General features: G+C 69.0%; 47 protein-coding genes (1 of these 47 only partly in view). 36 read left to right on the plus strand and 11 right to left on the minus strand.

The window, feature by feature from the left end; all coding sequences use genetic code 11:
• Together VFE83_RS02530 and VFE83_RS02535 are read right to left on the minus strand one after the other, a co-directional pair.
• A protein-coding gene (locus tag VFE83_RS02530; RefSeq protein WP_324903300.1) for an SIS domain-containing protein crosses the window boundary here: on the minus strand, positions 1–325 show its beginning. The gene continues 713 nt to the left of window position 1, outside the view; only the first 325 of its 1038 coding nucleotides appear in the window; its start codon is at positions 323–325; its stop codon lies off the left edge, out of view.
• A 57-nt stretch (positions 326–382) separates the two neighbouring features.
• On the minus strand, positions 383–1126 hold the full coding sequence (locus VFE83_RS02535; RefSeq protein ID WP_324903301.1) for a GntR family transcriptional regulator: 744 nt from the start codon (positions 1124–1126) through the stop codon (positions 383–385).
• A gap of 319 nt (positions 1127–1445) precedes the next feature.
• Here VFE83_RS02535 and zwf point away from each other — a divergent pair, with 319 nt between their 5' ends.
• From zwf to eda, 4 genes are all read left to right on the plus strand, one after another.
• Entirely contained in the window at positions 1446–2894 is a 1449-nt protein-coding gene (gene zwf, locus VFE83_RS02540) for a glucose-6-phosphate dehydrogenase (RefSeq protein WP_324903359.1), read from the plus strand.
• Positions 2878–3633: a 6-phosphogluconolactonase gene (gene pgl / locus VFE83_RS02545; protein ID WP_324903302.1), complete on the plus strand. Its 756-nt coding sequence runs from the start codon at positions 2878–2880 to the stop codon at positions 3631–3633. The genes zwf and pgl overlap by 17 nt, the downstream gene beginning before the upstream one ends.
• Positions 3634–3784: 151 nt before the next feature.
• On the plus strand, positions 3785–5614 hold the full coding sequence (gene edd / locus VFE83_RS02550) for a phosphogluconate dehydratase (RefSeq protein WP_324903303.1): 1830 nt from the start codon (positions 3785–3787) through the stop codon (positions 5612–5614).
• A gap of 184 nt (positions 5615–5798) precedes the next feature.
• On the plus strand, positions 5799–6425 hold the full coding sequence (eda, locus tag VFE83_RS02555; protein ID WP_324903304.1) for a bifunctional 4-hydroxy-2-oxoglutarate aldolase/2-dehydro-3-deoxy-phosphogluconate aldolase: 627 nt from the start codon (positions 5799–5801) through the stop codon (positions 6423–6425).
• Between the two features lie 332 nt (positions 6426–6757).
• On the opposite strand, the gene VFE83_RS02560 is transcribed toward eda, so the two are convergent.
• The 3 genes from VFE83_RS02560 to VFE83_RS02570 form a co-directional block, all read right to left on the minus strand.
• A complete protein-coding gene (locus VFE83_RS02560) occupies positions 6758–8077 on the minus strand; it encodes a flavohemoglobin expression-modulating QEGLA motif protein (RefSeq protein ID WP_324903305.1) in 1320 nt (439 codons plus the stop codon).
• A 73-nt stretch (positions 8078–8150) separates the two neighbouring features.
• Positions 8151–9185, minus strand: coding sequence for a LacI family DNA-binding transcriptional regulator (locus VFE83_RS02565; RefSeq protein ID WP_324903360.1), 1035 nt, complete (start codon positions 9183–9185; stop codon positions 8151–8153).
• A gap of 143 nt (positions 9186–9328) precedes the next feature.
• Positions 9329–10630: a sugar MFS transporter gene (locus tag VFE83_RS02570; protein WP_324903306.1), complete on the minus strand. Its 1302-nt coding sequence runs from the start codon at positions 10628–10630 to the stop codon at positions 9329–9331.
• Positions 10631–10994: 364 nt separating this feature from the next.
• Here VFE83_RS02570 and VFE83_RS02575 point away from each other — a divergent pair, with 364 nt between their 5' ends.
• From VFE83_RS02575 to VFE83_RS02600, 6 genes are all read left to right on the plus strand, one after another.
• Positions 10995–12014, plus strand: coding sequence for a glucokinase (locus VFE83_RS02575; protein WP_414674674.1), 1020 nt, complete (start codon positions 10995–10997; stop codon positions 12012–12014).
• A 127-nt stretch (positions 12015–12141) separates the two neighbouring features.
• Entirely contained in the window at positions 12142–14847 is a 2706-nt protein-coding gene (locus VFE83_RS02580; RefSeq protein WP_324903307.1) for a TonB-dependent receptor, read from the plus strand.
• 101 nt (positions 14848–14948) lie between these two features.
• On the plus strand, positions 14949–17330 hold the full coding sequence (locus VFE83_RS02585) for a family 20 glycosylhydrolase (protein ID WP_324903308.1): 2382 nt from the start codon (positions 14949–14951) through the stop codon (positions 17328–17330).
• Between the two features lie 174 nt (positions 17331–17504).
• On the plus strand, positions 17505–18134 hold the full coding sequence (locus VFE83_RS02590; RefSeq protein ID WP_324903309.1) for a tetratricopeptide repeat protein: 630 nt from the start codon (positions 17505–17507) through the stop codon (positions 18132–18134).
• 251 nt (positions 18135–18385) lie between these two features.
• The gene (gene ggt, locus VFE83_RS02595) at positions 18386–20098 is read left to right on the plus strand and encodes a gamma-glutamyltransferase (RefSeq protein ID WP_324903310.1); all 1713 of its coding nucleotides are present in this window, start codon (positions 18386–18388) and stop codon (positions 20096–20098) included.
• 33 nt (positions 20099–20131) lie between these two features.
• Complete coding sequence (locus VFE83_RS02600) at positions 20132–20833, plus strand: 2OG-Fe(II) oxygenase family protein (protein WP_324903311.1); 702 nt, start codon at positions 20132–20134, stop codon at positions 20831–20833.
• Between the two features lie 22 nt (positions 20834–20855).
• Here VFE83_RS02600 and VFE83_RS02605 read toward each other — a convergent pair whose 3' ends face one another.
• Together VFE83_RS02605 and VFE83_RS02610 are read right to left on the minus strand one after the other, a co-directional pair.
• Positions 20856–22016: an MBL fold metallo-hydrolase gene (locus tag VFE83_RS02605; RefSeq protein WP_324903312.1), complete on the minus strand. Its 1161-nt coding sequence runs from the start codon at positions 22014–22016 to the stop codon at positions 20856–20858.
• A 77-nt stretch (positions 22017–22093) separates the two neighbouring features.
• Entirely contained in the window at positions 22094–23581 is a 1488-nt protein-coding gene (locus VFE83_RS02610; protein WP_324903313.1) for an AAA family ATPase, read from the minus strand.
• 107 nt (positions 23582–23688) lie between these two features.
• On the opposite strand from VFE83_RS02610, the gene VFE83_RS02615 reads away from it, so the two are divergent.
• The 14 genes from VFE83_RS02615 to VFE83_RS02680 all read left to right on the plus strand — a co-directional run bounded on the left by VFE83_RS02615 (position 23689) and on the right by VFE83_RS02680 (position 39074).
• Complete coding sequence (locus VFE83_RS02615) at positions 23689–24591, plus strand: AEC family transporter (RefSeq protein WP_324903314.1); 903 nt, start codon at positions 23689–23691, stop codon at positions 24589–24591.
• Positions 24592–24714: 123 nt separating this feature from the next.
• The gene (locus VFE83_RS02620; protein ID WP_324903315.1) at positions 24715–25347 is read left to right on the plus strand and encodes a ParA family protein; all 633 of its coding nucleotides are present in this window, start codon (positions 24715–24717) and stop codon (positions 25345–25347) included.
• 161 nt (positions 25348–25508) lie between these two features.
• A complete protein-coding gene (locus tag VFE83_RS02625) occupies positions 25509–25985 on the plus strand; it encodes a histidine phosphatase family protein (RefSeq protein ID WP_324903316.1) in 477 nt (158 codons plus the stop codon).
• Entirely contained in the window at positions 25982–26596 is a 615-nt protein-coding gene (locus VFE83_RS02630; RefSeq protein WP_324903317.1) for a YceI family protein, read from the plus strand. The genes VFE83_RS02625 and VFE83_RS02630 overlap by 4 nt, the downstream gene beginning before the upstream one ends.
• Complete coding sequence (locus tag VFE83_RS02635; protein ID WP_324903318.1) at positions 26593–28680, plus strand: phospholipase D family protein; 2088 nt, start codon at positions 26593–26595, stop codon at positions 28678–28680. Before VFE83_RS02630 ends, VFE83_RS02635 begins: the two co-directional genes overlap by 4 nt.
• A 349-nt stretch (positions 28681–29029) precedes the next feature.
• A complete protein-coding gene (locus VFE83_RS02640; protein ID WP_324903319.1) occupies positions 29030–29215 on the plus strand; it encodes a hypothetical protein in 186 nt (61 codons plus the stop codon).
• Between the two features lie 31 nt (positions 29216–29246).
• Complete coding sequence (locus VFE83_RS02645) at positions 29247–29444, plus strand: hypothetical protein (protein WP_324903320.1); 198 nt, start codon at positions 29247–29249, stop codon at positions 29442–29444.
• A 188-nt stretch (positions 29445–29632) separates the two neighbouring features.
• Positions 29633–30076 carry a hotdog fold thioesterase gene (locus tag VFE83_RS02650; protein WP_414674675.1) on the plus strand — a complete coding sequence of 148 codons (444 nt, stop codon included), beginning with the start codon at positions 29633–29635 and terminating at the stop codon, positions 30074–30076.
• 230 nt (positions 30077–30306) lie between these two features.
• On the plus strand, positions 30307–32814 hold the full coding sequence (locus VFE83_RS02655; RefSeq protein ID WP_414674676.1) for a glycoside hydrolase family 3 protein: 2508 nt from the start codon (positions 30307–30309) through the stop codon (positions 32812–32814).
• Positions 32815–32948: 134 nt separating this feature from the next.
• A complete protein-coding gene (locus VFE83_RS02660) occupies positions 32949–33755 on the plus strand; it encodes a lysophospholipid acyltransferase family protein (RefSeq protein ID WP_324903321.1) in 807 nt (268 codons plus the stop codon).
• Positions 33756–33822: 67 nt separating this feature from the next.
• A complete protein-coding gene (locus tag VFE83_RS02665) occupies positions 33823–34812 on the plus strand; it encodes a YheT family hydrolase (RefSeq protein WP_324903322.1) in 990 nt (329 codons plus the stop codon).
• A gap of 128 nt (positions 34813–34940) precedes the next feature.
• Positions 34941–35396, plus strand: coding sequence for a hypothetical protein (locus tag VFE83_RS02670; RefSeq protein ID WP_324903323.1), 456 nt, complete (start codon positions 34941–34943; stop codon positions 35394–35396).
• Between the two features lie 864 nt (positions 35397–36260).
• The gene (locus VFE83_RS02675; RefSeq protein ID WP_324903324.1) at positions 36261–38333 is read left to right on the plus strand and encodes a tetratricopeptide repeat protein; all 2073 of its coding nucleotides are present in this window, start codon (positions 36261–36263) and stop codon (positions 38331–38333) included.
• Between the two features lie 114 nt (positions 38334–38447).
• Positions 38448–39074 carry a YbhB/YbcL family Raf kinase inhibitor-like protein gene (locus VFE83_RS02680; protein ID WP_324903325.1) on the plus strand — a complete coding sequence of 209 codons (627 nt, stop codon included), beginning with the start codon at positions 38448–38450 and terminating at the stop codon, positions 39072–39074.
• A gap of 129 nt (positions 39075–39203) precedes the next feature.
• Here VFE83_RS02680 and VFE83_RS02685 read toward each other — a convergent pair whose 3' ends face one another.
• Entirely contained in the window at positions 39204–40058 is an 855-nt protein-coding gene (locus tag VFE83_RS02685; protein ID WP_324903326.1) for an META and DUF4377 domain-containing protein, read from the minus strand.
• 71 nt (positions 40059–40129) lie between these two features.
• Positions 40130–40984 carry an undecaprenyl-diphosphate phosphatase gene (locus VFE83_RS02690; protein WP_324903327.1) on the minus strand — a complete coding sequence of 285 codons (855 nt, stop codon included), beginning with the start codon at positions 40982–40984 and terminating at the stop codon, positions 40130–40132.
• 287 nt (positions 40985–41271) lie between these two features.
• Between VFE83_RS02690 and glnA the strand changes: the two genes are divergently transcribed.
• From glnA to VFE83_RS02720, 6 genes are all read left to right on the plus strand, one after another.
• The gene (glnA, locus tag VFE83_RS02695) at positions 41272–42681 is read left to right on the plus strand and encodes a type I glutamate--ammonia ligase (RefSeq protein ID WP_324903328.1); all 1410 of its coding nucleotides are present in this window, start codon (positions 41272–41274) and stop codon (positions 42679–42681) included.
• The gene (locus VFE83_RS02700; protein WP_324903329.1) at positions 42681–42830 is read left to right on the plus strand and encodes a hypothetical protein; all 150 of its coding nucleotides are present in this window, start codon (positions 42681–42683) and stop codon (positions 42828–42830) included. Before glnA ends, VFE83_RS02700 begins: the two co-directional genes overlap by 1 nt.
• 86 nt (positions 42831–42916) lie before the next feature.
• Entirely contained in the window at positions 42917–43384 is a 468-nt protein-coding gene (locus VFE83_RS02705; protein ID WP_324903330.1) for a GNAT family N-acetyltransferase, read from the plus strand.
• Positions 43385–43625: 241 nt separating this feature from the next.
• Positions 43626–44354, plus strand: a complete 729-nt coding sequence (locus tag VFE83_RS02710) for a TorF family putative porin (RefSeq protein ID WP_324903331.1) — start codon at positions 43626–43628, stop codon at positions 44352–44354.
• Between the two features lie 67 nt (positions 44355–44421).
• Positions 44422–44760: a P-II family nitrogen regulator gene (locus VFE83_RS02715; protein WP_324903332.1), complete on the plus strand. Its 339-nt coding sequence runs from the start codon at positions 44422–44424 to the stop codon at positions 44758–44760.
• Positions 44761–45082: 322 nt separating this feature from the next.
• Positions 45083–46465 (plus strand): ammonium transporter, encoded by a 1383-nt coding sequence (locus VFE83_RS02720; protein ID WP_414674677.1) that lies wholly within the window; start codon positions 45083–45085, stop codon positions 46463–46465.
• Positions 46466–46534: 69 nt separating this feature from the next.
• On the opposite strand, the gene VFE83_RS02725 is transcribed toward VFE83_RS02720, so the two are convergent.
• Positions 46535–47917, minus strand: a complete 1383-nt coding sequence (locus VFE83_RS02725) for an amino acid permease (protein ID WP_324903333.1) — start codon at positions 47915–47917, stop codon at positions 46535–46537.
• Between the two features lie 147 nt (positions 47918–48064).
• On the opposite strand from VFE83_RS02725, the gene VFE83_RS02730 reads away from it, so the two are divergent.
• The gene (locus tag VFE83_RS02730; protein WP_324903334.1) at positions 48065–48298 is read left to right on the plus strand and encodes a hypothetical protein; all 234 of its coding nucleotides are present in this window, start codon (positions 48065–48067) and stop codon (positions 48296–48298) included.
• A gap of 92 nt (positions 48299–48390) precedes the next feature.
• On the plus strand, positions 48391–49428 hold the full coding sequence (locus VFE83_RS02735) for a nitronate monooxygenase (RefSeq protein ID WP_324903335.1): 1038 nt from the start codon (positions 48391–48393) through the stop codon (positions 49426–49428).
• A gap of 24 nt (positions 49429–49452) precedes the next feature.
• Here VFE83_RS02735 and VFE83_RS02740 read toward each other — a convergent pair whose 3' ends face one another.
• A complete protein-coding gene (locus VFE83_RS02740; protein ID WP_324903336.1) occupies positions 49453–53211 on the minus strand; it encodes a hypothetical protein in 3759 nt (1252 codons plus the stop codon).
• A gap of 273 nt (positions 53212–53484) precedes the next feature.
• On the opposite strand from VFE83_RS02740, the gene VFE83_RS02745 reads away from it, so the two are divergent.
• From VFE83_RS02745 to VFE83_RS02760, 4 genes are all read left to right on the plus strand, one after another.
• Complete coding sequence (locus VFE83_RS02745) at positions 53485–54459, plus strand: MBL fold metallo-hydrolase (RefSeq protein WP_324903337.1); 975 nt, start codon at positions 53485–53487, stop codon at positions 54457–54459.
• A 228-nt stretch (positions 54460–54687) separates the two neighbouring features.
• Positions 54688–55431 (plus strand): endonuclease/exonuclease/phosphatase family protein, encoded by a 744-nt coding sequence (locus VFE83_RS02750; RefSeq protein ID WP_324903338.1) that lies wholly within the window; start codon positions 54688–54690, stop codon positions 55429–55431.
• A gap of 44 nt (positions 55432–55475) precedes the next feature.
• The gene (gene clsB / locus VFE83_RS02755) at positions 55476–56645 is read left to right on the plus strand and encodes a cardiolipin synthase ClsB (protein WP_324903339.1); all 1170 of its coding nucleotides are present in this window, start codon (positions 55476–55478) and stop codon (positions 56643–56645) included.
• Complete coding sequence (locus VFE83_RS02760; RefSeq protein WP_324903340.1) at positions 56642–57595, plus strand: lysylphosphatidylglycerol synthase domain-containing protein; 954 nt, start codon at positions 56642–56644, stop codon at positions 57593–57595. Before clsB ends, VFE83_RS02760 begins: the two co-directional genes overlap by 4 nt.
• The last annotated feature ends 76 nt before the right edge of the window (positions 57596–57671 follow it).

Below are 57671 nucleotides of genomic sequence, written 5' to 3' on the forward strand. Positions count from 1 at the left end.
GCACCAGGTCCGGGCTCTTGCCCGATTGCGAGATCGCCACGAACAGCGCGCCTTCGAGTTGCGGCTGCACGGCATACACCGAGCCCACCGAGGGCGAGGCCGACGCCGTGACCAGCCCCAGCGTCGTTTCGAACAGGTACTTGCCGTAGGTGGCGGCGTGGTCCGAGCTGCCGCGCGCACAGGTCACGATGAAGCGCGGCGGCGCGGCCTTCAGGCGCGTCACCAGCGCATCGATGATCGGGGCGTTGGCTGCGAACTGGCGCGCGACGGCCTCGGCCGCCTCGTGCGCCTCGGCGTGCATCTTCGTCGCGGTGGAATCGGTCATGGCGGTCTCGGGTAGAAGGTTTTGGTCTCCTCCCCTGCACACAGGGGAGGGGAGAACTCATTCGCTTTGCAGCTCGGCGACGAAGTCGTACGCGTCGCCGCGATAGAACGAGCGGGTGTATTCGACGATGCGGCCGTCGTCGAGGAAGGTGCGGCGCTCGATGAACAGCCCGGGACTGCCCTCGGGCAGGTTCATCAGGCGCGCCTGCTCGGCATCGAAGGCGATCGCGCGCAGCCGTTGCAACGCGCGCGTCGGCCGCAGGCCCAGTTGCTGGAAGGCTTCGTACAGCGAGTTCTCGACCAGTGCCGGATCGGCCAGCACCGACTGCGGCACCACCGTGCGCTCGATCGCCAGCGCGATGTCGTCGGCGATGCGCAGGCGGTAGTAGCGCACCACCTGCGCGCCGGGCGACAGGTTCAGCGCCATCGCCTCGTCGGGCGTGACCTCGCCGATGCCGCGCTCGATGAAGCGCGACTTCGGATCCAGGCCGCGTGCGCGCAGGTCGTCGGTGAAGCTGGTGAGCTTGGAGAACGACTTGACGATGCGCTCGGACACGAACGTGCCCGAGCCCTGCCGCTGCATCAGCAGCCCGTCGGCGACGAGGCCGGAGATGGCCTTGCGCACGGTGACGCGGGACAGGTCGAGCAGCTTGGTCAGTTCGCGCTCGCTGGGCAGCGCCTGGCCCGGCGTCAGTTCGCCGTTCTCGATGGCGTGCTGCAGGGTGCGGCGCAGGTGCTGGTAGGCCGGGGCGCGGCGCGCGTCCGACTGGCGACGAAATTCGTTGACCAGATAGTCCTGCATCGGATGAGAATACCAGTCAGATACCAGTTGCGGCAACGTATTCGACGCCCCAGGCGACCGCCTGGCCTCGCCCGGGATGCGACGAAAGTCTAAAAGCCCCGGTTCCGGCCGGCTCGGGCCTGGGATTTCGCACGACCGTAACCTCAAGTGATTGAAATTGCGGGGAACGCCCGGTTCGCCCGGGCGTCCGAGGCGCCGCCGCGCGCCGCCCTGCGCACCATTTGCACCAGTGGTATCCGACTGGTATCTTCACTGGTATGCCTGTGGTCTTGAAAACCCCTTCCCTCCGGAGCGATCCGTGACCGCCTCCATCGCGCCCATGGCGCCTTTCGACCTGATCATCTTCGGCGGCACGGGGGACCTGGCCCTGCGCAAGCTGCTGCCGGCGCTGTTCCACCGCTATGTCGACGGCCAGATCGTGGCCGGTACCCGCATCTTCGGCCTGGCCCGCGACTCGCAGAGCGACGAGGCCTACCGCGAGCGCGTGCGCGAGGCGCTGCAGAAGCACCTGTCCTTCGACCTGCGTGCGCCGACCGCGCTGGAGCCGTTCCTGCAGTTGCTCTCGTACCGACGCATCGACCTGCAGGCCGAAGGCGGCTGGGCCGAACTGGCGTCCGAACTCAACGACGAATCGCGCGTGCGCGTGTTCTACCTCGCGGTCGGGCCGGACCTGTTCGGCAGCGTGGGCGCACGGCTGCAGGCGCACGGACTCACCGGCGCCAACACCCGCGTGGTGGTGGAAAAGCCCATCGGCCACGACAGCGCCAGCGCCGCGGCGATCAACGATGCGCTGGGCCAGGTGTTCGCCGAATCGCAGATCTACCGCATCGATCATTACCTCGGTAAGGAAACGGTGCAGAACCTCACCGCGCTGCGCTTCGGCAACGCGCTGTTCGAGCCGCTGTGGCGCGCCGAGCACATCGACCACGTGCAGATCACCGTGGCCGAGACCGTCGGCCTGGAGCGCCGCGCCAGCTACTACGACAAGTCCGGCGCGCTGCGCGACATGGTGCAGAACCACATGCTGCAGCTGTTGTGCCTGGTCGCGATGGAACCGCCCAGCTCGCTGTCGGCCGACGCGATCCGCGACGAGAAGCTGAAGGTGCTGCACTCGCTCAAGCCCATCGCCAACGGCGCCACCTCCCACCTCACCGTGCGCGGCCAGTACCGCGCCGGCGCGGTCGAAGGGAGGCCGGTGCCGGGTTATCTCGAAGAACTGGGCAGCAACGATTCGCGCACGGAGACCTTCGTCGCGCTGAAGGCCGAGGTCAGCAACTGGCGCTGGGCCGGCGTGCCGTTCTACCTGCGCACCGGCAAGCGGCTGTCCGAGCGCATGTCGGAGATCGTGCTGACCTTCCGCAAGGTGCCGCATTCGATCTTCGGCGACGAGCCGGTCGCGCAGAACCAGCTGGTGATCCGCCTGCAGCCCGACGAAGGCGTGAAGCTGTGGATCGTCAACAAGATTCCCGGCCCGGGCGGCTTGCGCCTGCGCCGCGTGCCGATGGACCTGAGCTTCGCCGAGACCTTCGGCGGTCGTCAGCCGGAAGCGTACGAGCGCCTGCTGATGGACGTGGTGCGCGGCAACCCGATGCTGTTCATGCGTCGCGACGAAGTCGAAGCGGCGTGGGCGTGGATCGATCCGATCCTGGCCGCATGGCAGGCCAGCGCCGAGGCGCCGAAACCCTACACCGCGGGCAGCTGGGGACCCAGCTCGGCCGTGGCCCTGATCGAACGCGATGGAAGGACGTGGCATGAGGACGCAGGCTAAGAGCGCACTGGCGGAGCGACTGACCGTGCTGACACCGGATCCTCTGCCGATGCGCGAGCAGCTGTTCGACGACAAGTCGCAGTTGGCCGTGGCACTGGCGAAAGCCGTCGCCGCCGATCTGCGCGGTGCGATCGCACGCCGCGGCCGCGCGCGCCTGGCCGTATCGGGCGGCAGCACGCCGCGTGCGTTCCTCATCGAACTGTCGAAGCAGACGCTGGACTGGGTGCACGTGACGGTGGTGCCGGTCGACGATCGCTGGGTTCCGCCGGACCATCCGCGCTCCAACGAACGACTGCTGCGCGAGACGCTGTTCCAGGGCGCGGCCGGGCAGGCGCAACTGCTGCCGCTGCGACGCCCGACGCCCACGCCGGAGTCGGCGCTGCTGCCGGTGCTCACGCAGGTGGCGCACGAAGCCTTGCCGCTGGACGTGGTGGTGCTGGGCATGGGCGAGGACGGACACGTCGCATCGCTGTTCCCGGACCTCGCGCGACGCGATATCGGCCTGCAGCCCAGCGGTCGGGCGCCGGTGCTGGCGATACGAAGCGCGAGCGCGCCGGAGCCGCGCATGACGCTGACACTGAGCGCAATTTTCACCGCGCCCTCGCTGTACCTGCACATCGAAGGTGCGAAGAAGCGCGAGGTGCTCGACAACGCCGCGCGCGATCCGCGTTCGACGTTGCCGATCCGTTCGGTGCTGTCCGGCGCGCCCGTGGTGCCGATGCTGTACTGGAGCCCATAGCGCTTTGCCCCCTTTTAAAAGGGGGCGAGCACTTGCGAAGCAAGTGCGGGGGATTGCTTCACGTTTTGCGCAAGAGCGAATCCCCCCTGACCCCGCTTTTCAAAGGGGGAACATTTGGAAACCGGCCGATGTCGGCCGTTGCGAGTAATCCGTGAACACGTCTGTCCATCCCGTCATCGCCGAAGTCACCGAGCGCATTCGCAAGCGCAGCGCCGACCGCCGCGCCGCCTACCTGGCGCGCATCGAGGCCGCATGCGGCCGCGGCCCGCACCGCGCGACGCTGTCGTGCGGCAATCTCGCCCACGGCTTCGCCGCGTGCGGCACCGACAAGGCCGCGCTGCGTGGCGGCGTGTCGCCCAACCTCGCCATCGTCAACGCTTACAACGACATGCTCTCGGCGCATCAGCCGCTGGAGCGCTTCCCGTTCCTGATCAAGAACGCCGCGCGCAGCGTCGGCGCCACGGCGCAGGTCGCCGGTGGCGTGCCCGCCATGTGCGATGGCGTCACGCAGGGCCGCGCGGGCATGGAGCTGTCGCTGTTCTCGCGCGAGGTCATCGCGCTGTCCACCGCGGTGTCGCTGTCGCACGACATGTTCGACGCCGCGCTGTACCTGGGCGTGTGCGACAAGATCGTCCCGGGGCTGCTGATCGGCGCGCTGAGCTTCGGCCATCTGCCGGCGATCTTCGTACCCGCCGGGCCGATGACCTCGAGCCTGCCGAACGACGAGAAGTCGCGCGTGCGCCAGCGTTACGCCGTCGGCGAAGCCACGCGCGAGGAACTGCTGGAAGCCGAAGCGCAGAGTTATCACGGCCCGGGCACGTGCACGTTCTACGGCACCGCCAATTCCAACCAGATGCTGATGGAACTGATGGGCCTGCACCTGCCGGGCTCCAGCTTCGTCAATCCGGACAACCCGCTGCGTGACGCGCTCACCGCGCAGGCCGCACGCCGCGCCGCGCAGATCACCGCGCTGGGCGACGATTACCGGCCGGTCGGCCGCATCATCGACGAGCGCGCCATCGTCAACGGCGTGGTCGGCCTGCATGCGACCGGCGGTTCCACCAATCACCTGCTGCACCTCATCGCCATCGCCGCGGCCGCGGGCATCGAACTGCGGTTGGAAGACTTCGACGCGCTGTCGTCCGTCGTGCCGCTGCTGGCACGCGTGTATCCCAACGGCAGCCCCGACGTGAACCACTTCCACGCCGCGGGCGGCCTGGGCTTTTTGATCGGCGAACTGCTCGATGCGGGCCTGCTGCACGGCGACGTGGAAACCATCGCCGGCCCGGGCCTGGACCGCTATCGCGTCGAGGCGCGACTGGCGCCGGAGCAACAGGTCGAATACGTGCCGGCGACCGGACGCAGTGGCGATCCCACGGTCTTGCGTCCGGTTGCCGAGCCGTTCCGCGCCGATGGTGGCCTGCGCGTGCTGCACGGTCCGCTGGGCACGGCGGCGATCAAGGTCTCGGCGGTGCCGGAAGACCGCTGGACGGTGGAAGCGCCGGCGCGGATCTTCTCCGACCAGTCGCAGGTCAAGGCCGCGTTCGATCGCGGCGAACTCGACCGCGACGTGATCGTGGTGGTGCGCTTCCAGGGTCCGCATGCCAACGGCATGCCCGAACTCCACCAGCTGACGCCGACATTGAGCGTGCTGCAGAAGCGCGGGCACCGTGTCGCGCTCGTCACCGATGGCCGCATGTCGGGCGCGTCGGGCCAGGTGCCGGCGGCGATCCATGTGAGCCCGGAAGCCGCAGTCGGCGGTCCGCTGGCGAAGCTGCGCGACGGCGACGTGGTGCGCGTGGATGCGCGTGCCGGTCGACTGGAAGTGCACGTGCCGCAGGACGAATGGGAGTCGCGCGGGAACGCGACCGCGGACCTGACGCACAGCCACTTCGGCATGGGACGCGAGCTGTTCGCGGTGTTCCGCAACGCGGCCGCCCCTGCGGACCTGGGAGGCGGGATTTTCAATCCGCCTGGATAACCCCGATACCTGCTTTTGACCCCTCCCCCTGCTCGCAGGGGGAGGTTGGGAGGGGGTGTGAGGCGCGGCAGCGCCGAGCTCGCCACGATGCGGCTTCGTACCCCTCCCCAACCCTCCCCTGCACGCAGGGGAGGGAGAGAAACCAGGCGCGCCACGCGCCATCGACAAGAACTGGAGAACATAGATGGGCCTGCTCGAATCCGTACTGCACGTCGCGCCGGTAATGCCGGTGGTGGTGATCGAAGACGCCAAACACGCCGTGTCGCTGGCGCGCGCGCTGGTGGCCGGCGGCATTCCCGCCATCGAGATCACGCTGCGCACGCGCGCCGCGCTGGATGCGGTGCGCGCCATCGCCAACGAAGTCGACGGCGCGATCGTCGGCGTCGGCACCGTGCGCAAGCCGCAGGATCTGCTTGATGCGCAGCAGGCCGGCGCGCGCTTCGCCGTCTCGCCGGGCTCCACGCCGGACCTGATCGCCGCCGCCAAGGACCAGCCGCTGCCGTGGCTGCCGGGCGCGGGCACCGCCAGCGAGGCGATGACGCTGTCCGAGCACGGCTTCATCTTCCAGAAGTTCTTCCCGGCTGAAGCCGCAGGCGGTGCCCCGGCGCTGCGTTCGCTGCACGGACCGCTGCCGGAGATCCGCTTCTGCGCCACCGGCGGCATCGGCGCGCACAACGCGCGCGACTACCTGGCCACGCCCAACGTCGCCTGCGTCGGCGGCTCGTGGCTGACACCGTCGCGCCTGGTCGCGGCGGAGGAGTGGGGCGCGATCGAGGCACTGGCCCGCGCGGCTACGCTGCTGCGCGCGTAAGTACTTCGTCCGGTCATCGTCTCGGTTGCACGAACTGGTGCATGACCTCAAGCGGGGGGCGGCGCGCTTTTAGCCCTTCTCCCGCCGGCGGAGGGGTTGAGGTGAGGGTGGGGACGCGCGGTGCTGCTCGCACTCGCGATGCTTCCGTCCTGGTTGCCTCGTGCCACGTAACGTCCCTGGATTCCCGCCTTCGCGGGAATGACCAACCGGTACCTGCCAGCCGTAGCCCGGGTAAGCGCAGCGCACCCGGGACATGGGCGATCGCACCCACGTGCGCTGCGCTGACATGGGCTACCGGGATACCCGGGCCGCGTTGATCGTTGGACTTCGCGTCACCCCAGTCCCGATTCCTCGATCAGTTCGTCCTCGAACTCCACGAAGCGCTGCAGGTCCAGGCGGTCCAGGCGCAGGCGTTGCGCGGCGGTGGAGAAGGCCATCGTGGCCAGCACGCGCTGCGGATCGCGTGCCCAGGGCGGTACGTACAGCGGCGGCGCGATGAGCCCACTGTCGCGGAACGGCGCCAGCTCGATCACGTCGGCGGTGGTCAGCCGGCCCGCGAACAGCATCGGCAGCAGGTCGGCGCGGCCTTCCTGCAGCGCCTTGCGCACGAACACGTGCACCAGCATCACGCCTTCCAGGTAGGCGCCATCCTTGGTGAAGCACACGCGTCCGCGCACGTTGCCGCCGCGGAAGATGCGCGACGCGCTGCGGTAGCTTTCGACCTCGCTCTGGCCGGCATCGAGGAAGCCGTTGAAGACCTCGATGAAGTCGGCGCCGTCCAGCGCGTGCTTCACCATCACCACGCGCAGCGCGATGCGGCGCAAGCGGGCGATGTCGAGTGCGCCGGTGACGATTTCCGAGAACGTCGCCAGTCCTTCCTGCACGCGCGTCGTGCGCGGCGCGCCGATTCCCAGCGCATGCAGGTGCGGCTGGTGCATGCCGTTGAGCAGCGTCGCGGTGTGGATGAACGCCTCGTGTTCGACCAGTTGCTCCAGGTCGCGTTCGGAGAACATCGCGGTGGCGCGCAGCGAAATGCGGCGGCTGCCCGCGGTGGCCTTCGACGAGAGTTCCGGGTCCAGCACCACCTGCACGGTGTCGTGGTGGAAGAACACGCCGATGCGCTCGCGCAGGCGCCGGGCGAATTCCTCCGCGGGAATGTCCGACGGAACCTCCGGCAACAGCCGGCTGTCGATCAGCTCGTCGGTGATCGTCAGCACCTCGCGCGCGCTGTCGACGTTGGTGATGTCCTGGCTGCGGTAGCGGTAGTCCGGCCGGCCGTACAGCAGCGCCGAGCAGCGGGTGAACTCCGGCGTGCCGATGGCGCCGAGCATCTGCGCCGCGACGGCGTAGCTCCAGGCGGTCTTGTACAGCCAGCGGCCTATGGGATGCCGGCGGTCGATCTGCGCCATCAGCTCGCGCAGGCCGGCTATGGTGTCGTCCAGGTACACCGGCGGCGTGGCCGGCTGCGGCAGCTCCGGACGGCCGGCGCGCCATTGTGCGAGGAAGTGGTCTTCCAGCGAGGACGGCCAGCCGATGGCCTTGAGCACGCACACCTTGCGGCCCAGTGCGACCAGCCGGCGGTCCTGTTCGATCAGGCGCGCCAGCGCCGGATCGTTCTGCACGGGAGACGCGATCTCCGCGGTGGCGTTCATGGCCGTACCCGGTCCGCTGCGATCAGCGGAGCAAAGCAGGCGATGCGTTTCGCGGCCGTGAGGGTCGCGTGGCTCAGGTTTTGGGACGCGGCGGCGCGGTCGAGCCACGCACCACGAGTTCCGGACTGAAGCCTTCGTTGGCGACGGTCCGCTCCGGCGACTGCTCGCGGATCTCCTGCAGCAGCCGGCGCGCGGCATGGCGCGCGATCTCCTGCGTGGCCTGCTTGGCGGTGGTCAGCGCAGGCCAGCTCTGCTTGGAGAACGGGCTGTCCTCGAAGCCGGCGATGGACAGGTCGTAGGGCACGTTCATGCCGCTGGACTTGGCCGCGGCCAGCACGCCGGCGGCGATCTCGTCGTTGCTGCCGAAGATGGCGGTCGGCCGGTCCGGCAGCGCCAGCAGGCGGCGCGCGCCGCGGAAACCGTCGTCGAAGGAATAGTCGCCTTCGACCACCAGTTCCGGATCCATCGCGATGCCGTATTCGCGCAGCGCGTCCTCGTAGCCCTTGTAGCGCTCCCACGACGAACCGTGCGACTTGCCGCCCCAGAGGAAGCCGATGCGGCTGTGGCCCAGCTGGATCAGGTGCTCGGTGATGTCGTACGCGGCGTCGCGATCGTCCACGTACACGCAGGCGCTGCCGTCCTGCGGATCGGCCGCGGCCGACACGATGCGCACCAGGCGCACGCCGTGCGCGACCAGTTCGTCGACCAGCTCGTTGCGCTCGGACATCGGCGGCGCCAGCACCAGCCCGGCCAGACGCGAGTGCTGCACCAGCTCGATGAGCTCGCTTGCGAGGTTGGGCGAGGACGAATCGCACGGATGGATCTGCAGGCCGTAGCCGGTCTCGCGGCATACCGACAGCACGCCCGCCTGCACCGCGATGACGTAGTACGGATTGGGGTTGTCGTAGACCAGGCCCAGCGCGTACGGCTGCGCGCTGCGCAGGCTGCGCGCCGACGGATCGGGCTGGTAGCCCATCGCGGCGATGGCCTGCTGCACGCGTTCGCGCGTGCGCGCCTGCACGCCGGGCTCGTCGTTGATGACGCGCGAGACGGTCTTGAGCGACACCTGCGCGCGCTCGGCGACGTCCTTGATGGTGGTTCTGCGCACCGATGCCTCGCGTGGTTTCGACATGCTGCGTCGATCAGGCCGCGGCTTGCCGCGGCGAAATGCCGATTAGCCTAACCATCGCGATCATCGATGGGAATGGCGCGTCGATGGGAATGGCATGCGTGCGGCGTGCAGCGGCACGATCAGCCGTGCTGCGACGCAGCGGCGCCGTCGAGCACGTCGTGCCGCTGGCCCGCGCGGTGGCCGCGCAACGCGAAGTACAGGATGTACAGGTAGCAGGGCACCACCAGCACCAGGAACACCAGCTGGAAGTCGTAGGTCTGCTTCAGGTGCACGAACAGCTGCGGGATCACCGCGCCGCCGGCGATGCCCATGATCAGCAGCGCCGAGCCCTTCTCGGTCAGCGCGCCCAGGCCCTGGATCGCCAGCGGGAAGATCGCCGGCCACATCATTGCGTTGGCAAAGCCCAGCGCGGCGATGAAATACACCGAAACATAACCCTTGGTGAGGAACGCGCCCACCGCAAGTGCGATGCCGAGCACCGCCGACAGGCTCAGGTAGCGCTCCTGCGAGATGAAGCGCGGGATCAGCACCAGGCCCATGACGTAGCCCAGCAGCATCGCGAACAGCGTGTAGCCGGTGAACACCTTGGTCTCGTCCAGCGGCAGCCCGAAGCCCTGCCCGTAGGTGCCGATGGCATCGCCCGCCATCACTTCGACGCCCACGTACACGAAGATGCACAGCGCGCCCAGCCAGACGTGCGGGAACTGGAACAGGCTCTTCTTCGCCTGCGAACCGCGCTCGACATTGACCTCCTCGGCGCGGATTTCCGGCAGCGGCGAGAACACGATGCCCACCGCCAGCAGCGCCAGCAGGCCGGCCATGAACATGTACGGGTCGTGGATGCGCGCGGCGAACTCGTTGAGCACCTGCTCCTTCGTCGCCGGGTCCGCGCCGGCCACACGCGTGGCGACGTCGCCCATGCCGTGCATCACCAGCGTGCCGATCACGAACGGCGCCGCCCAGCCGGCCAGCTTGTTGCAGATGCCCATCACGGCGATGCGCTGCGCCGCGCCTTCGATGGGGCCCAGGATGCTGATGTAGGGATTGGACGCCGTCTGCAGGATCGCCAGGCCCGCGCCGATCACGAAGATGCCCGCCACCGCGCCGCCGTACACGCGTGCGGTCGTGTACTGGCCGAACACCACCGCGCCGACCGCCATCAGGAACAGGCCCAGTGCCATGCCCTTCTTCATGCCGGTCTTCTTGAGGATCGCGGAGGAGGGCAGGGCGAGGAAGAAGTACGAGATGTAGAACGCGCTGGGAATCAGGAACGCCAGGCTCTCGCTGACGTTGAAGGCCAGCTGCGCGAACGCGATCAGCGGGCCGTTGAGCCAGGTGACGAAGCCGAAGATGAAGAACAGCGCGCCGATGATGGCGATGGAGCCGTAGTGGCTGCGCGGGCCCGCAGTGGTCGTGGACATGCGTCGATTCCCCTCCCAAGGAATGCATTAGGACGTCGGCCTTGACCTGCACGACATCGGTTGGCGCAACGTTGTCACAAGATCGCGCAAGGCGCCACCAGGCGGCCGGAAAGCCCGCCAGGCCCGCCATGTATGCGTTTTCATGCTGCTGCGCCGCAGCAATTCTTCCCGTTCGTCGGCCGTGACACCGGTGTTTCTGACAATTTTGTAACTTCCGGTTGACAACGTTGTCAGCGGCGCGCCAATCTCGGCCGCGTCGGTGGGGAGCCGGCGGAAGCGGAGGAAACATGCGGTGGGAAACGAAGCTGGCACCAGGTCCGTCATGCCCGTTCGCGAGCGCGCAGCCCATGCGCGGCGACCGCGGGTGAGCGCGGTGCCCCCGCTGCTGCAGCCCGAGCCGTGCTTCATCGCGGCCGACGTCGGCGGCACCCATACGCGGGTTGGCTTGGTGCGTGCCGGCGGTGCCGGCGAATCGGCCGTGGTCGTGCTGGCCCACCGCAAGTACGTCTGCGCCGACTACCCCAGCCTCGCCGCCATCCTGTCGGACTTCATCGCCGGCAATGCCGCCTGCGCCGGCATCGACCGCGTGGCCATCGCCAGCGCGGGCGTCGTGCTGGACGACGTGGTCATCAACGCCAACCTGCCCTGGCGCATCTCGTTGTCGGGACTGCGCAGCGAACTGCGCCTGAGCGAGCTGCACTACATCAACGATTTCCAGGCCGCCGCGCATGCCGCGCAGTGCATGGACCCCGCAGACTCGCTGCTGCTGACGCCGGGCGTCAGCGCGGCCGGCCGCGGACCGGTGCTGGTGGTCGGTCCGGGTACGGGCCTGGGCGCGGCGGTGCGCATTCCGCATCGCGGCGGCACCGTCGTGCTGCCGACCGAAGCCGGGCACACCGCGTTCGCGCCGGGCACCGCGCGCGAGATCGCCATCCTCGAGTGGGTGCGCGAGCGCGGCCTTTCGCACGTGCCGACCGAACGCTTCGTCTCCGGCCCGGGCCTGGTGAACCTGTACGACGCGATCTGCGCACTCGACGGAGTGGAACCGTCGTTGCGGGCGCCGGCCGCGATCACCGAAGCCGCGCGTCACGGCGATGCGTCCGCGCGCGAAGCGGTGCTGACCTTCTGCGCCCTGCTGGGCAGCGTGATCGGCGATCTGGTCATCGTCAGCAGCGCCAAGGCGGTGTTCATCGCCGGCGGCATCCTGCCGCGCCTGAAGGATTTCCTGCCGCACAGCCAGTTCCATGCGCGCCTGCTGGACAAGGGCGTGATGCACGCCGCGCTGGAACGCGTGCCGGTGCGGCTGATCGAGAACGAACGGCTGGGCGTGATCGGCGCCGCCAGCTGGTACCTGGAGCACGCGCTGCAGGAGCAGGGCGCATGAGCGCCACCACGCATTCGAGAACGGAACTGCGCCCGTGCGAGCGGGCATGGCTCAGGAAACTGGCTCCGTAACGCCGACGCAGAAACGGCAGAGCGGAGTCGCACATCAACCCGTGGGAGGGAGAGCAATGAAACTTCGCAAGAGCATGCTATCGGCCAGTATCGTCGCGGCGCTTGGTTTCACCGGCGTGACGATGGCGCAGGAAACCGCACCGGTCGCGCAGTCCGCGGCGGCATCGCAGGACGCCACCGACCTGGACGCCGTCATCGTGACCGGCATCCGCGGTGCGCAGGAAAAGTCGCTGGACACCAAGCGCAATGCGCAGTCACACATCGAAGTGGTGACCGCCGAAGACGTGGGCAAGCTGCCCGCGCACAACGTCGCCGACACCCTGCAGCGCCTGCCCGGCGTGAGCATCAGCTCCTCCAGCGCCAATGAAGGCGGCTTCGACGAGAACGATCGCGTCAGCCTGCGCGGCACCAGCCCCAGCCTCACGCAGACCCTGGTCAACGGCCACACCATCGGCAGCGCCGACTGGTTCATCCTCAGCCAGACCGAAACCGTCGGCCGCAGCGTCAGCTACTCGCTGCTGCCGTCGGAGATCGTCAGCCAGGCGATCGTCAACAAGACCTCGCAGGCGAAGTTCGTCGAGGGCGGTGCCGCCGGCTCGGTGAACGTGATCACCCGCAAGCCGCTGGACTTCGCCAACCAGATCTCGGCCGAAGGCTCTATCGGCGCGGTCTACTCCGATCTGCCCAGCAGCACCAAGCCGCAGGTCAGCGGCCTGTTCAACTACAAGAACGACGCCAATACCTTCGGCTTCATGGCGCAGGCGTTCTACCAGGAGCGCGAGCTGCGTCGTGACGGCCAGGAGATCGTGGGCGGCTTCTCGACGATCTCGGCCACCGACCCGGTCGCCGCGACCAACCCCGACCTGATCGGCGTCATGTACCCCAGCCTGCCGGGCTCTGCGTACTTCACCCAGACCCGCGAGCGCATGGGCGGCCTGATCGAACTGCAGGCCAAGCCCACCGACGATCTGACGCTGGGCCTGAGCGCGTTCTATTCCGACATGGACGCGAAGAACTACAACCGCAACTACATGCTGTGGACCGGCAACTTCGTGCCGCGCGTGGCGCCCAACCCCGGCTACGTGATCGAGAACGGCACGCTGGTGAAGGCGGACTACACCGGTGCGGTCGACGCCACGGGTGCACCGATCGCCAACGGCATCTACGACATGATCTCGCGTCCGGAATCGGCCGCGAAGACCGGCTACGTCACCTTCGATGCGGACTGGAACATCAACGAAAGCTTCGCGCTCAAGACCCAGGTGGGCTACACGCGCGGCCAGGGCGAGACGCCGACGCAGAACATCGCCGAAGTCGTGACCGGCTCCAGCGGTGGCGGCTGGGAAGTGCGCGGAACGGACAACACTGTCAACTGGTACCTCAACAACCCGTCTGGCCCGACCACCAACGGCTTCGGTACCTGGGGCATCCAGTACTACGACGTCATCGACCGCGAGTCGTGGATGACGGCCGACGCGACCTGGTTCGGCAACGGCGGCGCGCTGTCGTCGCTGGACTTCGGCGTGCGTTATGCCGACCACACGCGTGAGGTGAACAGTCCGTTCGGTTCCGACCCGGGCGACATCGCCGGTGCGCTGGCCGGTGCGCCCACGGGCACCTACCCGGGCGATTTCGGCTCCGGCCTCGGCGGCTCGTTCCCGGGTCCGGGCGTGTGGTACTTCACGCAGAGCGCGCTGGAGCAGGCGGTCAAGAACAACTCCACCGTCCGCAAGGACGGCGCGCGCCACAACTACGGCAGCGAGTTCAACATCAACGAGGAGAACGCCGCGGCTTACGTGCAGGCGAACTTCGCGGGCGACAAGTGGAGTGGCAACGCGGGCCTGCGTTACGTCAACATCAGCCAGGACATCCAGTTCTACCGCGGCCTGGGCAACGATGCGACGATCACGCCGGACGTGAGCAGCCTGTTCGGCAACTTCCTGACCGTGCGCCAGAACAACAAGCACGATCGCGTGCTGCCGAGCGTCAACTTCCGCTACGACTTCGCCGACGATCTGATCCTGCGCCTGGCCGCGTCGCAGACGATGACGCTTCCCGACTACTCGGCACTCGCCGGCGCCGTGTCGCTGTCCAACCTGACCCACACCGGCACGTCGGGCAATGCGGACCTCGATCCGATCATCTCGACGAACTTCGACGCCTCGCTGGAGTGGTACTTCACCGAGCGCGGCCTGCTGGCGGCCAGCCTGTTCTCGATGGACCTGGACAACTACGTCCGCTACGGCACGGAAACCCGCGCCCTGGTGAACGACCAGAACGGCCAGGTGGAGAACTACGAGATCACCATGCCGATCAACAGCGACGGCAAGGTGCGCGGCGTAGAGCTGACGTACGAACAGCCGATCGGCGACTACTTCGGCATCTCGGCCAACTACACCTACGCCGACGGCGAAGCGGACGTGGAGCCGGGCAGCGACGCCACCGACGCCCTGGTCGGCACGTCGAAGGACACGTGGAACCTCTCGGCCTTCTTCGAGAACGACCGTTTCAACGCCCGCGTGGCGTACACGTACCGTTCGTCCTTCTACCACGGCATGCTGCGCGCCAACGAGTACTTCCAGGACGACTTCGGCACGCTGTCGGCCTCGTTCGGTTGGAAGGCGACGGACTGGATGTCGATCACCCTGGACGCACTCAACCTCAACGACCCGACGCTCAGCTACTACGTGGCCGACGGTCATCCGCAGGCGTTCTACAACAACGGCCGCCAGTACTATCTGAACTTCCGCTTCAAGTACTGATGCGCCGTGCGGTAAAGGCGTAGTGCGACACAGCGGGCCCGGTCATGCCGGGCCCGCTTGCTTACGGCGCCGCGATGGCGCGGCGAAACGATGAGGGAACGATGGGAACGACGAAACGGCAACTCGTACTGGGCGCCATGGCGTGCGTCCTTGCAGTGACGATGGCCGGCTGCCAGCGGGACTCCGCTCCGGCCGCCGCGGCGAATGCGCCGGACGTGCCGGAGAAGGCGACCGCACCTGCCGCCAGCGAGGCGGCGACCACGCCGGTGATCCCGCGGCCGGCGAAGGTGGAGGCGCGCGAAGGGCGCTTCGTGCTCGGTCCGCAATCGCGCATCGCGGTGCCAGCCGGTCATGCCGAGGCGCTGCGCATCGCCAACGATTTCGCCGCGCGCGTGCAGAAGGCGCGCGGTTTCACGCCGCAGGTCGGCGAGGCCGCCGATGGTGCGGCCGTAGTTTTCGCGATCGATCCGAACATCAAGCCCGCAGGCGACGAGGCCTACGTGCTGGACATCACGCCGCAGGGCGCAAAGATCAGCGCCCGCGCACCGGCCGGCCTGTTCTACGGCGCGATCACGCTGTGGCAGCTGGCCACCGCCGATGTCGCGCAGGGCGAAGCAGGCATCGCCGCGCAACGCATCGAGGACGCGCCGCGCTTCGCCTGGCGTGGCCTGATGCTCGACGTCGCCCGCCACTTCCGCACGCCCGACGAGGTGAAGGAAGTGCTGGATCAGATGGCGCTGCACAAGCTCAACACCTTCCACTGGCATCTCACCGACGATCAGGGCTGGCGCATCCAGATCGACAAATACCCCAGGCTCACGCAGGTTGGCGGTTGCCGCATTCCGGCCGGTGCGGCCGGGCGCGATGCGAAGGGCAAGCCGAAGCCGTACTGCGGCTTCTATACGAAGGACGAAATCCGCGACGTGGTGAAGTACGCCGCGCAGCGCAACATCACCGTGGTGCCGGAGATCGACCTGCCCGGCCACGCGCAGGCCGCGATCGCCGCCTACCCGCAGCTCGGCGTCACCGGCAAGGCGCCGCCGGTTTCGCCCGACTGGGGCATCCACAGCTGGCTGTTCAATGTCGACGACGGCACGTTCAAGTTTCTTGAGGACGTGCTGGATGAAGTGATGCCGCTGTTCCCGGGGCGTTACTTCCACCTCGGCGGCGACGAGGCGGTGAAGGACCAGTGGGGACAGTCGCCGGCCGTGCAGGCGAAGAAGAACGAGCTGGGCCTGAAGGACGAGATGCAGCTGCAGAGCTGGTTCATGGGCCGGCTGGGCGACTACCTCGAGAAGCACGGCAAGCGCCTGCTGGGCTGGGACGAGATCCTGGAAGGCGGCCCGCCGGCCGACGCGACCGTGATGTCCTGGCGCGGCACCGATGGCGCGATCGAAGCCGCGCGCGCCGGGCATGACGTGGTGCTGTCGCCGTCGCCGGCGCTGTACCTCAACCATGTGCAGAGCGATGCGCCCGACGAAACGCCGGGCCGCGCGGACGTGATCTCGCTCAAGAGCGTGTACGAGTTCAAGGTCGTGCCGGTGCAGCTCAATGCGGAGCAGGCGAAGCACGTGCTCGGCGCGCAGGGCAACCTGTGGACCGAACACCACCGCACGCAGCAGCGCGTGGAGCGCGCGCTGTTCCCGCGCGGCGCGGCGCTGGCCGAAGTGACCTGGACGCCGGAAGACCGCCTGGACTGGAACGACTTCCTGCAGCGCCTGGCCTTCCAGATGCCGCGTTACCGGCTGACCGGTTTCGATGCTGCGGACAGCGCTTTCGCGGTGCGCTTCACACCGCAGCCGAAGGCCGACGGCAAGGCCTCGCTGGCGTTGTCGAACCAGACTGGCTTCGGCGCGATCCACTACACCGTCGACGGCAGCGAACCGACGGCGCAATCGCCGGCGTACACGCATCCGCTGGACCTGCCGCTGCCGACGACCGTGAAGGCCACCGCCTTCGCCGACGGCCGCGCGATGGCGGCCACGCGCACCTTCGCGCTCGACACGCACAGCGTGCGTGCGCGCGACAGCAACGCGCTGCGTGCGTGCAAGGGCGACCTGCTGCTGCGGATGGAGGACGACGCACCGGCGCAACCGGGTGGCGAGCGCCAGCTGCTCAAGGCCGACGTGTTCGACCCGTGCTGGATCTACGACGACGCGCAACTGGACGGCATCGCCACGCTGCAGGTCCGGGTGGGCCAGCTGCCGCACAACTTCCAGCTGCACAAGGACGCGAAGCTGGTCGTGACCCGCCCGGCCAAGGTCGAGGGCGGCGCGCTGGAAGTGCGCCTGGGCAGCTGCGAAGGCGAGCCGCTGGTGACCCTGCCGCTGGCCCCGGCCCGCAAGTCCGACGGACTGACCACGCTGAGCGCGCCGCTGCCGACGCAGGCGGGCAACCACGACCTGTGCTTCGTTTTCGCCTCGGGCGGTTACAACCCGATGTGGGTCATCGACGAAGTGGCCCTGCTGCCCAGGGCCCCGTGAGGGGCGCCGCGCCGTTCCGGACCGCGGGGAGGCGGTCCGGAGCGGGGCGGATCTTGCCGGTGCTGCCCTTCGGTTTGGCCCGGGCCTGCCGATAGTCCGGAATGCGACCCCGCCCCGCGACAGCGGGCATTTGCGGGTTAGGATTGGTGCGTTGCACCAGGGGGATCCAGACACATGTTCACGCGCAGCCTTCTTGCGACGGCGTTGCTCGCCGTCACCGGTGTCGTTTCGGCGCAGTCCATGCCGAAGCCGGCCGAGTTCTATTTCGACGAAGACGCCAACACGCAGCGCCCGGTGCAGGCCGTGCGCGAAACCGGCGAAGCGGCCATGGCCAAGCTCGCCAAGGTCGTGGAGCGCAATCCGCGCGCCAAGGGCGAAGCCGCGCAGCTGGCGCACATGGCGATGGAAGCCGGGCGTCCGGAACTGGGCCGCCAACTCTACGGCCGCGCACTGGCCGCCATCGACCGCAGCGATGCGCTGTGGCGTTCGGTGGTGTGGAACTACGGCTGGGACCTGTACCGCGCAGGCGATAGCGAAGGTGCGTACACCCAGTGGCGCACGCTGATGGAATCGCGCGCCGTCACGGCCTCCTGGATGCCGCCGACCATGGCGCTGGCGCTGTGGTCGCTGGACCGCAAGGACGAAGCCGTGCAGTGGTACGCGGCGGCCGTTCGCACCGAACCGCAGCTGTGGAACACCAGCGCCAACTTCGCCCGCCTGCTGCCGGGCTGGACCGACAGCGAGCGCGCCACCCTGGCCGAAGTCCAGGCCGCCTGGGCGCAGAACCCGCCGACCTGGCCGTAATCGGCCGGCGCTAGACCCGATCGCAGGCGGTGGGCGATGCCCGCCGCTCCTGCTTCAATCACATTGATCCGGGCCGCCTGCAGGCGTGACCCCCGGACTGTTCATTTGCGCGCGGCGCCAGCCGTCCGAGCCGTCTGATGCCTTGCCCGCCAGTCGGCAAGCAGGGTCATCCATTCGATGCCCATGTCCGCACGTACCCGCGCCCGGCCGCCGCGCTAGGATGCGGTTCTTTCACGCGCCCGCCATCCACCATGCGTCTGCTGTTCACCGCCGTCCTGCTCAGCCTGCCCCTCACCGCCATGTGCGCCGACCGCATCACCGGCAAGCCGTTCGCCACGCGTAGCGAGGTCTACGCTCCGCACGCCATCGCCGCCACCTCGCATCCGCTGGCGACGCAGATCGCGCTGGACGTGATGAAGTCCGGCGGCAGCGCGGTCGATGCGGCCATCGCCGCCAACGCGGCCCTCGGCCTGATGGAACCCACGGGCAACGGCATCGGCGGCGACCTGTTCGCCATCGTGTGGGATCCGAAGACGAAGAAGCTCTACGGCTACAACGGCTCGGGCCGCTCGCCGAAATCGCTCACGCTGGCCGAGTTCCAGCGCCGCGGCTTGAAGGACGTGCCGGCGCACGGCCCGCTGCCGGTGACAGTGCCGGGCACGGTCGATGCGTGGTTCGCGCTGCACGGCCGTTTCGGCCGCAAGCCCATCGCCGACGACCTGGCGCCGGCCATCCGCTACGCGCGCGAAGGGCATCCGGTGCACGAGGTCATCGCCTATTACTGGGGCCGCAGCGTGCCGACGCTGTCGAAGTGGCCGGGCTTCGCCGAGCAGTTCACCGTAGACGGTGCCGACGGCAAGCGCCGCGCCCCGCGCACCGGCGAGATGTGGAAAAACCCGAACCTCGCCAGCACCCTGCAGAAGATCGCCGACGGGGGCCGCGACGCGTTCTACAAGGGCGACATCGCGCGCACCATCGACGCGTACTTCAAGGCCAACGGCGGCTTCCTCAGCTACGAGGACATGGCCGCGCACACCGGCGAGTGGGTGGAGCCGGTGAGCACCAACTATCGCGGCATCGACGTGTGGGAGTTGCCGCCGAACGGGCAGGGCATCGCCGCGCTGCAGATCCTCAACCTGCTCGAACCCTACGACCTCAAATCCTACGGCTTCGGCAGCCCGGAACACGTGCATCTGTTCACCGAGGCCAAGAAGCTGGCCTTCGCCGATCGCGCGGCTTCGTACGCCGATCCGGATTTCTACAAAACCCCGACTGCCAAACTGATCTCCAAGCCCTATGCGCGCGAACGCGGCAAACTGATCTCGATGGACAAGGCCGCCAATGCGGTCGAGCCCGGCGTCATTCCGCAGCTCAACGAAGGCGACACCATCTACCTGACCGTCGCCGATGCGGACGGAATGATGGTTTCGCTGATCCAGTCCAACTACCGCGGCATGGGCAGCGGCATGGCGCCTCCGGGCCTGGGCTTCATCTTCCAGGATCGCGGCGAGCAGTTCGTGCTGAAGGAAGGTCACCCCAATTCCTTCGCGCCGGGCAAGCGCCCGTTCCACACGATCATTCCCGCCTTCGCCACGAAGGACGGAAAGCCGTGGCTGAGCTTCGGCGTGATGGGCGGCGCGATGCAGCCGCAGGGCCACGCGCAGATCATCCTGAACCTGGTCGATTTCGGCATGAACCTGCAGGAAGCCGGCGACGCGCCGCGCATCCAGCACGACGGCAGCACCGATCCCGCCGGCCAGGCCACTGCGATGGCCGACGGCGGCGAACTCGACCTGGAAAGCGGCTTCCCGTACGAGACCGTGCGCGCGCTGATGCGCAAGGGCCACTCGGTGCGCTTCGCCGATGGTCCCTACGGCGGCTACCAGGCCATCATGGTCAATCCGAACGGCGGCTACATCGGCGCCAGCGAATCGCGCAAGGATGGCCAGGCCGCGGGCTACTGACCGGCGCGTGGCAGGCGATCGGGACAGGCGCACATGATCAACAACGCGCTGGACATCGACACCTGGCGCGCGCACCTGCAGCGCGAAGGCCGGGTGCAGGTCGAGCAGTACCTGCAGCCGCCCGCCGCCGACCGGTTGCATCACTGCCTGCGCAACGAGGTGCCGTGGACGCTCGCCCTGCGCGACGGCGCGGGCGCGCGCACGATCGACCACGCCGAATACGCGGCCATGGACGAGGCGACGTACGCGCGCCTCCTGGCCGAGACCTCGGCCGGCGCCGATGCGCAGTTCCGCTTCGCCTACGACAGCTACATGATGGTCACCGCGTACCAGCAGCAGCGCGATCCGGGCCTGCTGCTGCACAGCGTGCTGGAGTTCCTCAACTCGCCCGAGTACATCGCCTTCGTGCGCGCGTTGACGGGCGATGCGCGCATCCGGCGCGTCAACGCACAGGCGACGCGCTACCGGCCGGGCCAGTTCCTTCGCTACCACACGGACGAGGAAAGCAGCGAAGGCCGGCTGTACGCCTACGTGCTCAACCTCACCCGCGAATGGCACGCCGACTGGGGCGGGCTGCTGCAGTTCATCGCGGCCGACGGCCGCGTCACCGACACCTTCCTGCCGCGCTGGAACACGCTGTCGCTGTTCGCCGTGCCCGCGGGCCACGCGGTGTCGCTGGTCGCGCCGTGGGCGCGCCAGGATCGCCTGTCGATCACCGGCTGGCTGCTCGGCTGAGCCGAAGCAACCGCGTCACGCATCAGCCCTCGCCCTGCTCGATCGGCTGGCCCGTCGCTTCGCGATAGGCCGCATCGGTGAAGGGCTGCGTCCAGTAGCGGTCGAACCAGCGCGTCAGCCAGGCGTCCTCGCCGACGAAGCGTTTGCGGTCGGCGGACAGGTCGATGTCCTTCTTCGCCTGGTCCACGCCCACCTTGCGCGCGGCCAGCGGCGCGACCGCGTCGCGCGTGTGTGAGATCAGCGCGATCACGCGATCGGCGTACCCATCGTCGCGCATCGCCGGACCGTGCCCGGGAATCCAGACCGCGGGCTGCAACGCCTTCACCGACTGCAGCGAGCGCAGCCAGTCCGCGGGATACGCGTTGAAGCCGAACGGAATCGGCGCGACCAGCAGATCGCCCGTCGCGATCACGCGCTGCTTCGGCAGCCACGCGACCAGGTCGCCGTCGGTGTTCGCGCGGCCGGGATGACGCAGTTCGACCGGGCGCCGCGGATCGTCCAGCAGCAGGCGTTCGCCGAACGTGCGCGTCGGCAGCACCAGGTACAGATCACGCGTGTCGAGGCGGTACTGGTTGAGCAGGCGCTGCGAGGCCTCGAACCCGCGACGATCCGCGACGGACAGGTCCGGCCTGGCGAGCGTGTCGCGCAGGAAGGTGTCGAGCCCTTCCAGCCGCTGGTCGAACGCGGCCTGCTGCGTAGCATCCGGCACGCCCTTCGGGTACGCCTTCATCGAGCGTCCGCGCAGATGCGAGGCGGTGGTGTCGGTGGCGATCACCTCCACCTGCGGCCACGCCTGTGCGATGGCCGACAGGCCGAGCGCGTGGTCGCCATGCCAGTGCGTGATCGCCACCGCCTTCACCGGCTTGTCGCTGACTGAGCGCACCAGCTCGACGATGCGCCGACCCGCGCCGGGCGAGCCGCCGGCGTCGACGAGCACCAGGCCGTCCTCCTGTTCGACCACCACCACGTTGCCGATCGGCTGGATGTGGAACGGCTGCGGCTGCGCGATCAGCCACACGCCGTCGGCGACGCGCTCGATGCGCTGGAAGTAGCCGTCCTGCGCGGTGGGAAGTGCCTGCGCGTTCGCAGCGGCAGGAACGCCGGGCCCGGCCGCGAACGACGGCGACGGGCAGGCCAGTGCGGCAGCCAGTGCGATGACCGTCAGGCGATGGAAGCGGTGCATGGCGGCGTGTCCGTGGGCATCGCCGCCATCCTCTCGCCGGCCACGCCCGATCGCGCGGCCCGGAGGTCATGCGGACTTCAGTCGGCCGGCACCGTGCGGCCCCGCGCCCACTCGCGCAGGCCCTGCACCTGCTCGGCCATCAGCACCGACAGCGGACGCGTCTGCTTCAGCTCGGCGCGCAGGGTGAAGTCGCCCAGCGGTGCCTTCGCCGCATGCGCGGCATACAACGCGGCAACGATGGCCTGTTCGATCTCCGCGCCCGAGAATCCCTCGCTCGCCGCGACCAGACCGGCGACGTCGAACGACGCCGGATCCAGCCCGCGCTTGCGCAGATGCAGCGCGAACAGCTGCTCGCGTGCGGCGGGGCCGGGCAGGTCGACGAAGAAGATCTCGTCGAACCGGCCCTTGCGCAGCAGCTCCGGCGGCAGCGCTTCGATCTGGTTGGCGGTGGCGACCAGGAACACGCGCGAGCGGCGTTCGGCCATCCACGTCAGCAGGTAGCCCAGCACGCGCCGCGACACGCCGCCATCGCTGTCGCCGCCGTCGCCCGCCAGGCCCTTCTCGATCTCGTCGATCCACAGCACGCACGGTTCCAGCTGCTCGGCCGACGACAGCGCGGCGCGCAGGTTTTTCTCGGTCTCGCCATGAAACTTGTCGTACAGCGTGCCGAAGTCCAGCCGCACCAGCGGCACGCCGAACCCGGCCGCGACGGCCTTGGCCAGCATCGACTTGCCGCAGCCCTGCACGCCCAGCAGCAGCACGCCCTTCGGCGGATCCAGCCCCGGTGGCGCGTCGCCGCTGACGAACACGCCACGGCGCTGCTCAATCCAGCGCTTGAAGCGCGACGCGCCGGCCACGTCGTCCATGCGCGCGCTGTCGTATTCGTAATGAAGGTGGCCGCTGCGGTTGAGCAGTTCGAACTTCAGCCTGGCCAACTGCGGCAGGTCGTCCGGGCCCAGCGCACCGTCGGCGAAGATCAGCTGGCGCGCGATGCGGCGCGCGTCGATGGGATCGAGCCCGCGCAGGTTGCGCACGATCTGCTGCACCGCTTCGCCGTCCACCTCGACGCGGCGGCCACCGTGCTCACGTGCGTAGTTCTCGGCTTCCTCGCGCACCAGCTTGAGCAGTGCGTTGGCATCCGGCAGGCGCGGCGCGTAACGCACGGCCAGCGAGTCGAGTTCAGGCGGCAGCTCGACCTTGTGGCCCACCAGCACCAGCACGTGCGGCTGGCAGTCGCGGCGCTGCACGATGTCGCGCAACTGCCGTTGCGTACCGGCATAGCCCAGGTACGGGTGGAAATCGAGCAGCACGTAGATGCCGCGCTGGTCGGCGTTGCGGATGGCCTGCAGCGTGTTGGACGCGTCCGGCGCGATCTCGGCCGGATCCTCCTTGTCCAGGTCGATGCGGCGCAGCCCCTCGGTGATGGACCAGCGGTGCAGCGCGCGCCATACGTGCATCAGCGCCTGGCGGAACAGCTCGACCACACGCCCCTCGTCGCGCGTCTCGATGACGATGAGCGGGGTGTTGGCGCGGATCAGCGCGGTCAGGTCCTGCAGTTCGGTCATCGAGGCGGCGCGTCCGTGGCGGAGCCGGGATCATAGCGGGCACGGACGAGGCTTGAGCGACGCCGCGCGAGCCGCGACGATGTCGGTGATACCGCAACGGAATTCCCATGGCCTTCGACGCCTTCGCGCTCGTGCTGGCGATGCTGGCGCTGGGCTACCTGTTCCAGCGCCTGCGCGTGCTGCCCGGCGACGCCGCGCAGACCCTCAACCTGGTCGTCCTGTACGTATGCCTGCCCGCGGCGGTGCTGCGCTACGTGCCGCGGCTGCACTTGGAGCCGGCACTGCTGGGCGTGGTCGCCGTGCCGTGGCTGCTGCTGGGCGCGACGGTCTTGGTCGTCGGCCTGCTGTCGCGCTGGCTGCGCTTCCGTCGCGACGAGCACGCGGTGCTGCTGCTCACCGTCGCGCTGGGCAACACCAGCTTCCTCGGGTATCCGCTCACGCGCGCGCTGGTCGGCGAGCACGCGTTGCCGTACGCGGTGGTGTACGACCAGTTCGGCACCTTCCTGATCCTGTCCACGTTCGGCCTGTGGGTGCTGGCCCGCTATGGCGGTGAGCACTCGCCCTCGATACGCGACATGGTGCTGCGCGTGGCCAAGTTTCCGCCGCTGTGGGCGCTGGTCGCCGGCTTCACGGTGATGCCGGCGCAACCGCCCGCCTGGCTCGACAACGGACTGCAGCGACTGGCCGACGCGCTGCTACCGCTCGCCATGCTGACCATCGGCCTGTCGGTGCGCCTGGCCCTGCCGCGGGACGAACTCAAGCCGCTGCTGACGGGACTGGCGCTGAAGCTGGCCGTGATGCCCGCGCTGGCCCTGCTGCTGGTGCCGTTGCTGGGCCTGCACGGCGAGATGGCCCGCACCACCGTCCTCGAAGCCGCGATGCCGCCCATGGTCACCGCCGGCGCGCTGGCCATCGCGCACGGGCTGGCGCCACGGCTGGCGGCGGCGATGGTCGGCTATGGCCTGCTGCTGTCGCTGCTGACCTTGCCGCTCTGGGCGCGCCTGGGATGAGCACGCGGCCGTGGACGGCGGCCCGGACCGGTTGACCGCAGTCGGACACCCACCGTGACCAACCTGCCATCCGCATCGACCGGGCCCGGTGTACGCTGCGGCTTCCATCCAGAGGGAGTCCGCATGAAGACCGTGCTGGTGGCCAGTTCCAAGGGCGGGGTGGGCAAGACCACCATCGCCACGCACCTTGCCGCACAGTCGGCGCTCGAAGGCCTGCGCACCGCGCTGGTCGACGCCGATCCGCAGGAATCGTCCACCCGCTGGGCCCAGCGGCGTGCCTCGCTCGACAGTGCGGTGCTGCCGCTGGACGGCACGCGCCGCAAGGCGTGGCGCAAGCAGCTGCCCGACGACACTCAGCGTCTGGTGATCGATGCACCGGCCGGCGCCATGGCCGACCACCTGGACGCGTTCCTCGAGGACGCCGATGCCGTGGTGGTGCCGGTGCAGCCTTCCGCGCTGGACATCGAGGCGACGGTGCCCTTCCTCGACTCCCTGGCCAGGCACCCGCGCGTGCGCAAGGGCCAGCTGCGCGTCGGGCTGGTGGGCAACAAGCTCAAGCCGTGGACCAACGCGTCCCAGCAGGCGCTGGAACTGCTCTCGGCCTGGCCGTACCCGGTGGTGGCGCAGCTGCGCGACAGCCAGGCTTACGTGGTGATGACCGGACTGGGGAAGAGCCTGTTCGACTACCACTCCGAGCAGATCCGCGGCCACCAGCAGGACTGGCACCCGCTGCTGAAGTGGTTGAAGAAGGCCTGAGGCGGCGTCCGCGTCGGCAAGGCAGGGATGATCCGGGCGCCATCGCGGCGCCGTGACGGCGCAGGTCCGATGCTCGGCCGCGCCGTCGGGCAGGGACTGCAAGCCTGTGCGCGCTCCGAGTCGGGGATAATTGCCGGCCAGAACTTCGAGGTACGACGCGAATGCGCGAACTGATCCTGCTGCGCCACGCCCATGCGGAACCGGCCAACCATGGCCTGGCCGACCTGGACCGCCCCCTGTCCGCGCAGGGCCTGGCGGAGGCGGAGGCAGCAGGACGGTGGCTGGCCGAGCACCGGCTGGTGCCCGACTGCGTGCTGTGCTCCCCGTCGCGCCGCACGCGCGAGACGCTGGAGGCCGTGCTGGCCGCCATCGGCTACGTCGACCAGCGCATCGAGCCGTCCATCTACGAGGCCACCCCCGGCACGCTGATCGCCCTGGCCGACGTCCATGCCGAGGCGCAGCGCCTGATGGTGGTCGGCCACAACCCCGGTCTGGAACGCCTGGCCGCGCTGCTGCACAGCGGCCAGTCGGGGGACTACCGCGGCATGCCGCCGGGAGGGATCGCGGTACTGAGCGTGCCCGTCGACGCCGCCCTGGAACCCGGCGTCGCCCAGCTCAGCGCCTTCTGGTGGCCGTGACTCCAGCCGTACGTCGCTTCGCCCCGCTGTTGCTGAGCTGCACGCTGTCCGTCTGGCCGGCGACGGCGCAGCAGACTGCTCCCGTGGTTCCGCCCGAAGTGCCGGTGGCGACCTCGCATCCGTTCGACGCGCAGCACAGCGCGTTCGGCTTCGAGCTGCGCACGCGCTGGGGCCAGCGCGTGGCCGGCGTGTTTCCGCGATACGAAGGCGAGGTCGTGCGCCTGGCCGACGGCCGCCATCGCGTGCGCATCGTGCTGCACACCGACAGCGTGGTGGTGGAGGATTCGCGACGCTACACCGAGATCGCGCGCGGCCCGGACTTCTTCGACGCCGGCCGCTATCCATTCATCGAATTCGCCTCCGATCCGCATCCGTACGACCTGGTGCGCACCGGCGGGCGCATGCGCGGCCGGCTGACCATCCACGGCGTCAGCCGCGTGGAGACGTTCCATATCGCGCCCGCCACCTGCGAGCGCCCCGGCTACGACTGCGACGTCGTCGCCAGCGGCAGCGTAAGCCGCGAGGACTACAACCTGAGCGGCTGGCGCTTCGCCCTGCTCGACCGCGTGCGCTTCAGCCTGCGCGTGCGCCTGCAGCCGGAGGCGCCGTGAACCACGCCGGCCGCCTGTGCGTCGCCGCGCTCGCTTTGCTGCTGGGCGCCTGCGCCTCGCTCTCCAATGCGCAGCGCGACCGCGCCACCTCGATTGTCGTGCAGGCGCGCGACACCCGGCTCACCTGCGACCGCGCCGACGCCTGCGCGCAGCCGTCGCCGCTGCGCGCGCTGGCGGGCCGCGCGTTCGCCGAGTCCACGCCCGAGGCGCCACGCCATTACGCGCTGATCCTGGATCGCGGCCCCGATGCATTGCTCGCGCGCATCAACCTGATCCGCAGCGCCACCACCGCCATCGACCTGCAGACCTACATCTTCGACGAGGACGATGCCGGCCGGCTGGTGCTCGACGAGCTGCTGGCCGCCGCGCGTCGCGGCGTGCGCGTGCGCGTGCTCATCGACCAGCTCTCCGCGCTCAAGCACGTCGACACGCTGGCGGCCCTGGCCGGCGCGCACGCCAGGTTCGAGCTGAAGCTGTACAGCCCGGTGCTGGGTCGCGCGCAGACCACCTATCCGCAGTACGCACTCGCAGCGGCGTGCTGCTGGCGCAAGCTCAACCAGCGCATGCACACCAAGCTGCTGCTGGTCGACGGCGCCGTCGGCATCACCGGCGGCCGCAACTACCAGGACGACTATTACGACTGGGACGACGAGTACAACTTCCGCGATCGCGACCTGCTGGTCGCCGGTCCCGTCGCGCGCGTCATGGCGAGCGACTTCGCGCTGTTCTGGGACGACCGCCGCAGCGTGCCGGTCGAACGGCTCAACGACGTCGGCGGGCGCCTGCTGGCCGACGGCGTGCCCACGCTGCCCGCCGCGGTGTACGAGCGCCCGGAGCGCGCCCGGGCCATGCAGCGCGACGCGGCGGACAGCGAACTGGTGGCGCAACGGCTGGCCGCACACGCGCTGCCGGTAGGCGAGGTGCGCTACATCTCGGACACGCCGGAGAAACACCACTCCGACGATGCCGACACGCAGGCCGTCGCATCGGGCTCGCTGCGCGAGCTGATCGAGTCCGCGCAGGACGAGGTGATCCTGCAGACACCGTACCTGGTGCTGTCGGATGCGGCGCAGGAGATGTTCCGTCAGCTGCACCAGCGGCCGCGCGAGCAGCGGCCGACCATCATCGTCTCGACCAACAGCCTGGCGGCGACGGACGCGTTCATCGCCTACGCGCTGTCGTACAAGTACAAGCGCCGCTACCTGCGCGAGTTCGGCTTCAACATCTTCGAGTACAAGCCGTTCCCGCTGGATGCGCCGATCGACGTGGCCACCACCGGCGCGATCCCGCTGGAACCGGACACGGACGAGGACTCCGATTCGGATCCGGGTTCGATCTCGCCCACGCGCGCATTGACCGGCGAGAGTGGCGGCGGCGCGGGTAGCGGCACCCGGAAGCCATCGAACACCGCATCGGACAGCACGCAGGCGCAGCCGTCGCCCGAGGAAGTCGCCGCGCGCCGCGAAGAAGTCCGCCGCGAACTGCGCGACCGTTACGACCGGCGCAGCAGCGTGGAGCGTGAGCAATACCGGCGCGCGCTGTCGCGTGAGTACTCGGCGCTTCGCTACAGCACGCGCGGTGCCAACCGGCCGGTGCCGCTGGAACGCGCCGGCGTGCGCATCGGCCTGCACGCCAAGTCGATGGTCATCGACGAACGCATCGGCGTGGTCGGCACGCACAACTTCGATCCGCGCGGCGACCACTACAACACCGAGAGCGCGGTGGTGATCGAGGATCCCGCGTTCGCGCAGGCGCTGGCGCAGAGCATCCGTCGCGACATGGCGCCGGCCAATTCGTGGGTGATCGCGCGGCGCGACAAGCCGCCCGTGTTCTCGGGCCTCAACTACTCGCTGGGCAAGGCGTTCGAGGCACTGCCGATCCTCGATTTCTGGCCAATGCGCTACGCGACCAGCTACGAATACGTGCCCGGGCCCGAATGCCCCGCGCCCATGCTGCCCAGCGAGCCCGGCTTCCGTGCCTGCTACCGGCCGGTCGGCGACTTCCCCGAAGTCTCGGTGGGCCTGAAGGGCATCACGACGCGCATCTTCACCGCCTTCGGTGCGGGCCTGGCGCCAATCCTCTAGGCCGTTCCCGGGCCCATCACGGCAGGAATTTCGCGCACTTTCGCGCAGTGGCCGGTTCGGCCCCCGTCCGCGCTGGCGGGTTCAGGTCGATGAACATGACCCTCGTCACCGTTGCCGACGACCCAGCCGGCGGCCGCGAGCGCCCGTGGCGGGTCCTGCGCCCGGGCCCCTGCCATCAGTCATGGCAACGATCCGGCCGAAATCCTTATCCATATCAGCAAGTTCCGGCTGCGGCCGACCCCAATCCAGATAGGTCTTCGGTGGGGTGACTTCTGGCCCATAGCGGAATCGATCTGGTGTTGTACTCTACCAACACACCAAGTCACTCCCCCACGACAAGGACACCGCCATGAACGCTCTGAACGCCTCCGCCCTGAATCCCAAGTCCAACGCCGCCCGCGCCCTCCTGGCCGGCCCGGCCCGCCCGCAGCCCCGCGAGCGCGACTTCGGCGTCGGTTACGGCAACAGCTCCGGCTACGCCAGCAACCGCCGCTACACCACCGAGTGGGCGCCCCCGCGCTTCCGCTTCGCCTGACCCACCGCAGGACACCACGCAGGACCTCGCCATGAACGCCATCCTCTCCAACCCGACCGCCACGACCGCCCCGACCCACGCTGCCCCGCGCGCGAACGTCGTCCCGCTGGCACCGCGTCACGTGCACCGCGAACGCGACTTCGGCATCGGCTACGGCAACAGCAGCGGCTACGCCTCCAGCCGCCACTACGCCAAGGACTGGATGCAGCCACGCTTCCGTTGCGCCTGATCCGCCGCGCATGAGCGCAGCACACAAACGGCGCATGGCCCATGACGCCATGCGCCAGGTCTCCCGGTTTCCCCCTGGCCCGCCGCCGGTACGCCGACTCTCTCCGTAAGCGTGATACCGGCCCGCGGGCCTTCTTTTTTTCCCTGCCGCTGTTCGCCGCTCCCACCCCCGTGGGCTATCGTGCGGCGATGAACGACTCCCCCGACGCCCCGCGCTCGCCCTTCCGCGGCACGCCCAGCGTGGACGCACTCAACGCACTGTCGTGCGGCACCGCCATGGAGCCGCTGGGCATCGTCTTCACCCAGATCGGCCCGGATTACGTGCGCGGCACCATGCCCGTGGACGAACGCACCAGGCAGCCTTACGGCCTGCTGCACGGCGGCGCCTCGGTGCTGCTGGCCGAGACGCTGGGCAGCAGCGCCGGCAACCTGTGCGTGGGTGACGACGAGGTCTGCGTGGGCATCGAGATCAACGCCAACCACCTGCGCGCGGCCCGCGAAGGCACCGTCACCGGGACCGCGCGCCCGATCCACGTCGGTCGCAGCACCCAGGTCTGGGACATCCGCATCGAGGACGAACGCGGCCGCCTGGTCTGCGTCTCGCGCCTGACCCTTGCGGTGGTGAAGCGCTGACCTGCCGCGCCCGGCGGCCTGCGATTCGGCAGCCGGCCCAGCACGATTGTTAGCGCTCGCATCTGCGCGGCTGCTGGCGTAGCTTGTGCCTCGGCCGCCCTGCCGGGCGTCCCGCGCACCGGCCAGGCCGGCCGCGCGCCAACACGGACGGACTTCGGGAGGGCGGACGCTTGCGTACGACGGGAAGGACGAAGACGGCACGACGCAGCGCGCTGGCATGCGCGCTCGCGATGGCGACATGGACGATGGCGGCGGTGGGCAGCGATCCCGCGCCGACGATTCCCGGCTCCGGCGACATCCATCCCGAGCGATGGCCGCAGGTACCCCGCGCCATTCCGCTGGACCGCGCGACCGAGCGCAGGATCGACCGCCTGCTGGCGAAGATGACGCTGGAGGAGAAGGTCGGGCAGATCGTCCAGGGCGACATCGCCAGCCTGACGCCGGAGGACGTGCGCCAGTACCGGCTTGGCTCGATCCTCGCCGGCGGCAACTCCGACCCGGGCGGCAAGTACAACGCGACCCCGGCCGAATGGCTGGCCCTGGCCGACGCGATGTACGCCGCATCGATGGACACCAGCGGTGGCGGCAAGGCAATCCCGGTGCTGTTCGGCATCGACGCCGTGCACGGCCAGAGCAACATCGTCGGCGCGACCATCTTTCCGCACAACGTCGGCCTGGGGGCGGCGCGTAATCCGGACCTGATCCGCGAGATCGGCCGCGTCACCGCGCTGGAGACGCGTGCCACCGGCATGGAGTGGACGTTCGCGCCCACCGTGGCGGTGCCGCAGGACGACCGCTGGGGCCGCAGCTACGAAGGTTATTCCGAGCAGCCGCAGCTGGTGGCGCAGTACGCCGCGGCGATGGTCGAGGGCCTGCAGGGGACGCCGGGCAAGCATGGCTTCCTCGACGCGCGCCACGTGGTCTCGTCGGTCAAGCATTACCTCGGCGACGGCGGCACCACCGACGGCGTCGACCAGGGCGACACGCAGACGTCCGAAGACGTGCTGCGCGACGTGCACGGCGCGGGCTATCCGCCGTCGATCGCCGCCGGCGCGCAGGCGGTGATGACATCCTTCAGCAGCTACAACGGCGTGAAGCTGGCGGGCCACAAGCCGCTGGTCACGGATGTGCTGAAGGGCCGCATGAATTTCGACGGCTTCGTCGTCACCGACTGGAACGCGCACGGCCAGGTGGCCGGCTGTACCAACGAGCGCTGCCCGGCCACGATCGACGCCGGCATCGACATGCTGATGGCGCCCGACACCTGGAAGCCGATGTACGAGAGCACGCTGGCCGCCGCGCGCAGTGGCGAGCTGCCGATGGCGCGCCTGGACGACGCGGTGCGGCGCATATTGCGAGTGAAGTACCGGCTGGGCCTGTTCGACGCAGGTGCGCCGTCCAGGCGCGAACTCGGCGGCAAGTTCGAACTGCTCGGCGCGCCCGAACACCGCGCGCTCGCACGGCAGGCGGTGCGCGAATCGCTGGTGCTGCTGAAGAACCAGGATGGGCTGCTGCCGCTCAAGCCGGGCGCGCGCGTACTGGTCGCTGGCGATGGTGCCAACGACGTGGGCAAGCAGAGCGGCGGCTGGACGCTCAACTGGCAGGGCGTGGGCACGACGCGCGCCGACTTCCCCAATGCCGAGTCGATCTGGGAAGGCCTCGACAAGGCGGTGCGCGAGGGTGGCGGGCAGGCCGAACTGTCGGTCGAGGGCCGCTACACGCAGCGCCCGGACGTGGCCATCGTGGTGTTCGGCGAGGATCCGTACGCGGAGTTCCTTGGCGATCTGCCGACGCTGATGTACAAGCCGGGCGACGACACCGACCTGGCGCTGATCCGCCGCCTCAAGGCCGAGGGCATCCCGGTGGTGGCGGTGTTCCTGAGCGGCCGCCCGCTGTGGGTGAACCGCGAGATCAACGCGGCCGACGCGTTCGTCGCGGCCTGGCTGCCGGGCAGCGAGGGCGGCGGCATCGCAGATGTCCTGATCGGCGATGCGCAGGGCAAGGCGCGCCACGACTTCAAAGGCAAGCTCAGCTTCTCGTGGCCCCGTCGAGCCGACCAGTACGCCAACAACGTCGGGCAGGCCGGCTACTCGCCGCAGTTCCCGTTCGGTTACGGCCTGACCTACGCCGATGCCGGCAACCTCGCCGCGCTGCCGGAAGAAGCCGGCGTGTCGCTGTCGCAGGCGCGACCCGGCGTGTACTACGCACGCGGCGCGGTGACACCCGGCTTCCGCCTGCAACTGCGCGATGCGAAGGGCGCGAGCGACGTCACGGCGCTGCCCGCGCGTTCGCCGGAACGACGGCTCGAAGTCCGCGCCATCGACCACAAGGCGCAGGAGGACGCACGCCGCTACACGTGGACCGGTCCGGCCGCGGTGTCGATCCTCGCCGCGCAGCCGCAGGACCTCACGCGCCAGTCCAACGGCGACGTGCAGCTGGCCCTCACGCTGCGCGTGGACGCGGCGCCGCAGGGCGAAGTGCGTATGCGCCTGGCGTGCGGCGACAACTGCACCGCCGCGGTGCCGCTGCGCGAGACGCTGACCGCACTCGCACCGGGGCAATGGACCACCGTCGGCGTGCCGCTCAAGTGCTTCGCCGTCGCTGGCGCGGACCTGTCGAAGCTGGACACGGTGTGGTCGCTGGAAGCCGATGCGCCTGCGCAGCTGTCGGTCTCGCGTGTCGCGCTGGTGTCGCAGGGCCAGGCCGAACGTACGGTGGCGTGCAGGACGATGAAGTGACCTGCGCCGTGCGGCGCACGCGCCGTATCTGAACCCGACGCCGCGCGGATCGACGCGCGGCGTTCCATTCGCGTCATCGCAGATGTGCGTGTTGGCGCTGGCCGGCACGTCGTGCCTTCGGTATCGTGCGGTGAATGAATGCGCCGTCCCCCCACGCCGGCGCGACGGCGCCTCTTGAGGCGCCCGCCGCGCGCGCGCTCCGTTATCTGATCCGCGTGCCGCTGCTGCTGTGGCACGTGGTCATCGACCTGCCGCTGGTGCTGCTGCTGACCACGCCGCTCACGCGCGGCATCCGCGTCGGCGACGAACCGCTGGAACACCGCGCGATCCGCGCCTGGTCGGCCGGACTGATGCGCGTGTTCGGCTTCCGCCTGCGCCGCATCGGCGAACCGCTGCCCGGCGCGGCGATGTTCGTGGCCAACCACGTCAGCTGGATCGATATCGAAACTCTGCACAGCCAGCGGATGATGGGCTTCGTCGCCAAGCGCGAGATCGCCAGCTGGCCGGTGGTCGGTTGGCTCGCGGCGCGCGGCGAGACCATCTTCCACGCGCGCGGCAGCACCGAGTCGCTGGGCGGCGTGCTGCACGAGATGCTGGCCCGCCTGCGCGACGGCCGCTCGGTCGGCGTGTTTCCCGAGGGCGGCACGCGCGGAGGCCGCGAGATCGGCCCGTTCCACGCGCGCATCTTCCTGGCGGCGGTGGAAGCCGGCGTGCCGGTGCAGCCGGTGGCGCTGCGCTATGGCGAGAGCGGCGAGGCCCAGCACGTGGTGGCCTTCCAGCCCGGCGAGAGCTTCCTGGCCAATTTCCTGCGCCTGCTGGGCGAACCGCCGCGGCTGGCGGAGATCCATTTCCTCGATCCCATCGCCCCCGGCGAGACCGACGGGCGGCGCCGCATCGCTGAACTGGCACGCTCGCGCATCGTCGAGGCCATGACGAGCTGAGCTTCACGTTGTCAGGTGTATGGGCGCTAGTGCGAGCACTCGATTCCGACCGGCTATGGTTCCCGCCATGCTGACCGCTTCCGACTACCGTCCGCCGCGCTGGCTGCGCAACGCGCACGTCCAGTCGGTGCTGGGCTCCAGTCCGATGCGGCGGGTGCACGGCGAACGCAGCCTGCATGCGCTGGGAGCGGTCAGCACAGCGCACGTGGTCGATGCCGGCGATGGCGTGCGCCTGCAGGGCGTGCACACGCGGCTGGAGCAGGGCTCGCCGCGCGGGCTGGTGCTGCTGCTGCACGGCTGGGAAGGCAGCGTCGATTCCAGCTACATGCGCCTGACAGCCACGGAACTGCTGCGCGCGGGCTTCGAGGTGTTCCGCCTCAACTTCCGCGACCACGGCGACACGCACCACCTCAACGAGGGCCTGTTCCACTCCAACCGCATCGACGAGGTCGTGCACGCGGCGCGCGAAGTCGCGCGCCTGTACCCGGACCGGCCGATGGCCGTGGCTGGCTATTCGCTGGGCGGCAACTTCGCCTTGCGGCTGGCGCTGCGCGCGCCGATCGCGGGCGTGCCGCTGGCGCACGTGGCCGCGGTCTGCCCGGTGCTGGATCCGGCGCGGACGATGGAATCGATGGAGCAGGGCCTGCCGGTCTACCTGTGGTATTTCGAGCGCAAGTGGCGCGGCTCGCTGGCGCGCAAGCGCGCGCTGTTCCCGCAGCTGCACTCGTTCGACGACCAGGTGCTGGCGCTGCGCATGCGTCCGCTCACGCAGTGGATGGTCGAGCGGCACACAGACTTCGGCACGCTGGAGCGCTACTTCGACGGTTATTCCATCGCCGGCGACCGGCTGTTGGCATTGCAGGTGCCCGCCAGCATCCTGATGGCCGAGGACGATCCGGTCATTCCGATCGACGGCTTCCGCATGCTCAACCTGCCCGCCAGCGCGCGCCTGGAAATCTCGCCCTGGGGCGGTCATTGCGGCTTCCTCGAAAGCGCACGCCTGGACGGCTTCGCCGAGCGCTGGATCGCACGACGCATGGTCGAGGCGCTGTCCTGACCGCCGTGATGTGCGGATGTGTGTCAGCCATGACACAAAAACGGGCGTTTGCCGACAGCGCGCATTCAAGCGCGCGCGACTAGCGTAGACAGGCAGCGACGCTCCCGTCGCTCCGTGCGAGGCCTCCCATGAAACGCGCCCTTGTCCTGATCGGCTGCCTGCTCGCACCGGGCTTCGTCCTGGCCCAGTCGAACGATTCGCCGGAAGCGCGCGCGCTGGACCTGAGCGTGCCGCAGGCCCCCGTCGCCTTCGTCAGCGTCGACCCGGGCGCGGGCTACCGCAGCGATCCGCCCGGGACCTGGTACGGCGACCACAGCGGTCGCGCGCTACGCACGGACGAGCCGCAGGCCGTCGCGAACGGGGATTGGCAGATGCACGGCAGCGTGTCCGCTGGCATTGGCTGGTCCAAGCGCGCAGGCAGCAGCAACTGGCAGGCGGCCGACATCCATCTGGACAAGACGTATACCAACGACGAGGGCGACACGAGTCACGTCAACCTCAACATCAGCGTCGGTCGAGGCGATGGGCCGATGTTCGGGCCGGGGTACTTCGGGCCGTATGGACCGGGGCCGATAGGCTGGTAGGTGTGGCTCGCTGTTGAGCCACTCTGTCGGGACGCCGCCGCTCCTTGGTTCGTCATCCCGGCGCAGGCCGGGTTCCAGCGCCTTCTACGTGTTTCCTCCGTTGCGTGCTCCAGCGACGGGCGCGTTGGTTCTTCGCTCGTTGTCCCGGGAAAGCCGGGATCCATGTTGCCGTGGCTCTTGCTCGTCAGCCGTTGCTCTTGATCGTCATCCCCGCGAAGGCGGGGATCCAAGGACTTTTCACGCTTTCCCGTTGGCGCGTCCGCCACGAAAGCGCCAAAGCTTCCGTCCGTCTAAAGCCGGCCGGGTCTCTTTTCTTTGCTGACCCAAAGTCCGACTGGATTCCCTTCGGTCAAACGTAACCAAAAGAAAGGGTCCTCCCCGACACAGCAATCCCACTGCGGAAAAGGAGTCGGGGCCCCGCAAGTCGGCATCCGTGCCTCCTTGCTTAGCGCCGCACATCCATGTGCGACGCCCTCCGGGTCTAGCGATGTGCTGGGCTGTTCAAGAGCAAGAGCAAGAGCAAGAGCAAGAGCAACAGCACACAGCCACAGCAACCGCAACAACAGCAGCAGCAACAGCAACAGCCACCGGCACATCGCCACCGCCGTAGCCGTACCCGTAGCGAAGCCGTAGCCACGCAACACCGCCAACGCTATTGCTCGTCATCCCCGCGAAGGCGGGGATCCAGGGACTTTCCACGCTTTACTGAATGCGCCGACATCCCAGGCGCCTTTCACCTTCGTCCCGCGCAGCGCCCGGTCGTGGCGGTCGCCCTTCCGGGTTCCCAAGCCCTGCCGCGTTCCGGCCCAGCCCGCCCGGAACATCCCGCTACAATCGCGGTTTTCGCCAGTTTCCGAGCCGTCCATGTACGAACCGATTCTCGACGCCCTGCGCCGCGGCGCCGCCACCGAGGCGCTGAGCGCCGCCCGCGAGGCCGTCTCCGCGCAACCGCAGGACGCCACCTCGCACCGGCTGCTGGCGGCCGCGCTGCGCCTGTCCGGCGAGCGCGAGCCTGCGCTGGCCGCGATCGGCCAGGCCATCGAACTGGCTCCCGAAGACGCCAACCTGCACCTGGAACGCGCCGGCCTGCTGCTGCAGGAGCGCCAGCTGGACGAGGCCCAGGCCGCGCTGGCCCGCGCGACCGGGCTGGATCCGAACCAGTTCCCGGCCTACGTGATCCAGGGCCACCTGGCGATCGGCCGCGGCGACCTGGATGAGGCCGAGCGCCTGGTCCGCACTGCGGCGCGCATCGCGCCGGAGCACCCGCACGTGGCGGCCATCGAGGGCTCGCTGGCGATGCGCCGCGGCGACGCCGACCGTGCGCTGGCCATCCTCAGCCGCGCCGCCGAGCGCTTCCCGGGCGAGCCGCAGCTGCGTCACGCGCTGGGCTTCGCCTATCTGGCGAAGGGCCACTTCGCCTTCGCCGAGCAGGCCTTCCGCGCGCTGCTGGAGAGCGATCCGACTTCGCGTCCGCTGCGCCTGCTGGTCGCCGACCTGATGCGCCGCCAGGGCCGTCCGGGCGAGGCCGCAGAGGAACTGGCGCCGCTGCTGGAAGGCGCCGACGCCGGCGCGCCGCTGCAGCGGCTGGTCGGCGAGCTGGAACTGGAAGCCGGCCGCAACGAACGCGCGCTCGAACTGCTGCGCCAGGCGTTCGCCACGCAGCCGCGCGATCGCCGCAATGTGTTGCCGCTGGTCGAGGCCTGGCGCCGTCTCGGCCTGGCGGACGAGGCCCGCAGCACGCTCGATGCCGCGCTGGAAGAACATCCGCAGACGCCGGACCTGTGGCGCGCGCGCCTGCTGTTCGAGGAATTCGCCGGCGAGGCCGCGCGCGGCATCATCGCGCGCTGGCGCGAAGCCATGCCCGAGCACGTGCCGGCGCTGGAAGCGCAGGGCACGCTGCACGACCGCACGGGCGAGGCCGACGAAGCCGAAGCCATCGCCCGCCGCATCGTCGAGCTCGCACCCGGCCACACGCAGGCCGAGCTGCGCCTGGTTGATGCGCTGCTCAAGCGCGACCCCGACGCCGCCGTCGAGCGCGTCGAAAGCCTGCTGGCCCGCGCGCCCGATCCAAACGTGCGCCGCACGCTGCGCCAGCTGCTGGGCCGCTGCCTGGACATCGCCGGCCAGCCCGACGCAGCCGCGGCGACCTGGGCCGAGTTGCACGCCGAGGTGGTCGACCAGCGCCTGCCGCTGCCGCCGAGCAGCAACGGCATCGGCCAATATCCGGAACTCGCGCCACTGCCCGATCCGGCCTCCGCGGTGCTGCTGCTGTGGGGCGCGCCGGGTTCGCTGGTCGAGCGCCTGGCCGGCACCTTCGACCAGGCCGGCGCGCCGCTGCGCGCCGACCGCTTCGGGCCGCAGCCGCCGAACGATCCGATGCAGCGCTACACAACCGTGCCGGGCCTGCTCGATGGATCGCTCGACCCGGCCTACATGGTGAGCCTGTGGCGCGCGGCCCTGCCGACCCGCGGCATCAACGACGGCAATGTGTTCGACTGGCTGCTGTGGTGGGACAACGCGCTGCTGCTGGGCCTGCGCGCGCACCTGCCGGAGGCCGTGCTGATGGTGGCCGTGCGCGATCCTCGCGACATGCTGCTGGACTGGCTCGCCTTCGGCGCGCCGATGCCGCTGGCGCTGCCCTCGCCGGAGGATGGCGCGCGCTACTTGGCCAACGTGCTGGCGCAGATCGCCGATCTGCACGAGCAGGACCTGTTCCCGCATCGCCTGCTCAAGCTCGACGAGATCGCCGAGGATCCCAATGCCCTCGCGCAGGCCATCGCCGACGCGCTGCAGATCCGCGTCCTGGTGCCGCCGCGCGAAATGCTGGGCGTGCAGCGGTTCGAGGCGGGCCGCTGGCGCCGCTTCCGCGACGCGCTGGGCGACGCGTTCGAGTTGCTCACGCCGGTCGCGCAGCGCCTGGGCTATCCGGCCGAGTAAGACGGTCCGTTCCTCTCCGCTGGAGGGGACGGCCAAGCAGGCGATCCGGCCAGTTCCGGATCGCGGTTTCGAGGTTTGCGATTTCCGTACGTCAGCAACACCGGAGAGCACGCCATGCAGATCCGCAGCAACAGCTTCCAGCACCGCCAGCGCCTGCCGGCGGAGTTCGCGGCCGGCCAGCCCACGGCCGACGGCTTCGGCTTCGCGCCCAACCGCAATCCGCACCTGGCCTGGGACGACGTGCCGGCCGGCACGAAGTCGTTCGCGCTGCTGTGCATCGACCCGGACGTGCCCACCGTGCCGGAGATGGTCGGCAAGGAAGGCGTGTTGATTCCCGCCGACCAGCCGCGCGCCGACTTCGTGCACTGGGCGATGGCCGACATTCCGGCCGACGTGCGCGAGATCGCCGCGGGCAGCTGCAGCGACGGCGTCGTCCCGCACGGCAAACAGCAGCCGTCCGGCCCGGCCGGTGCGCGCCAGGGCATCAACGACTACACCGGCTGGTTCGCTGGCGACGAATCGATGCGCGGCGACTGGCACGGCTACGACGGCCCGTTCCCGCCGCCCAACGACCTGCGCCTGCACCGCTACTTCTTCCGTCTGTTCGCGCTCGACATTCAACGCCTGGACCTGCCGCAGCGCTTCACGGCCGCGGACGTGCTCAAGGCCATCCACGGACACGTGCTGGACGAGGCGGCGATCTACGGCACGTACTCGCTCAATCCTTCGGTGAAGGACTGACGGGGACGGGCTGCCGGTCGGTGTGTTCCCGACGCAGGACGGCCGCCGTTCCGTAGGAGCGAGCTGGCTCGCGACGAAACGTCGCAAGCGTGTCGCCAGCAAGCCGGCTCCTACGTGGCGGTCACGACATCAACTGCGCGGCGAATCCTTGGTGACTTCCGACTCGACGACCATGTCGAGCACGTAGGCCACCTGCTCGCCCTCGGGCTTGTTGCCGGACACGAAGCGCTTCACCCGCACGACATTGCGCGTGCCTTCGACGTGCTTGAAGCCATCGATGTCCTGGTACAGCGGCTGCCATTCCGGCGGCGTGCCGGTGCGCAGGCCCTGCTCGTCGAACTTCACCTCGCGCACCTGCAGGCATTGCCGGTTGGGCGCGGCCGGATGCGTGCACGGCTTGCTGTGCGGCGCGATCTCCAGGAACACGGTTTCTCCGGGCCCGCCGAAGCGCGTTTCGGCCGTCGGTTCGCCGCGGAAGGTCAGTACGTCGCCGCCGGACGACGTGAGCGTCAGCACCGGCGTGTCGCCACCGGTCAGCGCGGCGGTCTGGCGACCCTGCAGGCGCTGGCTCACGGCCTGGTCCAGCGCCATCAGGCGCGGGTCCGAACAGGCCATCTGGGTGGAGGCGAGGTCGCCGACCGTCAGCACGTCGCCCTCGAAGGAGTAGCGCCCGCCGATGCGGTTGCAGGCATTGGACACGCCGATGCGATCGTCGCGGAAATCCAGCTGCACCGGTGCGTCGGCGCGCACGAACAGCGCCTCGATGCGCTGGCCCCTGGCGTCCACGGCGCGGTCCAGCGTCCAGTGGTAGCGGCCCAGCATGGCGGCGTCGAGCGCCGCGGTGGTCGAGGCGGTGGCGGGTACGGCCGACGGCGTGGCCGGCGCTTCGGCAGGCGGCGCTGATGCGGGCGCGGGCGTCTCCTGCGGCGAGCGCGTGCAGGCCGCCAGGGTCAGGGCGAGGGTGAACGTCGCGAATCGCTTCATGGTGATCTCCTGAAGTGGTGGAGCCCAGGAACGAACCACTTACGACAACGGGGTGATGCGGCGGGCGCGCGTCAGCTTCCGGACGGCACCAGGGCCAGCAGCGCGGCGCCCAGGATGAAACGGTAGATCGCAAAGGCCGTGAAACGGTGGCTCTGGATGTAGCGCAACAACCATTTCACCGAGATGAAGGCGGTAATGGCCGACGCCACGAAGGCCACGCCGAGCGCGCTCCAGTCCTCATGCGCGGCCTCGCCGCTGCGCAGCACCGAGGTCAGCTCGTAGGCGGTGGCGGCGAACATGGTGGGGATGCCGACCAGGAAGGCGAACTCGGTCGCGGCCGCACGCGAGGTGGTGCCGGCCAGCAGCGCCACGAAGATCGTCGCACCCGAACGCGAGGTGCCCGGGAACACGCCCGCCACGACCTGCGCGATGCCCACCAGGATCGCCACCGTCCAGGTGATCTGCCAGCGTTCGCCCAGCACGGCCGCGCGCCTGGCCGCGAAATGCTCGGCCGCGATCATCCACACGCCGCCCAGCACCAGCGCCCACGCGATCGGCGTGACCTCGTCGGGCAGTTCGAAGCCCAGCTTCTTCACGATCACGCCCAGCACCGCGGTCACGCCGAACGCCACCGCCAGCTTGAAGGCGTAGTCGCGCGACATCGCCGCGTCCATCGGCACGCCGGCCGGGCTGTGCTCGGCGATCGCACGCCGGCCCAGGAAGCCCATCGCCAGGTCCCACAGGCGCTGCCGGTAGATCAGCACCACCGCGAGGATCGCGCCGGCCTGGATGGAGATGTTGAACAGATCGCTGCGATGGCCCAGCCAGCGCTCGGCGATCAGCAGATGGCCGGTACTGGAGATCGGAAGGAACTCGGTGATGCCTTCGATGATGCCGAGGAGCAGGGCGGCGAGCAGATCGGTCATGTGTCGGGGGTTCGCAGGGGGATGTTCGGAATTGCGGGCGCCGCACGCGGACGCCAGGCGCGAAACGGGGCAGCATACCGGATGGGTGCGTGTGCACCGGGTTGATGCATGGGCCCGCGGCGGCGCCCCGTTTTGGTGCGCTCAGCCAGAGGGCTCGATGCAGCGGCCAATGGAATCAATCTGTTACGGTCGCGTGAAAGTTGGCACGACCTGTGCTTCATCTCATCCGTCACCGGTCATCCGGCCGGTCCAACATCCCCCATTCCAATCCGAATCCGGAGCAATCAATGTCGATCGAACACGTAGAGAAGCTGATCAAGGACCACAAGGTCGAATTCGTGGACCTGCGCTTCGTGGACATGCGCGGCGTGCAGCACCACGTCACCTTCCCGAAGTCGATCGTGGAGCCGAGCCTGTTCGAGGACGGCAAGATGTTCGACGGTTCGTCGATCAGCGGCTGGAAGGGCATCAACGAGTCCGACATGGTGCTGCTCCCCGACGCGTCCACCGCGTTCCTGGATCCGTTCACTGCCGATCCGACCCTGGTGCTGACCTGCGACATCCTCGACCCGGCCACCATGCAGGCCTACTCGCGCGATCCGCGCGGCGTCGCCAAGCGCGCCGAGGCCTACCTGAAGTCCAGCGGCATCGCCGACCAGGCCTTCTTCGGTCCGGAGCCGGAATTCTTCATCTTCGATTCGGTCCGCTTCGCCAACGACATGGGCCACACCTTCTTCCACATCGATTCGGAAGAAGCGCACTGGAATTCCGGCCGTGAGTACGACGGCGGCAACACCGGCTACCGTCCGATGGTGAAGGGCGGCTACTTCCCGGTCGCCCCGCTGGATTCGCTGCACGACATCCGCGCCGAGATGTGCAAGACGCTGGAGCAGGTCGGCATGGAAGTGGAAGTGCATCACCACGAAGTGGCCAACGCCGGCCAGTGCGAGATCGGCACCAAGTTCAACTCGCTGGTGAAGAAGGCCGACGAGCTGCTGACGATGAAGTACGTCATCAAGAACGTCGCCCACCGCAACGGCAAGACCGCCACCTTCATGCCCAAGCCGATCGTCGGCGACAACGGCAGCGGCATGCACGTGCACCAGTCGCTGGCCAAGGGCGGCGTGAACCTGTTCTCCGGCGACGGCTACGGCGGCCTGTCGCAGATGGCGCTGTGGTACATCGGCGGCATCTTCAAGCACGCCCGCGCGATCAACGCCTTCGCCAACTCGACCACCAACAGCTACAAGCGCCTGGTGCCGGGCTTCGAAGCGCCGGTGATGCTGGCCTACTCGGCGCGCAACCGTTCGGCTTCGTGCCGCATTCCGTACGTCGCCAACCCGAAGGCGCGCCGCATCGAGATCCGCTTCCCGGATCCGATGAACTCCGGCTACCTGATCTTCGCCGCGCTGATGATGGCCGGCCTGGACGGCATCAAGAACCAGATCGACCCGGGTGCGCCGAGCGACAAGGACCTGTACGACCTGCCGCCGGAAGAAGAGAAGAACATCCCGACCGTCTGCCACAGCCTCGACCAGGCGCTGGAAGCGCTCGATAAGGATCGCGACTTCCTCAAGGCCGGCGGCGTGTTCACCGACGACTTCATCGACGGCTACATCGCGCTGAAGATGCAGGAAGTCACGCGCTTCCGCGCCGCGACGCATCCGCTCGAATACCAGATGTACTACACGATCTGATGCGTACCGGCATGCGAGCGGTGTTGGCTTCGGGCCGGCAGATGTCCGGCCCGGCGCAGCGCGCCGTGCGTTTGGAAGCAACGCGCGGCAGTGCCGCGCGGGCGTTTCTTCCTCACCCGCTCGACTACCGGATGGGTTTCACGATCTGAGCAATAAACGGCCCGGGGCGAATGCTCCGGGCCGTGTTCGTTTCGCACCACGCACGTCCACGCAACTCGTCCCCACGGAGCACGCGATGGAGATCCGCACCGGCGGTCTCGACCATCCCGAAGTCGTCGCGCTGCTGCAGGAACACCTGCAGAGCATGGCGCAGCTGTCTCCGCCTGAAAGCATCCACGCGCTCGACCTCGACGGCCTGCGGCAGTCGCAGGTCACCTTCTGGTCCGCGTGGGACGAAGAAGAGCTGATGGGCTGCGGCGCGCTGAAGCAGCTCGACGCCGCGCACGGCGAGATCAAGTCGATGCGCACCGCATCACGGCACCGCCGCAAGGGGGTGGCGGCCGCGATGCTGGAGCACATCCTCGCCGAGGCAGGGCGTCGCCAGTACCACCGGCTGAGCCTGGAAACCGGCTCCATGCAGGGCTTCGACGCCGCGCGCCAGCTGTATGCGCGTTTCGGTTTCGAGTTCTGCGGTCCGTTCGCGGACTACACGGACGATCCGAACAGCGTCTTCATGACGCGGGCCGTGCCGACGCGGCCGTAACGCAGCACCGCACTACTACCACCACAACCGACGAGGTGAACAAAAACGACGGGCACTGCCCGCCGCAAGGCGAGTGCGTCCCCACGACAACCCGGGCACCGACGGATCGCCCGACGTTGCAGAGCACGAACACCAATGACCGGGGAGGGGCCACCGCTTATGAGGAGCCTGCGTCATGTCGTCTCGCATTGCTGTCCGCAACACCGCTGCATCGAACGCTGTCCGGTCCGGTGCATCGCTCATGTCCGTCGCACTGGCCGGCGTGCTCGCGCTCGTCCTGCCGGTGGATGACGCCCGCGCCGGCGTGTCCGGCTCGGTCGCGTTGACCAGCGACTACATCTTCCGCGGCATCTCGCAGAACAACCAGGAACCCGCGCTGCAGGCCGGCGTGGAATACGCGGCCGACAGCGGTTTCTATGTCGGCTCGTGGGGCAGCAACGTCAGCTGGCTGTCCGACACCGTCGTGCCGGACGACGACATCTCCAACAGCGTCGAGCTGGACTTCTACGGCGGCTATCGCGGCAAGTTCAACGACACGGTCGGCTTCGACGTCGGCGCGCTGTACTACTGGTATCCCGGCGACTATCCCTCCGGCTTCAACAGCCCGGACACGGGCGAGATCTATCTCGGCATCACCGCCGGCGTGTTCGCCGCCAAGTACTTCTATTCCGTCACCGACCTGTTCGGCTACGCCGACTCCGACGGCAGCGGCTATCTGGATGCGTCCGTGAACTGGGAGTTCGTGCCGACGTGGACGCTCAACGCGCACGCCGGCAAGCAGTGGATCGAGAACAACGAGGACTTCGAATACACCGACTGGAAGCTCGGCGTCACCAAGTCCTTCGACGGCGGTTTCGCCATTGCTCTGGCCTACACCGACACGGACGCCGAAGAGGCGTTCTACACCAACGCGCATGACAACTTCCTCGGCGACGACACCGTGGTGTTGACGCTGACCAAGACGTTCTGAGCGCGCCGATGAGCCATCCAAGACCCGTCGTCCCAAGACGAATCGTTCAAACCCAGGGAGCTGCGAGATGAAACTGATCACCGCGATCATCCGGCCGTTCAAGCTCGACGAGGTGCGCGAGGCGCTCACCGAAGTGGGCGTGTCCGGCATCACCGTCACCGAGGTGAAAGGCTTCGGCCGGCAGAAGGGCCATACCGAGCTGTACCGCGGCGCCGAGTACGTCGTGGATTTCCTGCCCAAGCTCAAGGTCGAGTGCGCGGTGTCGGAATCCCTGCTGGAAGCCGCGCTGGAAGCGCTGGCGAATGCCGCGCGCACCGGCAAGGTCGGTGACGGAAAGATCTTCGTGCAATCGCTCGAGCGCACGGTGCGCATCCGCACCGGCGAGCTCGATGACGATGCGTTGTGAGGGACAGACGATGAAGACAACCTCCCACACCAACGTTGCACCACGCGCGCCTCGTCCTTCCACGTGCACTGGGATGCCTTCAGCCCCTGAGCCGTCATTCCCGCGCAGGCGGGAGTCCATCGATCCGATCGCCTCAACTTCGACGAAAGAAGGAATCCCCACCGTGACGCTCTCACAGATGGATCCCCGCCTTCGCGGGGATGACAGCATGGGCGCAAGTGCGTCCTCGCACGACTCAATCCGACCGGCGAATGGAAGCCGGCAGGCCGACGAGCGCCGGCGCGCAATCGACGCGTTGCGAAGTCCGCGTCTGGTGGGCTTGCTGGCGGCGCTGTGCGCGTTCCTGCTACCCGCTCTCGCATTCGCCCAGGAAACCGCCACCGCCGCCGCACCGACCGCCAACAAGGGCGACATCGCCTGGCTGCTGGTGTGTTCGGCGCTGGTGATCTTCATGACCCTGCCCGGGCTGGCGTTGTTCTACGGCGGCCTGGTGCGCAGCAAGAACGTGCTGTCGGTGCTGATGCAGTGCCTGTTGGTGTTCTCGCTGGTGGCGGTGCTGTGGGTGCTGTACGGGTACTCGCTGGCGTTCACGCCGGGCAACGCATTCATCGGCGGGTTCGACCGCGTGTTCGCCAAGGGACTGGACGCCACGGCGATGGGCGCGACGTTCACCAAGGGCGTGTACATCCCCGAGCTGGTGTTCTTCGTGTTCCAGGGTGCGTTCGCGTGCATCACCTGCGCGCTGATCATCGGCGCGTTCGCCGAGCGGGTGAAGTTTGCCGGCGTGATGCTGTTCACCGTGCTGTGGTTCACCTTCGCCTACACGCCGATGGCGCACATGGTGTGGTTCTTCCCCGGACCGGATGCGTTCACCAGCAACGACGCCGTGCCGGGCGTGCTGGCGCAGTCGGGCTTCCTGTTCGCCAAGGGCGCACTGGATTTCGCCGGCGGCACGGTGGTGCACATCAACGCGGCCATCGCCGGCCTGGTGGGTTCGTACGTGATCGGCAAGCGCGTGGGCTACGGGCGCGAGGCGATCAAGCCGCACAACCTCACGCAGACCATGATCGGCGCGTCCATCCTGTGGGTGGGCTGGTTCGGCTTCAACGCCGGTTCCGCGCTGGAAGCCAACGCGGTCGCGGCCCAGGCCTTCGTCAATACCTTCCTCGCCACCGCCGCCGCGGTGCTGGGCTGGACCGCGGTGGAGTGGGTCAGCAAGGGCAAGCCGTCGATGCTCGGTGCGGCGTCGGGCGCGGTCGCGGGTCTGGTCGCCATCACGCCGGCCGCCGGCTTCGTCGGCCTGTGCGGCGCCCTGATCATCGGTGCGCTGGCGGGCGCGGTGTGCCTGTGGGGCGTCAACGGCCTCAAGCGCCTGCTGGGTGCCGACGACGCACTGGACGTGTTCGGCGTGCACGGCGTGGGCGGCATCCTCGGCGCGCTGCTCACCGGCGTGTTCGCCTCGCCCGCGCTGGGCGGCTCGGGCATCTGGGATTACGTCACCGAAACCGCGCTGCCGGAATACAGCATCGCCTCGCAGGTGTGGATCCAGCTGCAGGGCGTGCTGGTGACGGTGGTGGTCTCCGGCGTGGTCGCGCTGGTGAGCTTCCTGATCGTGAAGTACACCGTCGGCCTGCGCGTCAGCGAGGAATCCGAACGCGAGGGCCTGGACATCACCTCGCACGGCGAGTCGGCCTACGAGAGCTGACGCCTGCTCAACCTAGCATCGCGGCGTGCGCTTTCCCCTCCCCGCGCCCGCCGCTGCAACGCGCGACGGTCAGACCGTCGCGCGTTTTTTGTTGCGCATGCGACGTGCGATGTCGCAGGCAATGGCAATCGCCGCGGTCAGCGCCGCCATCGACAGGAACTGCCCGCGCGTTTCAGGCGAAGACAGCAACAGGCCGAAGATCATCGCCAGGATCGCCAGCGCGCCGACCGTCAGCCACGGATAGCCGCGCATGCGGAAAGGCAGCGGCGTACCGGCGCGATCGGCGCGGCGGCGCAGGATCAGCTGCGACACCAGCGAGATCGTCCACACCAGCAGGCAGGTCGAGCCGACCACGTTGAGCAGCACCGGCAGCACGCGGTTGGGGTACCACAGCTCGAACACGGTGGCGATGAAGCCGAACAGCACGCACGACAGCACGGCCATCGCCGGCACCTGCGCGCGGCTCACGCGTCCCAGCCAGCGCGGTGCCTCGCCGCGTTGCGCCAGCGAGAAGATCATCCGCGAGGCGCCGTACAGGTTGGCGTTGAGCGCCGACAGCAGCGCCACCACCGCGACCAGCGTGATGGCGGTCGCCGCGCCCGGGATGCGCGCGAGTTCCAGCACGGCGGCGAACGGCGAGCGCAGCGCCTCGCTGGTCCACGGCACCACGGCGACGATCACGCTGATAGAGCCGATGTAGAACACCAGGATGCGCCAGGCCACGGTGCGGATGGCGCGGGCGATGCTGCGCGAGGGATCGGCGGTTTCCGCCGCCGCCACCGCGACGATCTCGGTGCCGCCGAAGGCGAACACCACCACCAGCAGCGCCGCGCCGATGCCGGCCCAGCCCTTGGGCGCGAATCCGCCGTGAGCGGTGAAGTTGGACAGCCCCGGCGAGGGCACGCCGGGCAGCAGGCCGAACACCAGCGCCGCGCCGATCAGGATGAACACCACGATGGCCACGACCTTGAGGATCGCGAACCAGAATTCGAACTCACCGAAGTTGCGCACGCCCATCAGGTTGATGGCGGTGAACACCACCATGAAGGTCAGCGACGCCAACGGCACCGACAGCTGCGGCCAAACCGTCCCCAGCAGGCCCGCCGCGCCGACCGACTCGGCCGCGATGACGATGACCAGCTGCACCCACCACAGCCATCCCACGGTCGCGCCGGCGGTCGCGCCCATCGCATCGGCGGCGTACACCGAGAACGCGCCGCTGGCCGGCTTGGCCGCGGCCATTTCGCCCAGCGCGTTCATCACGATGATCACCAGCGCGCCGGCGACGAGGTACGAGACCAGCACGGCCGGTCCGGCGGCCTGCACGCCCACGCCGGAGCCGAGGAACAGCCCGGCGCCGATCGCGCTGCCCAGTCCCATCATGATCAACTGCCTTGGCTTGAGCGCGTGGCCGAGTTGCGAGGCGGCCGGGGAACTGGATTGGGCGGACATCGGGTCTTCGGCTGGGAACGGGTGCGACACCATACCGTGTCCGGACGGGCTGCTACCGTGCCGGAAGCATCGCGCCGACCCCGGCGCAGTCATGCCACCGACCGTATGGCGCGCTAACGTTGGGGTGTCGTTCCGCGGAGAAATCCCATGGACACCCGCAGCCAGACCCTGCCGCCCGGCTGGCGCCTGCAGGCGCTCGGACCGTTTCCCGACACACGCAAGTGCGTGCTGCGCCTGACCAATCCGGAAGGCGACGAAGTGGCCTGGCTGGTCGACGAGCACATGGCCCAGTGCGGGGTCGTGAAGCAGCTGGCGCAGGCCCTGGCGCTGACCGGCGAGACCTTCGTGGAGGACGTGGACGAACTGTCCGGGCCGTTGTAGTCGCCGGGGCAGCGCCGCCCGCGGCGGCAAAACCGCCGGGCGGGCCGGCTGCGACAATGCGGGGCGTCGCTGCGCCGTGACCGGAGACCGCCATGACCGACCGCCTGTTCGACCTGCCGCTTCCGCTGCTGCAGGCGCCCATGGCTGGCGTGCAGGGCAGCGCGCTGGCGATCGCGGTGTGCAATGCGGGCGGGCTCGGCGCGTTGCCCGCAGCCACGCTGGGCGCGCAGGCGCTGGCGGACGAGATCGCCGCGATCCGCGCGCAGACCGATGCGCCGTTCAACGTCAACTTCTTCTGCCATCCGGCGCCGCAGCCCGATGAAGCGCGCGAATCCGGTTGGCGCGCGCTGCTGCGTCCCTATTACGACGAGCTCGGCCTGGACCCGGATGCCGCAGCATCGGGGCCATCGCGCGCACCGTTCGGCGAAGCCGCCGCGGAGGTGGTCGAGGCGCTGCGCCCGCCGGTGGTCAGCTTCCACTTCGGGTTGCCGGCGGCGCCGCTGCTGGAGCGCGTACGTGCGACCGGCGCCAAGGTCATCTCGTCCGCGACGACGGTGGAGGAAGCGCGCTGGCTGGAGGCGCGCGGTGTCGACGCGGTGATCGCACAAGGCCTGGAAGCCGGCGGGCATCGCGGTCAGTTCCTGTCGCCCGATACGGCCACGCAGGTCGGCACGTTCGCACTGCTGCCGCAGGTCGCCAGGGCGGTGCAAGTACCGGTGATCGCCGCCGGCGGCATCGCCGACGCGGCCGGAGTGCGCGCCGCGATGGCGCTCGGTGCGGCCGCGGTGCAGGTGGGCACCGCCTACCTGCTGTGTCCGGAAGCGAGCACCAGCGCCGTGCATCGCGCCGCGTTGCAGAGCGACGACGCACTCACCACCGCGCTGACCAACCTGTTCACTGGTCGCCCCGCGCGCGGCATCGTCAACCGCCTGATGCGCGAACTCGGCCCGATGCGCGACGATCTGCCGGCCTTTCCGCTCGCGGCGCCCGCGCTCGTCGCGTTGCGCAAGGCGGCCGAAGCGCGGGGCAGCGGCGATTTTTCGCCGCTTTGGGCCGGGCAGAACACGCGCGGTTGCAAGACGGTCGGTGCCGCGGAGCTGACGCGCGAACTGGCGCGAGGCTTCGCGTAGCGCCGCGCAAGCTCGCGCGGCGCATTATCTGTAGAGATCGGCGACGGCGTAGGTGCGGCCTTTGCCGTTTACCAGCTCCTCCGGCAGGAACTGGTGGTTGATCAATCCGTCCATGATCTGCTTGGCCTGCGTGAGGTTAACCAGTGGTGCCAGATTCGAGCAGCTGGCCGTCATCTGGTTCTGTGCATCGGTGACCATCGAGGCGGCGTCGGCGGCGTCCAGCTTGAGCGTGTTGACCAGGAAATCCGTGGCGCCCCCGCTGCCCGTATTCGCCAACCATGGCAGCGAGGCCAAAGGCCTGGCTGTGGCGCCGCTGCAGCCCAGAGCCTCGCGTTCGTAGGTGACCATCTGCTTGAACGAGGTGGGCCGTCCGGTTTGGCGGAACTGGTCGATGTGCACGAGTTCGTGCCGCAACACGATCACTCCGAAGCCGCGCATGAGCTGCACCGCTTCATCATTGGTGGCGCCGTTGCGCTCATGCTCACTGATGCCGGCCAGGTATGCGTCGACGTCGAAGTAGATGTCGCTGGAGCTGTTGGTCCATGCAAACAGGCCGATGGCGCTGAAACGTGCGCCGTAGCGGTGCGCCTTCATCGGATGCAGCCGGACGTTCTGGAGCGATGCGCCCGAAGCCTGTGCATCGGCACGCAGGTGCGAAAACACCAGCGTCTGCAGCGCGGCGTGCACTGCAGCCGACGGCAGCACCATCCCGGCCAGCGCGCCCGCGACCGCGCCGCCGCCGAGCGCCTGCGTCGTCCCCGTCAGCAACGCGGGCGAGATGCCGGTGGCCGAGGTGTCCGCGAACGCCAGCTCGCGCGAGATCGGCGCCATGCCGCCCGCTTCGCCGCCGCCGCTGCCACCTCCGCTGCCACCACCACCGCCGCCGCCACCGGCGGCCTGGAACTCGGCCTGGCTTTCGGTCACGCGCAGGCCGTTCGATCCGGCCGACACGCCGCGCTGATCCATGTCGCGCCCGTGGTTGATGCGTGCGCCGTCGGCGGAGATGTTCGAGTCCGAACCGCCGCCCGCGGCACCGCCTCCACCGCCGCCACCCTGCTTGGTCTGCTGCGCCACCTTCCACATGTCCGCCGCGGCCTGTCCCATCGCCACGGCCTGGTCGGCCGCGGTCTTGTAGTTGGCGCTGGCCTGCCGGCCGGCTTCGGTGGCGGCGTCCAGCGTGCCCGTGGTAGAGGCCTGCGCCAGCGCCTGCGTGCCGGCCAGGCCGCTCATGTCGCGGAACAGGCTGGCGCTGGCCAGCGTATTGAGCGCGGCCGAAAGCCCGGCCGGTTCCGGCAGCGTGGTCGGCGTGAGCACGTTGAGCACCGGTGCGCCCAGCTGCCCGGGCTTGAGATCCTCCGTCGTGCCGCGGCTGCCGGTGGCGACCGGAGCGATCTCCGGCGGCTGCAGCGGGATCGGCGAGTCCTGCCAGTTCCAGAAGCGGGTGATGTCGAGCTTCTCGGCGGAGTTCGACCGGCCCAGCACAGCCTCTGCGAACACGCCGCCGGTCGGGATCGGCACCAGCCGGTCGTCCTGCTGGTCTAGCTTGAGTTCGCGTTGCAGCAGCAGCTCGGACCACTTCATGCCGCTGTCGTCGACACCGGCGTCCTCATCCATGGCCACCGGCGCGCGCAGCACCAAGTAATTTCCCGCCACCGCCAGCGGCTTGGGTTCGACCTGGTCGGTCAGCGGCCGCCCCTTCCAGCTGAAGCGCGACATCAGCATCACCAGCGTCGCCGAGTCCAGGTTGCGCAGCACGGCCTGCGAGTAGTGCGTGCGGTTGGCCTGCAGATGCGCCAGCAGCTCTTCCTTGCGATTGGCCGGATCGGCGGCCACGTACGCCACTTTCTGCATCGCCGTGCCGGCGGCCAGGTCGAGCGCGATGGGCAACTCCAGCGTCTCCGCCCCGCTGCGCACATGCAGCGTCATCGTACCCGCGTCGGCATCGGCGCCGGTCTTGGCGACGTGGATGCCGGTGACGTTGCGCAGCAGCAGCCCGTTGGGGAAATCCACCCGGAACGTCGTGGCGGGGACCGCGAAGGTGCTGTCGTCGCCCGGCACGCCGGGCTGGTCGAAGCGCACGCGATCGGCGCCGACGCCGTCGAACGACACCGCGGCGACCACCACGTCGCCCGGCACGACGCCGGCGAGCGGACCCGGCCGCGTGATGCGGCGGACCACCAGCGGCGTGGCGGGAGCAGGCGCGGTGAGCACGCTGCCACCGGCGGTGGTTCCACCCGTCGCGGGCGCGGTCGGTGTCGACGTCGCGGTGCCCTCGATCACGCGCGCCAGGTGTGCGGTGGCGACCAGGCTGGCCGGTGCGATCTCGCTGAACACGATCGGCAGCGGCACGCGCGCCGCCGTGCGCACTTCCACCTCGCCGCGATCGTCCAGCAGCAGCGCGGCGATGCGCGGATTCAGCGCGGCGCCCAGCAACGAGCCGCGGAAGCGTGCCACTGCATCGCCCGCGTTGGCCGCGCTGAAATCCAGCAGTTCGAACGGCAGGAACAGCACGCGCTGCACCGACTTCACCCGCACGACGACGCGATACACCTGCACCACTTCGTAGTACTGCACCGTGAGCGCGTGCATGTGGTTGTAGTTGGCCACTACGCGCGTGCTCACTTCCTCGTGCTCGGACTGCGAGACTTCGCGCACCGCGGATGCGCGCCGGTTGCGCACCGAGGCCGAGTGCTGCTCGGTACGCTCGTTGGCGTGCTGCGCCATCTGCGCCGTCACCGAGCGGTTGCCGATGGACCAGGACGTGCTGCTGGCCTCGCTCTCGGTCACCGACTCGCTCGACGAACTGCCCGACCCGCCGCCGAATCCCAGCACGCCGCTCACGCCCTTGAACGCGCCGGCCAGGCCGCCGCCGACGCTCCAGCCGCCGGCCTTGCCCTTGGTGGTGGACTTGGCCCAGCCGGACGTCATCGAGCCGCCCGACTGCATCTCGCCGGCGACCGCGTTCTGCACTTCGCTGATGGCGCGCGAATGCTCGGTGGCACTATCCAGGCGCTCGGACTCGTCGATCGATTCGGTCGACGTGGAGCGCGTGCGCCGCGACCAGTCCACTACCGCGATACGCGTGGCTTCGCCGGGCGCCAGCGCCAGCGAATGCAGCATATGTCCCAGCGTGATGCCCTTGGCGAACCACGATTGCGACAGCGTGACCAGCGCGCCGACCGCCGGCTGGCCGAAGCCCACCGGGTCGTCGATCACCGGCTGCAGCGGGATGGTGCCGGTGAGTGGCTGCTGCGACGCGTCTGTCGCCATGCCCAGCATCACCAGCGATTCGTAGTACACGCGCTCGGTCGGGTATTCGCCCAGGCGCGGACGCAGCGCCTCGGCATGCACGTCCTCGACTTCGCCATCGGCGCCGCTGGCCATGCTGAGCAGGCGCTGTGCGATGTGGCGCGGCGGCCACAGCGCGAACTCACGCAGGCTCTGCACGTCCAGTGCCTGCGAGATTGCGGTGGCGTCCTCGTCCGACAGCCCGCGCAGGTGTCGCAACGGCAGTCCGGGGATCTGATCGGCGGGTACCTGTGCGACGTCCTCCAGCAACGGTGCGGGCGCGGGCTCGGCGATGTCGCGTGCGGCGATCGCCGCCGAGGCGTGCGCGAACAGCCACGACGAGCCGAGCTCGAAGATGCTGCTGATGCCCACGCGCTGCAGCGCGGTCGCTGCCTCGTCGCTGACGCCCAGCAGGGCGGACACCGGCTTCTGCAGCGTTTCGTCGAGGGTGAGGCCGGAAAGGCCTGCCTTCAAATGTTCGGCGACGTCGGTCATGTTCGCCTCTCCCTGGCCGTCGCGGCGGTATTGGCGGATCGGATGGCGGCAGCCCGAATGGGCCTCATCCCTTGCAACGCGCATGGTCCTTGCGGGCGGCCAGCGCCTGCATGGGGGCGATGCGCAGGCCGCGACAGGGCCCGTTCACGGAATTCAGCAGCGCGATTCATCGCCTTGTTGGGCGCCACTGCCAGCGCCTAAGCTCGCCGCCACGACTTTGCCTGCACGTGCAGGCGCGTCGCGCAGGTCCTCTCCCCATATCGAGTGATTCCAATGAACCGCAAACCGCTTCACGTGCTGGTCGCCGCACTGGTTGCCGGCGCCATGCTGTCCGCGTGCTCGGAACAGCCGTCGTCCGCCGATGACTCCGCAACCGCGACTCCGGCGACAACCACCGCCAGTGCGGCGCCTGCTGCGGCGGCACCGGAACCGCAAGCCGCCGATGTGTTCCGCTTCCGCGTCGGTTCGCTCGACGCCGTTGCGCTTAAGGATGGCGACATCGACGTCGCCAACGACGGCAAGGTGTTCGGCGTAGGCCGTCCCGCCGCCGACGTGGCGGCATTGGTTTCCGCGGCGGGTGAGCCCGCCGACGTGCTGCACCTGAGCATCCAGCCGATGCTGGTGCGCGCGGGCGACCGCGTGCTGCTGTTCGACACCGGTGCGGGCGACGTGAAGTGGGCACGTGCTGGACGATTGCAGGACGTGTTGCGTTCCGCTGGCGTCGAAGCCGCGCAGGTCACCGACATCTTCATCTCGCATCGCCATCCCGACCACGTCGGCGGCCTGCTGACGCGCGAGGGCACGCTGGCGTTCCCCAACGCGTCCATCCATCTGTCCGCGCCCGAGTGGGACGCGCTGAAGGGCGACGCGGACGCGGCGTCGCTGGCACGCGCGATCACGCCCAAGGTCGCGACGTTCCAGCCCGGCGCCGAGGTGGTGCCAGGCGTTGTCACCGCGGTGGCCGTCAACGGCCACACGCCGGGGCACAGCGCGTACGAGATCGCATCGGGCGACGATCGCCTGCTCTACATCGGCGATTCGGCGCACCACCATGTGATCTCGGTGCAGCGCCCCGAATGGACCATCCAGTACGACGAGAACGCGCCCGAGGCCGAAGCAAGCCGCCGCGCGCTGCTGCAACGCGCGGCCGACGGCAACCTGCGCGTGTATGCGGTGCACTTCCCGTTCCCGGGCATCGGCCACGTCAAGGCGCAGGGCGACAGCTTCGTGTGGGTGCCCGAACACTGATCGACGTGGCGTAATGCCACACCGGACAGCGCACGCCGTGCGCTGTCCGGTTGCATGCAGCATGTCGCGCGCGGCATGGCAGCAGACCCGACACTTCGCTGCGAATCGGCGCCGCACGACGGCGTTAAACACACGTGAATGCCGGCGCGCAGCGCGTCGTGCGGCATCCTCACGCGACAGCAGGACACGCGGCGGCAGAATGCGGGCAGGTTTCCGCCGATCCGCTTCATGGCTTCGATCAACGTCCTGACCGTCAACGTGCACATGGGATTCAACCTCCTCAACCGGCGCTTCGTGCTGCCGGAACTGCGCGAGGCGATCCGCGAGGTTTCCGCCGACATGGTGTTCCTGCAGGAAGTGCTGGGCGAACACGCGCGGCACGCCAGGCGCCATCCGGACTGGCCGCAGGCGACGCAGTACGAGTTCCTGGCCGACACGCTGTGGACGCAGTTCGCCTACGGGCGCAACGCCGTGTATCCGCACGGGCACCATGGCAACGCGCTGCTGAGCAAGTTCCCGATCGGGTTCCATCGCAACTGCGATGTATCGGTGGACGGACACGAACAGCGCGGCCTGCTGCACTCAGTGCTGCGCATTCCAGGTTTCGAGCAGGAGATCCACACCGTCTGCGTGCACCTGGGCCTGCGCGAATCGCACCGTCGGCGGCAGATCGCCCTGCTGTGCAGCATGGTCAACGAGGAGATCCCGGTCGACGCGCCACTCATCGTCGCGGGCGACTTCAACGACTGGCGCGTGCGTGGTCATCGACTGCTGCATCGCTGCGGCCTGGTGGAAGCGTTCGAACAGACGCGCGGAAGGGTCGCGCGCACGTTTCCGTCGCGCTGGCCGACGCTGCCGGTGGACCGCATCTACGTTCGCAACGCACGCGTGGAGGAAGCCCGCGTGCTGTCCGGTCGCCCGTGGTCGCACCTGTCGGACCACGTACCGCTGCTGGCGAGGATCGCGCTGTGAGGTGGCCGCGCGCGCTGCAGCCGTGCTGGCGTCCCGGACATCGGGTGCATCTGCTCGAGAACGGCGAGGAGTACTTCGCGCGCGTGTTCGAGGCCATCGATGCGGCCAGGCGCGAAGTGCTGATGGAGACGTTCATCTGGTTCGAGGACAAGGTCGGGATCGAACTGCACAAGCGCCTGGTGGCGGCCGCGAAACGAGGGGTGCGCGTGCACTTCCTGGTGGATGCGTTCGGCTCGCCGGACCTGTCGGAAACTTTCGTGCACGAACTCACCGAGGCTGGCGTCGAGCTGCGCATGTACGATCGCCAGCCGACGCTGTTCGGCATCCGCCTCAACGTGTTCCGGCGCATGCACCGCAAGCTGGTCGCGATCGACGAGGAGCTGGCATTCGTCGGCGGCATCAACTACTCGGCCGACCACCTGCAGGACTTCGGCCCGGAGGCCAAGCAGGACTATGCGGTGGAGGTGCAGGGGCCGGTGGTCGCGGACATCGTGTCCTTCATGCGCCGGGCGATGGTGACGCGCGGCACGGGCGAGCAGTGGCAGCCGGCACCGCCTTCGTCGGACGCGGCGCGGGCCGGCGCCACCGTCTGCTTCGTGCCGCGCGACAACGGGCGTCGCTCGCGCGCGATCGAGCACCAGTACCGGCGGGCGTTCAACGATGCGACGCGCGAGATCGTCATCGCCAACGCGTACTTCTTCCCGGGCTACGGGTTCCTGCGCGACCTGCGCCGCGCAGCGCGACGCGGCGTTGACGTGCACCTGATCTTCCAGGGCCAGCCCGACACGCCGCTGGCCCTGATGGCGGCACGCGCGCTGTATCGCTATCTGGTCGATGCCGGCGTGCACATCCACGAGTACTGCGAGCGTCCGTTCCACGGCAAGGTCGCCGTGATCGACGGGCAGTGGAGCACGGTGGGTTCCAGCAACCTCGACCCGCTGAGTTTCTCGCTGAACCTCGAAGCCAACGTATTCGTGCGCGACGAGGCGTTCGCGCGCGTGCTGCGCGAACGCCTCGGGCACCTCATGCAGCACCACTGCCGCGTGGTGGAACCGGCGAGCGTGCCGCGCGGACGCTTCTGGCAGCCGATCACGCGCCCGCTGCTGTTCCACGTGCTGCGCAAGTTTCCCGAATGGGCCGGATGGCTGCCGGCGCACACGCCGCGGACCGCGCTGGTGCGACCGCCGGCGCATGATGCGGAACCCACGTCATGAGCGCGCGGCGCGCGCGTGGACGGCGCTGGCGCCGCATCGCCTTCTTCGTCTTCCTCGCGGTGGTGGCGGTGCTGCTGGTGCGCTACGCCGCGTCGGTCGACTGGCCGCAGGTCGGCGCGACACTGGCCGGTTACAGCGCGCTGACGCTGGCCAGTGCCGCGGCGCTGACGGTCGGAAGCTATCTGCTGTACTCGTGCTACGACGTGGCCGCGCGACGTTATGCGCGCCATCACCTGCCGGTGCCGCACGTGATGGCCATCTCGCTGGTGGCCTACGCTTTCAGCCTCAACGTCGGCGCGCTGGTCGGCGGCGCGGGTTTCCGCTACCGCATGTATTCGCACGCGGGCCTCGGCATCGGCGCGATCAGCCGCATCGTCGCGTTCACCGTCAGCACCAACTGGATCGGCTACCTGCTGCTGGCCGGCGCGATCTTCGCGATGCGCGCGGTGGCGCCGCCGCCGCAGTGGGGCGTGGACATCGGCCTGCTGCCATGGATCGGCGTGGCGATGCTGCTGGCGGTGGGCGCGTACCTGGGCGCATGCCGGCTGTCGCACGGACGCGTGTTTCACGTGCGCGGGCATCACCTGCGCCTGCCGTCGCTGCCGCTGGCGCTGCTGCAGGTGGCGATGGCCGCATGCAACTGGTCGCTGATGGCGTGGCTGCTGCACCTGTTCATGCCGCCGGAGGTGTCCTACGGCACCGTGCTGGGCACGTTGCTGCTGGCGGCGGTGGCCTCGGCCATCGCCCACATCCCGGCTGGCATTGGCGTGCTGGAGGCGGTGTTCCTGGCACTGCTTGGTCATCAGGTTCCGGCGCCGCAACTGCTGGCGGCGCTGCTCGCATATCGCGCCTGCTATTACCTCGGTCCGCTGCTGCTGGCGGTCGCCGGTTACGCACTGCTGGAAGCCCGCGTACGCCGTGCCGCCCTGGCCGGCGAACCTGTGCGTTGAGACTGCAAGAGGCGCCTGTCGGATCGCATGCGTCCGATAGGCCCCACGCATCGGCGTGAACGTTTCGTCACGATGC

The organism is Lysobacter sp. (assembly GCF_035655815.1).
In the GTDB taxonomy this organism is placed as follows: Bacteria; Pseudomonadota; Gammaproteobacteria; order Xanthomonadales; family Xanthomonadaceae; genus Lysobacter_J.

Excerpts from the sequence above, each read along its gene's own strand:
- VFE83_RS02535 (WP_324903301.1), bottom strand. The coding sequence starts at position 1,126 with ATGCAGGACTATCTGGTCAACGAATTTCGTCGCCAGTCGGACGCGCGC.
- zwf (WP_324903359.1), top strand. The coding sequence starts at position 1,446 with ATGGCGCCTTTCGACCTGATCATCTTCGGCGGCACGGGGGACCTGGCC.
- pgl (WP_324903302.1), top strand. The coding sequence starts at position 2,878 with ATGAGGACGCAGGCTAAGAGCGCACTGGCGGAGCGACTGACCGTGCTG.
- eda (WP_324903304.1), top strand. The coding sequence starts at position 5,799 with ATGGGCCTGCTCGAATCCGTACTGCACGTCGCGCCGGTAATGCCGGTG.
- VFE83_RS02560 (WP_324903305.1), bottom strand. The coding sequence starts at position 8,077 with ATGAACGCCACCGCGGAGATCGCGTCTCCCGTGCAGAACGATCCGGCG.
- VFE83_RS02570 (WP_324903306.1), bottom strand. The coding sequence starts at position 10,630 with ATGTCCACGACCACTGCGGGCCCGCGCAGCCACTACGGCTCCATCGCC.
- VFE83_RS02580 (WP_324903307.1), top strand. The coding sequence starts at position 12,142 with ATGAAACTTCGCAAGAGCATGCTATCGGCCAGTATCGTCGCGGCGCTT.
- VFE83_RS02585 (WP_324903308.1), top strand. The coding sequence starts at position 14,949 with ATGGGAACGACGAAACGGCAACTCGTACTGGGCGCCATGGCGTGCGTC.
- VFE83_RS02590 (WP_324903309.1), top strand. The coding sequence starts at position 17,505 with ATGTTCACGCGCAGCCTTCTTGCGACGGCGTTGCTCGCCGTCACCGGT.
- ggt (WP_324903310.1), top strand. The coding sequence starts at position 18,386 with ATGCGTCTGCTGTTCACCGCCGTCCTGCTCAGCCTGCCCCTCACCGCC.
- VFE83_RS02600 (WP_324903311.1), top strand. The coding sequence starts at position 20,132 with ATGATCAACAACGCGCTGGACATCGACACCTGGCGCGCGCACCTGCAG.
- VFE83_RS02605 (WP_324903312.1), bottom strand. The coding sequence starts at position 22,016 with ATGCACCGCTTCCATCGCCTGACGGTCATCGCACTGGCTGCCGCACTG.
- VFE83_RS02610 (WP_324903313.1), bottom strand. The coding sequence starts at position 23,581 with ATGACCGAACTGCAGGACCTGACCGCGCTGATCCGCGCCAACACCCCG.
- VFE83_RS02615 (WP_324903314.1), top strand. The coding sequence starts at position 23,689 with ATGGCCTTCGACGCCTTCGCGCTCGTGCTGGCGATGCTGGCGCTGGGC.
- VFE83_RS02620 (WP_324903315.1), top strand. The coding sequence starts at position 24,715 with ATGAAGACCGTGCTGGTGGCCAGTTCCAAGGGCGGGGTGGGCAAGACC.
- VFE83_RS02625 (WP_324903316.1), top strand. The coding sequence starts at position 25,509 with ATGCGCGAACTGATCCTGCTGCGCCACGCCCATGCGGAACCGGCCAAC.
- VFE83_RS02640 (WP_324903319.1), top strand. The coding sequence starts at position 29,030 with ATGAACGCTCTGAACGCCTCCGCCCTGAATCCCAAGTCCAACGCCGCC.
- VFE83_RS02645 (WP_324903320.1), top strand. The coding sequence starts at position 29,247 with ATGAACGCCATCCTCTCCAACCCGACCGCCACGACCGCCCCGACCCAC.
- VFE83_RS02650 (WP_414674675.1), top strand. The coding sequence starts at position 29,633 with ATGAACGACTCCCCCGACGCCCCGCGCTCGCCCTTCCGCGGCACGCCC.
- VFE83_RS02655 (WP_414674676.1), top strand. The coding sequence starts at position 30,307 with ATGGCGACATGGACGATGGCGGCGGTGGGCAGCGATCCCGCGCCGACG.
- VFE83_RS02660 (WP_324903321.1), top strand. The coding sequence starts at position 32,949 with ATGAATGCGCCGTCCCCCCACGCCGGCGCGACGGCGCCTCTTGAGGCG.
- VFE83_RS02665 (WP_324903322.1), top strand. The coding sequence starts at position 33,823 with ATGCTGACCGCTTCCGACTACCGTCCGCCGCGCTGGCTGCGCAACGCG.
- VFE83_RS02670 (WP_324903323.1), top strand. The coding sequence starts at position 34,941 with ATGAAACGCGCCCTTGTCCTGATCGGCTGCCTGCTCGCACCGGGCTTC.
- VFE83_RS02675 (WP_324903324.1), top strand. The coding sequence starts at position 36,261 with ATGTACGAACCGATTCTCGACGCCCTGCGCCGCGGCGCCGCCACCGAG.
- VFE83_RS02680 (WP_324903325.1), top strand. The coding sequence starts at position 38,448 with ATGCAGATCCGCAGCAACAGCTTCCAGCACCGCCAGCGCCTGCCGGCG.
- VFE83_RS02685 (WP_324903326.1), bottom strand. The coding sequence starts at position 40,058 with ATGAAGCGATTCGCGACGTTCACCCTCGCCCTGACCCTGGCGGCCTGC.
- VFE83_RS02690 (WP_324903327.1), bottom strand. The coding sequence starts at position 40,984 with ATGACCGATCTGCTCGCCGCCCTGCTCCTCGGCATCATCGAAGGCATC.
- glnA (WP_324903328.1), top strand. The coding sequence starts at position 41,272 with ATGTCGATCGAACACGTAGAGAAGCTGATCAAGGACCACAAGGTCGAA.
- VFE83_RS02700 (WP_324903329.1), top strand. The coding sequence starts at position 42,681 with ATGCGTACCGGCATGCGAGCGGTGTTGGCTTCGGGCCGGCAGATGTCC.
- VFE83_RS02705 (WP_324903330.1), top strand. The coding sequence starts at position 42,917 with ATGGAGATCCGCACCGGCGGTCTCGACCATCCCGAAGTCGTCGCGCTG.
- VFE83_RS02710 (WP_324903331.1), top strand. The coding sequence starts at position 43,626 with ATGTCCGTCGCACTGGCCGGCGTGCTCGCGCTCGTCCTGCCGGTGGAT.
- VFE83_RS02715 (WP_324903332.1), top strand. The coding sequence starts at position 44,422 with ATGAAACTGATCACCGCGATCATCCGGCCGTTCAAGCTCGACGAGGTG.
- VFE83_RS02725 (WP_324903333.1), bottom strand. The coding sequence starts at position 47,917 with ATGTCCGCCCAATCCAGTTCCCCGGCCGCCTCGCAACTCGGCCACGCG.
- VFE83_RS02730 (WP_324903334.1), top strand. The coding sequence starts at position 48,065 with ATGGACACCCGCAGCCAGACCCTGCCGCCCGGCTGGCGCCTGCAGGCG.
- VFE83_RS02735 (WP_324903335.1), top strand. The coding sequence starts at position 48,391 with ATGACCGACCGCCTGTTCGACCTGCCGCTTCCGCTGCTGCAGGCGCCC.
- VFE83_RS02740 (WP_324903336.1), bottom strand. The coding sequence starts at position 53,211 with ATGACCGACGTCGCCGAACATTTGAAGGCAGGCCTTTCCGGCCTCACC.
- VFE83_RS02745 (WP_324903337.1), top strand. The coding sequence starts at position 53,485 with ATGAACCGCAAACCGCTTCACGTGCTGGTCGCCGCACTGGTTGCCGGC.
- VFE83_RS02750 (WP_324903338.1), top strand. The coding sequence starts at position 54,688 with ATGGCTTCGATCAACGTCCTGACCGTCAACGTGCACATGGGATTCAAC.
- VFE83_RS02760 (WP_324903340.1), top strand. The coding sequence starts at position 56,642 with ATGAGCGCGCGGCGCGCGCGTGGACGGCGCTGGCGCCGCATCGCCTTC.